Origin of the sequence: Staphylococcus sp. NWU MK-U1, assembly GCF_033283505.1 — a bacterium.
Classification (GTDB): Bacteria; Bacillota; Bacilli; order Staphylococcales; family Staphylococcaceae; genus Staphylococcus; species Staphylococcus haemolyticus.
Window position 1 is genome coordinate 230,685 of record NZ_JAVSMG010000002.1, and the last position, 57,671, is coordinate 288,355.

61 protein-coding genes and 3 pseudogenes (2 of these 64 cut by a window edge) are annotated in these 57,671 nt (G+C 30.9%); 62 read left to right on the forward strand and 2 right to left on the reverse strand.

Annotation, left to right across the window (positions count from 1 at the left end):
- The 23 genes and pseudogenes from SBL16_RS04170 to holA form a co-directional block, all read left to right on the forward strand.
- Nucleotides 1-691: the 3' portion of a U32 family peptidase gene (locus SBL16_RS04170; protein WP_317952863.1), read on the forward strand. Its footprint begins 578 nt before the window's first position; 691 of the gene's 1,269 nt are visible here — the last part of the coding sequence; the start codon falls outside the window, past its left edge; the stop codon is at nucleotides 689-691.
- Nucleotides 691-1,314 carry a uridine kinase gene (gene udk, locus SBL16_RS04175; protein WP_107613863.1) on the forward strand — a complete coding sequence of 208 codons (624 nt, stop codon included), beginning with the start codon at nucleotides 691-693 and terminating at the stop codon, nucleotides 1,312-1,314. Before SBL16_RS04170 ends, udk begins: the two co-directional genes overlap by 1 nt.
- A 75-nt stretch (nucleotides 1,315-1,389) precedes the next feature.
- Nucleotides 1,390-1,866, forward strand: coding sequence for a transcription elongation factor GreA (gene greA, locus SBL16_RS04180; protein ID WP_037536682.1), 477 nt, complete (start codon nucleotides 1,390-1,392; stop codon nucleotides 1,864-1,866).
- 532 nt (nucleotides 1,867-2,398) lie between these two features.
- Nucleotides 2,399-3,127: a 5-oxoprolinase subunit PxpB gene (gene pxpB / locus SBL16_RS04185; RefSeq protein WP_107612577.1), complete on the forward strand. Its 729-nt coding sequence runs from the start codon at nucleotides 2,399-2,401 to the stop codon at nucleotides 3,125-3,127.
- Nucleotides 3,117-4,121: a biotin-dependent carboxyltransferase family protein gene (locus SBL16_RS04190; RefSeq protein WP_037536677.1), complete on the forward strand. Its 1,005-nt coding sequence runs from the start codon at nucleotides 3,117-3,119 to the stop codon at nucleotides 4,119-4,121. The genes pxpB and SBL16_RS04190 overlap by 11 nt, the downstream gene beginning before the upstream one ends.
- 3 nt (nucleotides 4,122-4,124) lie before the next feature.
- Nucleotides 4,125-4,236: pseudogene (locus SBL16_RS12185) on the forward strand (acetyl-CoA carboxylase biotin carboxyl carrier protein subunit); the annotation flags it as partial.
- Nucleotides 4,237-4,343: 107 nt separating this feature from the next.
- Nucleotides 4,344-4,574: pseudogene (locus SBL16_RS12190) on the forward strand (acetyl-CoA carboxylase biotin carboxyl carrier protein); the annotation flags it as partial.
- A 13-nt stretch (nucleotides 4,575-4,587) separates the two neighbouring features.
- Complete coding sequence (locus SBL16_RS04200; protein WP_107612566.1) at nucleotides 4,588-5,949, forward strand: acetyl/propionyl/methylcrotonyl-CoA carboxylase subunit alpha; 1,362 nt, start codon at nucleotides 4,588-4,590, stop codon at nucleotides 5,947-5,949.
- Nucleotides 5,949-6,701 (forward strand): 5-oxoprolinase subunit PxpA, encoded by a 753-nt coding sequence (gene pxpA / locus SBL16_RS04205; protein ID WP_107612564.1) that lies wholly within the window; start codon nucleotides 5,949-5,951, stop codon nucleotides 6,699-6,701. Before SBL16_RS04200 ends, pxpA begins: the two co-directional genes overlap by 1 nt.
- A 12-nt stretch (nucleotides 6,702-6,713) precedes the next feature.
- Nucleotides 6,714-7,970, forward strand: coding sequence for an NRAMP family divalent metal transporter (locus SBL16_RS04210; RefSeq protein ID WP_037536669.1), 1,257 nt, complete (start codon nucleotides 6,714-6,716; stop codon nucleotides 7,968-7,970).
- Between the two features lie 246 nt (nucleotides 7,971-8,216).
- Complete coding sequence (locus SBL16_RS04215; protein ID WP_107612561.1) at nucleotides 8,217-8,903, forward strand: 5'-methylthioadenosine/adenosylhomocysteine nucleosidase; 687 nt, start codon at nucleotides 8,217-8,219, stop codon at nucleotides 8,901-8,903.
- A gap of 23 nt (nucleotides 8,904-8,926) precedes the next feature.
- Nucleotides 8,927-9,454, forward strand: a complete 528-nt coding sequence (locus SBL16_RS04220; RefSeq protein WP_107612559.1) for a YqeG family HAD IIIA-type phosphatase — start codon at nucleotides 8,927-8,929, stop codon at nucleotides 9,452-9,454.
- Nucleotides 9,455-10,555, forward strand: a complete 1,101-nt coding sequence (gene yqeH, locus SBL16_RS04225) for a ribosome biogenesis GTPase YqeH (protein ID WP_037536663.1) — start codon at nucleotides 9,455-9,457, stop codon at nucleotides 10,553-10,555.
- 12 nt (nucleotides 10,556-10,567) lie between these two features.
- Complete coding sequence (gene aroE / locus SBL16_RS04230) at nucleotides 10,568-11,374, forward strand: shikimate dehydrogenase (protein ID WP_107612557.1); 807 nt, start codon at nucleotides 10,568-10,570, stop codon at nucleotides 11,372-11,374.
- A gap of 1 nt (nucleotide 11,375) precedes the next feature.
- Nucleotides 11,376-11,666, forward strand: coding sequence for a ribosome assembly RNA-binding protein YhbY (gene yhbY / locus SBL16_RS04235; protein WP_037536659.1), 291 nt, complete (start codon nucleotides 11,376-11,378; stop codon nucleotides 11,664-11,666).
- Between the two features lie 3 nt (nucleotides 11,667-11,669).
- Nucleotides 11,670-12,245 carry a nicotinate (nicotinamide) nucleotide adenylyltransferase gene (gene nadD / locus SBL16_RS04240; RefSeq protein WP_317952877.1) on the forward strand — a complete coding sequence of 192 codons (576 nt, stop codon included), beginning with the start codon at nucleotides 11,670-11,672 and terminating at the stop codon, nucleotides 12,243-12,245.
- On the forward strand, nucleotides 12,235-12,819 hold the full coding sequence (yqeK, locus tag SBL16_RS04245) for a bis(5'-nucleosyl)-tetraphosphatase (symmetrical) YqeK (RefSeq protein WP_317952879.1): 585 nt from the start codon (nucleotides 12,235-12,237) through the stop codon (nucleotides 12,817-12,819). Before nadD ends, yqeK begins: the two co-directional genes overlap by 11 nt.
- Nucleotides 12,820-13,173, forward strand: coding sequence for a ribosome silencing factor (rsfS, locus tag SBL16_RS04250; RefSeq protein WP_317952881.1), 354 nt, complete (start codon nucleotides 12,820-12,822; stop codon nucleotides 13,171-13,173). It begins immediately after the preceding gene.
- Complete coding sequence (locus SBL16_RS04255; protein ID WP_107612553.1) at nucleotides 13,174-13,899, forward strand: class I SAM-dependent DNA methyltransferase; 726 nt, start codon at nucleotides 13,174-13,176, stop codon at nucleotides 13,897-13,899.
- A 43-nt stretch (nucleotides 13,900-13,942) separates the two neighbouring features.
- Entirely contained in the window at nucleotides 13,943-14,656 is a 714-nt protein-coding gene (locus tag SBL16_RS04260; protein WP_259342000.1) for a helix-hairpin-helix domain-containing protein, read from the forward strand.
- Between the two features lie 70 nt (nucleotides 14,657-14,726).
- On the forward strand, nucleotides 14,727-15,185 hold the full coding sequence (locus SBL16_RS04265) for a ComE operon protein 2 (protein ID WP_011275624.1): 459 nt from the start codon (nucleotides 14,727-14,729) through the stop codon (nucleotides 15,183-15,185).
- A gap of 136 nt (nucleotides 15,186-15,321) precedes the next feature.
- Complete coding sequence (locus SBL16_RS04270; RefSeq protein ID WP_317952885.1) at nucleotides 15,322-17,370, forward strand: DNA internalization-related competence protein ComEC/Rec2; 2,049 nt, start codon at nucleotides 15,322-15,324, stop codon at nucleotides 17,368-17,370.
- Between the two features lie 75 nt (nucleotides 17,371-17,445).
- A complete protein-coding gene (gene holA, locus SBL16_RS04275) occupies nucleotides 17,446-18,420 on the forward strand; it encodes a DNA polymerase III subunit delta (protein ID WP_317952886.1) in 975 nt (324 codons plus the stop codon).
- A gap of 118 nt (nucleotides 18,421-18,538) precedes the next feature.
- Here holA and rpsT read toward each other — a convergent pair whose 3' ends face one another.
- Complete coding sequence (rpsT, locus tag SBL16_RS04280) at nucleotides 18,539-18,790, reverse strand: 30S ribosomal protein S20 (protein ID WP_011275628.1); 252 nt, start codon at nucleotides 18,788-18,790, stop codon at nucleotides 18,539-18,541.
- A gap of 336 nt (nucleotides 18,791-19,126) precedes the next feature.
- On the opposite strand from rpsT, the gene lepA reads away from it, so the two are divergent.
- The 19 genes from lepA to recO all read left to right on the forward strand — a co-directional run bounded on the left by lepA (nucleotide 19,127) and on the right by recO (nucleotide 37,209).
- Nucleotides 19,127-20,950 (forward strand): translation elongation factor 4, encoded by a 1,824-nt coding sequence (lepA, locus tag SBL16_RS04285; protein ID WP_107612089.1) that lies wholly within the window; start codon nucleotides 19,127-19,129, stop codon nucleotides 20,948-20,950.
- Nucleotides 20,951-21,082: 132 nt separating this feature from the next.
- Nucleotides 21,083-22,204 carry a radical SAM family heme chaperone HemW gene (gene hemW / locus SBL16_RS04290; RefSeq protein WP_107612088.1) on the forward strand — a complete coding sequence of 374 codons (1,122 nt, stop codon included), beginning with the start codon at nucleotides 21,083-21,085 and terminating at the stop codon, nucleotides 22,202-22,204.
- Between the two features lie 100 nt (nucleotides 22,205-22,304).
- Nucleotides 22,305-23,282 carry a heat-inducible transcriptional repressor HrcA gene (hrcA, locus tag SBL16_RS04295; RefSeq protein WP_037536637.1) on the forward strand — a complete coding sequence of 326 codons (978 nt, stop codon included), beginning with the start codon at nucleotides 22,305-22,307 and terminating at the stop codon, nucleotides 23,280-23,282.
- 31 nt (nucleotides 23,283-23,313) lie between these two features.
- The gene (gene grpE, locus SBL16_RS04300; protein WP_107612087.1) at nucleotides 23,314-23,940 is read left to right on the forward strand and encodes a nucleotide exchange factor GrpE; all 627 of its coding nucleotides are present in this window, start codon (nucleotides 23,314-23,316) and stop codon (nucleotides 23,938-23,940) included.
- Nucleotides 23,941-23,990: 50 nt separating this feature from the next.
- Entirely contained in the window at nucleotides 23,991-25,826 is a 1,836-nt protein-coding gene (gene dnaK / locus SBL16_RS04305) for a molecular chaperone DnaK (protein ID WP_317952893.1), read from the forward strand.
- A 151-nt stretch (nucleotides 25,827-25,977) separates the two neighbouring features.
- Nucleotides 25,978-27,111 carry a molecular chaperone DnaJ gene (gene dnaJ, locus SBL16_RS04310; protein ID WP_317952895.1) on the forward strand — a complete coding sequence of 378 codons (1,134 nt, stop codon included), beginning with the start codon at nucleotides 25,978-25,980 and terminating at the stop codon, nucleotides 27,109-27,111.
- Between the two features lie 4 nt (nucleotides 27,112-27,115).
- Entirely contained in the window at nucleotides 27,116-28,054 is a 939-nt protein-coding gene (gene prmA, locus SBL16_RS04315) for a 50S ribosomal protein L11 methyltransferase (protein ID WP_317952897.1), read from the forward strand.
- A 1-nt stretch (nucleotide 28,055) separates the two neighbouring features.
- Nucleotides 28,056-28,808: a 16S rRNA (uracil(1498)-N(3))-methyltransferase gene (locus SBL16_RS04320; protein WP_182703539.1), complete on the forward strand. Its 753-nt coding sequence runs from the start codon at nucleotides 28,056-28,058 to the stop codon at nucleotides 28,806-28,808.
- A 5-nt stretch (nucleotides 28,809-28,813) separates the two neighbouring features.
- Nucleotides 28,814-30,160 carry a tRNA (N(6)-L-threonylcarbamoyladenosine(37)-C(2))-methylthiotransferase MtaB gene (gene mtaB / locus SBL16_RS04325; protein ID WP_053018255.1) on the forward strand — a complete coding sequence of 449 codons (1,347 nt, stop codon included), beginning with the start codon at nucleotides 28,814-28,816 and terminating at the stop codon, nucleotides 30,158-30,160.
- Nucleotides 30,161-30,289: 129 nt separating this feature from the next.
- A complete protein-coding gene (gene rpsU / locus SBL16_RS04330; RefSeq protein ID WP_000048060.1) occupies nucleotides 30,290-30,466 on the forward strand; it encodes a 30S ribosomal protein S21 in 177 nt (58 codons plus the stop codon).
- Nucleotides 30,467-30,662: 196 nt separating this feature from the next.
- Complete coding sequence (locus SBL16_RS04335) at nucleotides 30,663-31,334, forward strand: NfeD family protein (protein WP_390897037.1); 672 nt, start codon at nucleotides 30,663-30,665, stop codon at nucleotides 31,332-31,334.
- Nucleotides 31,335-31,346: 12 nt separating this feature from the next.
- Nucleotides 31,347-32,333, forward strand: coding sequence for a flotillin-like protein FloA (gene floA / locus SBL16_RS04340; protein WP_037550667.1), 987 nt, complete (start codon nucleotides 31,347-31,349; stop codon nucleotides 32,331-32,333).
- 18 nt (nucleotides 32,334-32,351) lie between these two features.
- On the forward strand, nucleotides 32,352-33,041 hold the full coding sequence (locus SBL16_RS04345) for a hypothetical protein (RefSeq protein WP_107612083.1): 690 nt from the start codon (nucleotides 32,352-32,354) through the stop codon (nucleotides 33,039-33,041).
- Between the two features lie 310 nt (nucleotides 33,042-33,351).
- Nucleotides 33,352-34,299, forward strand: a complete 948-nt coding sequence (locus tag SBL16_RS04350) for a PhoH family protein (RefSeq protein ID WP_037550663.1) — start codon at nucleotides 33,352-33,354, stop codon at nucleotides 34,297-34,299.
- Nucleotides 34,300-34,761 (forward strand): rRNA maturation RNase YbeY, encoded by a 462-nt coding sequence (ybeY, locus tag SBL16_RS04355; protein ID WP_107612082.1) that lies wholly within the window; start codon nucleotides 34,300-34,302, stop codon nucleotides 34,759-34,761. It begins immediately after the preceding gene.
- 4 nt (nucleotides 34,762-34,765) lie between these two features.
- On the forward strand, nucleotides 34,766-35,101 hold the full coding sequence (locus SBL16_RS04360) for a diacylglycerol kinase family protein (RefSeq protein WP_107612081.1): 336 nt from the start codon (nucleotides 34,766-34,768) through the stop codon (nucleotides 35,099-35,101).
- Nucleotides 35,102-35,120: 19 nt separating this feature from the next.
- Nucleotides 35,121-35,525: a cytidine deaminase gene (gene cdd / locus SBL16_RS04365; protein WP_011275644.1), complete on the forward strand. Its 405-nt coding sequence runs from the start codon at nucleotides 35,121-35,123 to the stop codon at nucleotides 35,523-35,525.
- A complete protein-coding gene (era, locus tag SBL16_RS04370; protein ID WP_037536609.1) occupies nucleotides 35,526-36,425 on the forward strand; it encodes a GTPase Era in 900 nt (299 codons plus the stop codon).
- A gap of 31 nt (nucleotides 36,426-36,456) precedes the next feature.
- Complete coding sequence (gene recO, locus SBL16_RS04375; RefSeq protein ID WP_317952905.1) at nucleotides 36,457-37,209, forward strand: DNA repair protein RecO; 753 nt, start codon at nucleotides 36,457-36,459, stop codon at nucleotides 37,207-37,209.
- A 77-nt stretch (nucleotides 37,210-37,286) separates the two neighbouring features.
- Here the strand turns inward: recO and SBL16_RS04380 are convergent, their stop codons facing one another.
- Entirely contained in the window at nucleotides 37,287-38,678 is a 1,392-nt protein-coding gene (locus tag SBL16_RS04380) for a glycine--tRNA ligase (RefSeq protein ID WP_037536605.1), read from the reverse strand.
- A gap of 338 nt (nucleotides 38,679-39,016) precedes the next feature.
- Here SBL16_RS04380 and SBL16_RS04385 point away from each other — a divergent pair, with 338 nt between their 5' ends.
- The 20 genes and pseudogenes from SBL16_RS04385 to SBL16_RS04480 all read left to right on the forward strand — a co-directional run.
- Nucleotides 39,017-39,640 (forward strand): helix-turn-helix transcriptional regulator, encoded by a 624-nt coding sequence (locus SBL16_RS04385; RefSeq protein WP_075140644.1) that lies wholly within the window; start codon nucleotides 39,017-39,019, stop codon nucleotides 39,638-39,640.
- An 11-nt stretch (nucleotides 39,641-39,651) separates the two neighbouring features.
- Entirely contained in the window at nucleotides 39,652-40,467 is an 816-nt protein-coding gene (locus SBL16_RS04390) for a pyruvate, water dikinase regulatory protein (protein ID WP_107613775.1), read from the forward strand.
- 59 nt (nucleotides 40,468-40,526) lie between these two features.
- Nucleotides 40,527-42,332 carry a DNA primase gene (gene dnaG / locus SBL16_RS04395; RefSeq protein WP_317952906.1) on the forward strand — a complete coding sequence of 602 codons (1,806 nt, stop codon included), beginning with the start codon at nucleotides 40,527-40,529 and terminating at the stop codon, nucleotides 42,330-42,332.
- 302 nt (nucleotides 42,333-42,634) lie between these two features.
- Nucleotides 42,635-43,741 (forward strand): RNA polymerase sigma factor RpoD, encoded by a 1,107-nt coding sequence (rpoD, locus tag SBL16_RS04400; protein ID WP_011275651.1) that lies wholly within the window; start codon nucleotides 42,635-42,637, stop codon nucleotides 43,739-43,741.
- A gap of 245 nt (nucleotides 43,742-43,986) precedes the next feature.
- Entirely contained in the window at nucleotides 43,987-44,676 is a 690-nt protein-coding gene (locus SBL16_RS04405) for a tRNA (adenine(22)-N(1))-methyltransferase (protein WP_107612078.1), read from the forward strand.
- On the forward strand, nucleotides 44,666-45,766 hold the full coding sequence (locus tag SBL16_RS04410; RefSeq protein ID WP_107612077.1) for a Nif3-like dinuclear metal center hexameric protein: 1,101 nt from the start codon (nucleotides 44,666-44,668) through the stop codon (nucleotides 45,764-45,766). Before SBL16_RS04405 ends, SBL16_RS04410 begins: the two co-directional genes overlap by 11 nt.
- A gap of 47 nt (nucleotides 45,767-45,813) precedes the next feature.
- Nucleotides 45,814-47,160: a DEAD/DEAH box helicase gene (locus tag SBL16_RS04415; protein WP_107612076.1), complete on the forward strand. Its 1,347-nt coding sequence runs from the start codon at nucleotides 45,814-45,816 to the stop codon at nucleotides 47,158-47,160.
- A gap of 9 nt (nucleotides 47,161-47,169) precedes the next feature.
- On the forward strand, nucleotides 47,170-48,060 hold the full coding sequence (locus tag SBL16_RS04420; protein ID WP_317952910.1) for a deoxyribonuclease IV: 891 nt from the start codon (nucleotides 47,170-47,172) through the stop codon (nucleotides 48,058-48,060).
- A gap of 247 nt (nucleotides 48,061-48,307) precedes the next feature.
- Entirely contained in the window at nucleotides 48,308-49,084 is a 777-nt protein-coding gene (locus SBL16_RS04425) for a metal ABC transporter ATP-binding protein (protein WP_037536591.1), read from the forward strand.
- Between the two features lie 62 nt (nucleotides 49,085-49,146).
- Nucleotides 49,147-50,009 (forward strand): annotated as a pseudogene (locus SBL16_RS04430) (metal ABC transporter permease).
- On the forward strand, nucleotides 49,996-50,418 hold the full coding sequence (locus SBL16_RS04435; protein WP_011275658.1) for a Fur family transcriptional regulator: 423 nt from the start codon (nucleotides 49,996-49,998) through the stop codon (nucleotides 50,416-50,418). The pseudogene SBL16_RS04430 and the gene SBL16_RS04435 overlap by 14 nt, the downstream one beginning before the upstream one ends.
- A gap of 453 nt (nucleotides 50,419-50,871) precedes the next feature.
- Nucleotides 50,872-51,471, forward strand: coding sequence for a superoxide dismutase (locus tag SBL16_RS04440; RefSeq protein WP_107612073.1), 600 nt, complete (start codon nucleotides 50,872-50,874; stop codon nucleotides 51,469-51,471).
- A gap of 127 nt (nucleotides 51,472-51,598) precedes the next feature.
- Nucleotides 51,599-53,644 (forward strand): peptidoglycan D,D-transpeptidase FtsI family protein, encoded by a 2,046-nt coding sequence (locus SBL16_RS04445; protein ID WP_107612072.1) that lies wholly within the window; start codon nucleotides 51,599-51,601, stop codon nucleotides 53,642-53,644.
- A gap of 117 nt (nucleotides 53,645-53,761) precedes the next feature.
- On the forward strand, nucleotides 53,762-53,911 hold the full coding sequence (gene rpmG / locus SBL16_RS04450) for a 50S ribosomal protein L33 (protein WP_011275661.1): 150 nt from the start codon (nucleotides 53,762-53,764) through the stop codon (nucleotides 53,909-53,911).
- Nucleotides 53,912-54,146: 235 nt separating this feature from the next.
- A complete protein-coding gene (locus SBL16_RS04455) occupies nucleotides 54,147-54,683 on the forward strand; it encodes a 5-formyltetrahydrofolate cyclo-ligase (protein ID WP_107612071.1) in 537 nt (178 codons plus the stop codon).
- 15 nt (nucleotides 54,684-54,698) lie between these two features.
- Nucleotides 54,699-56,156, forward strand: a complete 1,458-nt coding sequence (locus tag SBL16_RS04460) for a rhomboid family intramembrane serine protease (RefSeq protein ID WP_317952915.1) — start codon at nucleotides 54,699-54,701, stop codon at nucleotides 56,154-56,156.
- Complete coding sequence (locus SBL16_RS04465; protein ID WP_037536577.1) at nucleotides 56,140-56,343, forward strand: YqgQ family protein; 204 nt, start codon at nucleotides 56,140-56,142, stop codon at nucleotides 56,341-56,343. Before SBL16_RS04460 ends, SBL16_RS04465 begins: the two co-directional genes overlap by 17 nt.
- Nucleotides 56,340-57,326: an ROK family glucokinase gene (locus SBL16_RS04470; RefSeq protein WP_107612069.1), complete on the forward strand. Its 987-nt coding sequence runs from the start codon at nucleotides 56,340-56,342 to the stop codon at nucleotides 57,324-57,326. The genes SBL16_RS04465 and SBL16_RS04470 overlap by 4 nt, the downstream gene beginning before the upstream one ends.
- The gene (locus tag SBL16_RS04475; protein ID WP_011275666.1) at nucleotides 57,326-57,649 is read left to right on the forward strand and encodes an MTH1187 family thiamine-binding protein; all 324 of its coding nucleotides are present in this window, start codon (nucleotides 57,326-57,328) and stop codon (nucleotides 57,647-57,649) included. Before SBL16_RS04470 ends, SBL16_RS04475 begins: the two co-directional genes overlap by 1 nt.
- A 1-nt stretch (nucleotide 57,650) precedes the next feature.
- On the forward strand, nucleotides 57,651-57,671 hold the 5' end (the start) of the coding sequence (locus tag SBL16_RS04480) for an MBL fold metallo-hydrolase (RefSeq protein ID WP_107612068.1). 606 nt of this gene lie beyond the right edge of the window; the window shows 21 of its 627 coding nt (coding positions 1-21); it begins with the start codon at nucleotides 57,651-57,653; the stop codon falls past the right edge of the window.

Consider the following 57,671-nt stretch of genomic DNA (forward strand, 5'->3'; position numbering starts at 1 on the left):
TAATCATATGACAGCTAGAGATTCTAACAGAGGTGGTTGTTGTCAAAGTTGTCGTTGGGATTACGATTTATTAGAAGTAGATAATGATGGTGAACTTGATCTTTATTATCAAGATGGAGACGTCGTACCATTTGCTATGAGTCCTAAGGATTTAAAATTAATTGAATCAATACCTCAAATGATGGAAATCGGTATCGACTCTTTAAAAATAGAAGGGCGCATCAAATCTATTCATTATATTGCTACAGTTGTATCAGTTTATAGAAAAGTTATTGATGCTTATGCTGAAGATCCTGAGAATTTTAAAATTAATCCTGAATGGTTAATAGAATTAGATAAATGTGCTAATAGAGATACTGCACCAGCATTTTTTGAAGGTACACCAGGATATGAAGAGCAAATGTTTGGTGTTCAACAAAATAAAAAATCACCTTACGATTTTTGTGGATTAGTAATAGATTATGATGAAACTACTCAAATTGCTACAATACAACAAAGAAATCACTTTAAACCAGGTCAAGAAATTGAATTCTTTGGACCTGAAATACAAAGTTTTAGACAAGTTATTGATGCCATATATGATGAGGAGGGCAATAGTCTAGATGCTGCTCGTCACCCACTTCAAATTGTACAAATCAAAGTAGATCATCCAATTTATCCTAAGAACATGATGAGAAAGGAAATTAGATAATGGCAAACACAACAATTATTGGTATTGCCGGTGGTTCAGGATCTGGTAAAACAACAGTTACAAACGAAATCATGAAGAATTTAGAAGGCCATAGTGTCGCATTACTTGCTCAAGACTATTATTATAAAGATCAATCACATTTAACATTTGCAGAGCGATTAGAAACAAATTATGACCATCCCTTTGCATTTGACAATGATTTGCTAATAGAAAATTTAAAAGATTTACGAAATGGTCAAGCAGTCGAAGTTCCTACATATGATTATTCTAATCATACGCGTAGTGAAGAAACCATTGCATTTGAACCTAAAGATGTTATTATCGTAGAAGGTATATTTGCTTTAGAAAATAAAACACTACGTGATATGATGGATGTTAAAATATACGTTGATACTGATGCAGATTTAAGAATTCTTAGACGGCTAGTTCGTGATACTAAAGAACGTGGTCGATCAATGGAATCAGTAATTAACCAATATTTAAATGTTGTCAAACCAATGCATAATCAATTTATTGAGCCTACTAAGAAATATGCAGATATTATCATTCCAGAAGGTGGAAGTAACAAGGTTGCAATTGATATAATGACTACTAAAATTCAAACATTGGTTAGTAAACAATAAGTAAGTTACAATATGTATCAAAAAACTATATATTTAATAACTAAACCATATTAATTGAAAAAGGAAGATGACATAATGGAAAATCAAAAACAATATCCAATGACTCAAGAGGGTTATGAACAATTAGAAAAAGAATTAGAAGAATTAAAAACAGTTAAACGTCCAGAAGTTGTTGAAAAAATCAAAGTAGCACGTTCATTTGGTGACCTATCTGAGAACTCAGAATATGATGCTGCTAAAGATGAGCAAGGTTTTATCGAACAAGATATTCAACGTATTGAACATATGCTTAGATATGCTCTAATCATTGAGGATACTGGTGATAACAACGTTGTACAAATTGGTAAAACTGTTACTTTCATTGAGTTACCTGGAGATGAAGAAGAAAGCTATCAAATCGTGGGCTCTGCAGAGTCAGATGCATTCAACGGTAAAATTTCAAATGAATCACCAATGGCTAAAGCTTTAATCGGTAAAAGTTTAAAAGATGAAGTTCGTGTGCCTCTACCAAATGGTGGAGAAATTAATGTTAAAATTGTAAATATTAAATAGATAGATTTTTTCTGAATAAAGTTTTACAAACTCTTTAAATATCTTACTATTTACATTAATAAAATGCATATTTATATTGGCTATGAAGAAATCAAGTATCAACGATTTCTTCATAGCTTTTTTAATAACCCAATAATGTTATTGTATTAATTTTAATTAAGTGATATTAAAAAAGTTAACAGCTAGAATATGATAATTTTAAGATAAAATTATATTTTATGTTACAAAAATTCATATATATTTTATCAAATTAATTTGAAAATCTGAACTTTTTCATGACAAAATTAGTTTTATATGCTTAAATAACAATGTAAATACAATTGAATCATTTGCGAATTACACTATAAAGTAAGCGATTACATTTCGTCTCGCTTTTTTTATTATTCATAATTTGAAATACTTATTAAACAACTAAGATATTATAATGTTATAATTTTTTTATACATATCAGTAAAATATGATTATTTAAAATATTGAATCATTTTTTAAGGCGCAAATATACTATTAATAAAATTAAAGGGGAGGCAATGGATTGAAAGTTAAAGTTATAAATGAGCAATCGCTATTGCTTTATTTCAAAGAAGAAATAAGTGAAGTTAATTATCAAGAGGTTGATTTAACTACACAACATATTCTGTCCAAAAATATTCCAGATATTAAAGATGTTATCCCATCATATCGAGCTATTATGATTAATTTTAATAATAATTCAATCGATTACAAACAATTGATTGAAAAATTAGAATTAGATAAGCTCAAAGTTTCAAAAGAGAATACAAACTCTGAAAAGAATGTTATACATATTCCTGTACTATATAACTTAGAAATGGGACCTGATTTAGAAGAGGTAGCTAGTTATAACAACTTATCTATAGAAGAAGTTGTTCAAATCCATACAACTAATGAATACCTTGTATATATGCTAGGTTTTATGCCTGGTTTCCCATTCTTAGGTGGGTTAGATGAACGTATTCAAACACCTAGAAGATCTGAACCAAGAGTTAAAATTAATGCTGGTTCAGTTGGAATAGCTAACAATCAAACAGGTCTATATCCTTCTGATTCACCTGGAGGATGGCAAATTATTGGAAGAACACCTTTAAAAGTCTTTGATCAATATTCTGAACCAATGACATTGTATGAAGCTGGTGATTATATTAAATTCTACTCGATAGATGAGAATACGTATAATCAAATTGAAAGTGAAATCAATGACGGAAGTTTTAATAAAGAAAAGTGGGTGACACGTAGTGGGCATTAAAATTTTGAAACCAGGTCTTTTCACTACCGTTCAAGATAAAGGACGTTTTGGATATCAACATTTAGGTTTCTCCGGGTCTGGTGCAATGGATCAATTTAGTTATAACTTAGGACGTAAACTAATCGGAAATAGCGGTCCTAGCCTAGAATTTACTATCATTGGACCAACATTGACTTTTACTCAAGCTAACACCTTTGTAATAACAGGTGGTCAATTTAATGCTAAATTAAATAATATTAATATTTCCAATAATAATGTCTTATTAGCAAATAAAGGCGATGTACTTGAATTTGGTCCAGCAATAAAGGGTGCACGTGGTTATATTTTCTTTGGTCATCCCCTTGATATTGAGATGGTTGCTGGTAGTTACTCTACACATACAAGAAGTAAAATAGGTGGTTTTGACGGTAGAGCTTTGAAAAAAGACGATCATATTAAGGTTGTGCAAAATAGCAACTTTAAGGTTAATCTTGGAAAATCAAGCGACTATGATGCAATAGAACAAGACAATATTATTCATATTATAGAAGGTCCTCAAGTAAATGCTTTCTCACGTGAAAAAAGAAAGACCTTAGTTGAATCGGAATATAAAATATCTGACCAATCAGACCGAATGGGGTATAGACTTATCGGTGACAACATTCCACCAGATAATGGAGCTGATATCATATCAGAACCTGTAGGGTTGGGTAGTATCCAAGTTCCAAATGATGGCAATCCGATAATACTTTTGAATGATAAACAAACAGTTGGTGGTTATACAAAAATTGCTACAGTTAGTCAATTAGACCTTAAAAAACTAGCTCAATTTAAGCCAGGTGATGTGATACAGTTTAAATGGATATCTGTGGATGAAGCGAATGCTATGTTAAAAAACTTTAATCAACAATTTGAAGAGAAATTAGAATCAGTGACAAAGGCTCCAATATTTAATATGCATTCAATGCGAGCAACATCAAAAAAATTAGCAAAATTAATTGAAGAGGAGAAATAATAGATGAATATAAAAAAAATAGAAGAAGTTATTAACTTAGTTAAATCAAATGGTGTTAAACGCTTTAAATTTAAGGATAATAAAAGCGAATTAGAATTAGATTTCACTGAGGGTTATCAATCATCTAATGTGTCTTCAAACCAAAACTTAGTAAGTACAAACACTGTAAATGATGAAAATCCACAACAAGTTCAAACGAATACAAGTGAAGAAACTTCTAAAGAAATCTCTTCTCCAATGGTGGGTACTTTCTTCTTACAATATAGTAAAGAGTTAACTGATCCACAAATTAAAGTTGGAGATAAAATTAAAGTTGGTGACATTATTGGTTATGTAGAAGCGATGAAAGTTATGAATGAAATAACTAGCGATGTAGATGGAGAAGTTGTTGAAATAGTAGCAGATCATGGTACAAACGTTGAATATGATCAAGTACTAGTAAAAGTTAAATAAGGGGGACAGCTAAATGTATCGTTGTTTAGTAGCAAATAGAGGAGAAATTGCGGTCCGTATTATTAGAGCCTGCCGTGAAATGGGAATCGAGACCGTTGCGATATATGCTAAAGGAGATGAGCAAAGTTTACATGTTAGTTTAGCTGATCAATCAGTTTGTATTGGTGAAGCAAATCCTTTAGATAGTTATTTAAATATTGAGCGAATTATTGGAGCAGCAGAAATTACAGGTGCTAATGCAATCCATCCAGGATATGGTTTTTTATCTGAAAGTACAACCTTTGCTGAAAAAGTAGAAGAAAATAATATTCAATTCATTGGGCCAAGTAAGAATACAATGGAACTCATGGGTGATAAAATAACTGCTCGACAAACTGTAGATGATGCAGGTGTTCCTGTAATTCCAGGATCTAAAGGTGCAGTTAATTCAGTTGATGAAATAAAGGAACTAGCTGAAGAAATTGGCTATCCTGTTGTTTTAAAAGCAGCAAGTGGTGGTGGCGGAAAAGGCATCCGTATAGTAAAAGAGCCAGAACAACTTGAAAAATCCCTTAAAGAAGCGAAAAGCGAAGGACAAAAATACTTTAACGATGACAGAGTTTATGTTGAAGCATTTATACCTGTGGCGAAACACGTGGAAGTACAAATTATTGGTGATGGTAAAGGTAATTATGTACATTTAGGCGAAAGAGATTGTTCGGTTCAACGTAAAAACCAAAAATTAATAGAAGAATCTCCTTGTGCCGCTTTAACTGAAGAGAGACGCCAACAGATATGCGCAGATGCAGTTGCAGTCGCAAAAGCATCAAATTATCGAAGTGCAGGTACAATTGAATTTTTAGTAACTAAGGATGCTCACTACTTTATTGAAATGAACGCACGTATTCAAGTAGAACATACTGTTACAGAGATGCGCGCTGATAGAGATTTATTACAAGCCCAATTATACTTAATGCAACATGATAAATTACCATTTTCTCAAGATGATATTGTGTTTAATGGACATGTAATTGAAGCGCGTATCAATGCTGAAAATCCAGAAAAGAAATTTCAACCTACCCCTGGTAAAGTTAAAAAGTTACATTTACCTCAAGGTTTCAACATACGTGTCGATTCTCTGTTGTATCCTGGGTATCAAGTATCACCGTATTATGATTCGCTAGTTGCTAAAATTATAGTAAAAGATACTGATCGTAAAACAGCTATAAGCAAATTAAAAGTAGCACTTGATGAAATGGTTATAGAAGGATTTACAACAACTGCAGACTTTTTATATGCAGTTTTAAGTTACCCACTTTATGCAGATGATGACGCAAGTGAAGTAGATATTAAATTCCTTGAAAAACATCAAATAATCGAAGGAGTGGAGTTATAATGCGCATAGACTTAAATTGTGACTTAGGTGAAGCGTTTGGAAATTACTCATTCGGTGGAGATAATCAAATCATTCCATTAATTACATCAGCTAATATTGCTTGTGGCTTCCATGCTGGCGATGAAAATGTCATGTATGACACAATTAAACTTGCCAAAGATAATGGAGTAGGTATTGGAGCTCATCCTGGATTACCAGATTTAAAAGGATTTGGTCGTCGCAATATGGATATTACACCAAAAGAAATCTATAATTTAGTTGTTTATCAACTTGGTGCGTTAGATGGATTTTGTAAGGTACATCAAACACGAATTAATCATGTTAAACCTCACGGTGCACTTTACAATATGGGTGCTAAAGATAAAAACATTGCACATGCAATTGCTCAAGCTGTATATGATTTTGATTCTTCACTAATCTTAGTAGGGTTATCAAATACATTATTAATAACTGAAGCTGAATCATTAGGATTACGTACTGCATCTGAAGTGTTTGCTGACAGACGATATGAAGACAATGGTCAACTCGTTAGTCGTAAAGAGGCAGATGCTGTAATCACTAATACTCAAGAAGCCTTAGATCAAGTTTTAAAAATGGTAATTGAAAATAAAGTTGTTAGTAAAAACGGAAAAGAAATTGATTTAAAAGCTGATACGATTTGTGTGCATGGAGATGGGGCTCATGCACTAGAATTTGTATCACAAATTAGAGAAAAATTAACGAAAGAAGGCATTGATATTCAATCCTTATAAGGGGGAGCTATTATGGGAGAAAACTTAAACCAAAATCCAAATCAAGAAATTAATCCAAATGAAAAGGAATTTAAATTCACAAAAAATCACAGACGATTACTATACGGTTCTGTATTCTTAATGGCAACTTCAGCCATTGGACCAGCTTTTCTAACTCAAACCGCTGTATTCACTGCAGAATTTTACGCTAGTTTCGCATTCGCAATATTAATTTCCATTATAATTGATATTGGAGCACAAATTAATATTTGGCGTGTGCTTGTAGTAACTGGACTTCGTGGACAAGAAGTATCTAATAAAGTTATGCCAGGTCTTGGTACTTTAATTTCCATACTAATTGCATTTGGAGGACTGGCATTTAATATTGGTAATATTGCCGGTGCTGGCCTAGGGTTAAATGCTATGTTTGGATTAGATATTAAATGGGGTGCTGCAATTACAGCTATCTTCTCAATATTAATCTTTGTAAGTAAAAGTGGACAAAAAATCATGGATGTTGTATCGATGATTTTAGGTGTTGTTATGATACTAGTAGTTGCATATGTTATGGTTGTTTCAAATCCACCATATGGAGATGCTTTAGTTCACACATTTGCTCCTGAACATCCGGTTAAATTAATTTTACCAATTATTACACTAGTCGGAGGAACAGTGGGTGGATATATTACATTTGCTGGTGCACACAGACTTTTAGATTCTGGAATGAAAGGGAAAGAATTCTTACCATTTGTAAACCGTTCTGCTATTGCTGGTATATTAACAACTGGTATTATGAGAACGTTATTATTCCTTGCAGTATTAGGAGTTGTGGTTACTGGAGTAACATTAAGCGCTGATAACCCACCTGCATCTGTATTTGAACATGCAATAGGACCTATTGGTAAAAATATTTTCGGTGTAGTTATTTTTGCTGCTGCTATGTCATCTGTTATAGGATCAGCATATACAAGTGCTACATTCTTGAAAACATTACATAAATCATTATTGACTAAAAATAATCTTATTGTAATTATCTTTATTGTTGTTTCAACTTTAATTTTCTTATTTATTGGTAAACCTATTAGTTTACTTATTATTGCTGGTGCAATAAATGGTTGGATTTTACCTATTACACTTGGAGCTATTTTAATTGCAAGTCGTAAAAAATCTATAGTCGGAGATTACAAACACCCTACATGGATGCTTATTTTCGGTATAGTAGCAGTGATTGTAACAATTGTAACTGGTATTTTCTCACTACAAGATTTGGCTACGCTTTGGAAAGGCTAAAATTTCATTATTGAGACACACTCATAAAGCGCTTATATAATTCTTAAAGACCATTTCTATTAAAGTTTAATAGAAATGGTCTTTTTTTTACAAATTTATATTAATTTACTGCATTAATTTCACGACCTCAAAAGCTTTTATATTAGAAGAATTTATTTTTTTAATTAAAGAGTAAATAACATTGTCGTGATGAATAAAAATATATGATAAAATAGCAATTGCTAAGATAAAGACTGAGGTGTTAATATGATTGGAATTATAGGAGCTATGGAAGAAGAAGTAGCTATACTAAAAGACAAATTAACAGATATGAATGAAATTTCTGTTGCACATGTAAAGTTTTATAGAGGGAAATTAAATTCAAAAGAAGTAGTGTTAACTCAGAGTGGTATTGGCAAAGTAAATGCTGCTATTTCAACTACGTTATTAATTGAAAAATTTAATCCAAACCTAATCATCAACACTGGATCTGCTGGTGCATTAGATGAGAGTTTATCTGTTGGAGATATGTTAATTAGTAATGATGTTGTTTATCATGATGTTGATGCAACAGCATTTGGCTATAAACTGGGTCAAATACCTCAAATGCCATTAGAATTTAAGTCAGATCAAGAACTACTTAAATCGGTAGAAACAGTAATTAATAAAAAAAATTATAATGCTAAAATTGGCCAAATTGTTAGTGGTGATAGCTTTATTGGTAGTGTAGAGCAGCGATTAACAATTAAACGACAGTTTCCTGAGGCTATGGCTGTTGAAATGGAGGCAACTGCAATTGCACAAACTTGCTATCAATTTAATGTTCCTTTTATAGTTACACGTGCAGTCTCAGATTTAGCTAATGGTAAAGCAGACATATCTTTTGAAGAGTTTCTTGGCGAAGCCGCAAAATCTTCAAGTTCAATTGTTGAAGCATTAATCAAAGTTTTATAAATAATAATAAAGGTGATAAATAAATGGGACTAATAAAAAAATATTTTATGCCAAACGACTACGTTAAGTCTGTATTTCAAATCGACATTGAAAAGTTAGCTGAGGCTGGTTTTAAAGGTATTATCACAGATTTAGATAATACCTTAGTGGGTTGGGATGTTAAATCTCCAACTATAGAGATACAACAATGGTTTAAAAGAGCATATGAGTTAGGTATCACAATTACAATTGTATCTAACAACAATGAAGATAGAGTGTCTAGTTTTTCTAAAGATCTAGATGTGGATTTTATTTTCAAAGCAAGAAAACCTATGGGCAAAGCATTTAAAAAAGCTATTAAACATATGAATATTAAACCTGAAGAAACGATTGTCATTGGAGACCAAATGTTAACTGATGTATTTGGAGGCAATCGAAATGGTTTATATACAATTATGGTGGTTCCTGTTAAACGTACAGATGGTTTTATTACAAAGTTCAACCGTATTATTGAACGTCGCTTATTAAATTACTTTAAAAATAAAGGCTATATTACATGGGAGGAAAATTGATTGGATGACACATTAAAATGTATTGGTTGTGGTGCGCCACTTCAGTCCGAAGATAAAAGTGCACCTGGGTATGTCCCTGAACATAACCTTTTTAGAGAAGATGTTATTTGCCAACGTTGTTTTAGACTAAAAAATTACAATGAAATTCAAGATGTTGGAATGGATAGTGAAGATTTTTTAAATTTATTAAATGAACTGTCTGACCGAAATGGCATTATTGTTAATGTAGTTGACATATTTGACTTTGAAGGATCATTTATTAATGCTTTAAAACGAATAGTTGGGAACAAGAAGATTATTTTAGCAGCTAATAAACTAGATCTTCTACCAAAACAGATTAATAAACGACGAGTAAAAGAATGGCTTAAGAAAACTGCTAGAAAATATGGCTTAGATGCTGACGATGTTATACTAATATCTGCTCAAAAAGGTTGGGGAATCGATGATCTTCTAGCATCAATTGACCAAAATCGAAATAAACAAGATGTTTATATAGTCGGCACAACGAACGTAGGTAAATCTACACTTATAAATAAATTAATTGAACAGAGTGTAGGAGAGAAAGATGTAGTTACTACATCAAGATTTCCTGGTACTACATTAGACTTAATTGACATACCTTTAGATGAAAAAACGTTTATGTATGATACTCCTGGTATTATTCAATCTCATCAAATGACTCACTATGTTTCTGAAAAAGAGCTAAAAACAATCGTACCTAAAAATGAAATTAAGCAAAGAGTTTTCCAACTTAATGAAGGACAAACGTTATTCTTTGGTGGGTTATCTAGAATAGATTATGTCTCAGGTGGAAAAAGACCGCTAGTTTGTTATTTTTCAAATGATTTAAATATTCACCGTACCAAAACAGAAAAAGCTAATGATTTATGGCGAAATCAAATTGGAAATGTTTTAACACCACCAAATAATCCAGAACAATTTGATATGAGTGATACTAAAGCTGTTAGACTAGAGACTGGAAAAGAGAAGAAAGACATAATGATTTCCGGTCTAGGGTTTATAACAATTGAATCAGGTGCAAAAGTTATTGTACGTGTACCAAAAAATGTTGATGTAATCTTAAGAAATTCAATAATGTAAGGTGGATTATTTATGAATTATGCAGTGATAGGCGATCCAATTTCTCACTCTTTATCTCCAATAATGCATAATGCAAACTTTAAATCATTAGATATGCAAGATTCTTATGAAGCTTTGCATGTACGTAAAGAAGACTTCCATAATATACGTAATATTATAGAAGATAAGCATATTGTTGGATTTAATGTAACAATTCCTCATAAAGAGAGTATTATTCAGTATCTTGATGAAATTGATGATCAATCAAAAGCAGTAGGAGCTGTTAATACTGTAAAAATTGTTGATAATAAATGGATTGGTTATAACACAGATGGAATTGGCTATGTTTCAGGTCTCAAACAAATATATCCTGATTTAGCTAATGCTTATATTCTTATTCTAGGTGCTGGTGGCGCAAGTAAAGGAATTGCTAATGAACTTAATAAGATTGTTCAACCTAAATTAACAATCGCAAACAGAACGATGAGTAGATTTGAATCATGGGATATGAATATTAATGCTATTTCATTAGACCAAGCTGAAAAATATTTAGATGAATTTGATATTATCATCAACACAACATCAGCAGGACTAGATAATAACGACGACACTGTTATAAAATTAGACAATCTATCATCTAGCACACTAGTCAGTGATATTATTTATATTCCATATAATACTAAGTTATTAAAGGAAGCTGAACTTAAAGGTAACGTGATTCATAATGGTTTAGATATGTTTATAAATCAGGGCGCTGAAAGTTTTAAAATATGGACGGGAAAACAACCAAACTTAAAAGAAATGAAAAATACAGTATTAAGTAAATTACAAGGAGTTTAATATGTTAACAGGAAAACAAAAAAGATATTTAAGAAGTTTAGCTCACAATTTAGATCCTATTTTTCAAATTGGTAAATCAGGTATTAATGAAAATATGATTGCTCAAATCGATGATACACTTGAAAATAGAGAATTAATTAAAATACACGTGTTACAAAATAATTTTGATGATAAAAATGAATTAGCGGTAGCGTTAAGCAATGCAACTAAAAGTGAAATTGTACAGGTGATTGGATCTATGATCGTAATATATAGAGAATCAGTTGATAATAAAGAAATTACATTACCATAAGTTATGAATAAAAAAACAATAGTTCTCTATGGGGGTCAATTCAATCCAATACACACTGCACACATGTTAGTTGCTAATGAAATTTATCATCAACTTCAACCAGATAAATTTTATTTCCTACCAAGTTTTATGGCACCTTTAAAAACTCACGATGAATATTTAGATGCTAAATATCGTATCAAAATGATAAATTTAGCAATTAATGAATTAGGTTTTGGTGAAATTTGTGACATCGAACTTAACAGGAGAGGCCAAAGCTATACTTATGATACGATAAAAGATTTCGCAAAAAATGAAAAAAATGCTAAGATTTATTTCATTATCGGAACTGATCAGTATAAGCAACTAGATAAATGGTATGAAATTGATAAATTAAAAAAACTAATCACGTTTGTAGTTGTTAACAGAGATGTTAACTATCAAGAAATAGAAGATTCAATGATGGCAATTCAAATACCGAGAATGGATATTAGCTCTTCATTAATTCGAAATCGTATAAAAAATAAACAACCAATAAATATCTTGGTTCCTCCTAGTATTCACGACTATATAAGAGAGGAAGGATTTTATGAAAATTGATAAAGCTATTGAACTTATTAAAGATAAACTACCTGAAAAACGATTCAAACATTCGTTAAGAGTAGCTGAAACTGCTGTAAAATTAGCAGAAATTTATGATGGTGATAAAGATAAAGCTAACTTAGCTGGTGTATTACATGATTATTGCAAATACGATGATTTAAGTACTATGTATCAAATTGTTAGACAGCATGATTTAGATAGTGAATTATTAAGTTATGGTGGGGAAATCTTACACGGACCTGTCTGCGCCGCTATAATGCGCTCGGAATTTGGAGTCGAAGATGAAGAAGTCTTACTAGCAATTAAGAATCATACAACTGGACGTAAAGAAATGAATAAAACTGAAAAACTTGTATTCATTGCTGATTATATTGAGCCAGGGAGAAAAACCCCAGGAGTTGAAGAAATAAGAGATATGGCATACAATCAAGGTAGCTTAGATAAAACGATTTATGAAATTTCTAAGCGAACGGTACTTTTCTTAATCAGTAAGGATATTACAGTTTATGGCACAACGATTTCATGTTTAAACTATTATAATTATAGTGATCAAAGAATAAAGGATGATTAAATGAATTCAGAAGAATTATTAAATATTGCTGTCGATGCGACAGAAAACAAAAAAGCAGAAGATATTGTTTCTCTAAATATGAAAGGCATCAGTGATATGACCGATTATTTTGTGGTTTGTCACGGTAATAATGAACGTCAAGTTCAATCAATTGCTAGAGCAGTTAAAGAAGCTGCACATGAACAAGCTATTGATGTTAAACGTATGGAAGGGTATCAAAGTGCCAGATGGGTTTTAATTGATTTGGCAGATGTAGTTATTCATGTCTTCCATAAAGACGAACGCAATTATTATAATATTGAGAAGCTATATCAAGATGCACCAATAGAATCATATAGTCAGGTTGCTTATTAAATGTCCCAATATGTTGAAATGAGTCAAGTATATGATCAACTTACACAAGACCAACCTTATGATAAATGGTTTGAGATAGTACAACATTATTCTCAAAATTTCAATCATAAGCCTAATATTCTTGACCTTGGTTGTGGGACAGGCAGTTTAACTGCTCAACTTAGTACTATTGGTTCGGTTACAGGAATGGATTTAAGTACTGATATGCTAGCCATTGCTGCAAACAAATCTAATCAAGTATCATGGTTAGAGGGAGATATGACCGATTTTTCATTTAATAATGAATTTGATGTAATAACAATATTTTGTGATTCACTGAATTATTTACCTGATATAGAAGATGTAAATAAAACATTTATAAATGTTTTCAATCATTTATCAGAAAATGGCGTTTTTATATTTGATGTTCACACTATTTATAAGATGAGTACGTTGTTTCATAATCAATGTTATATTGATGAAAATGAGTCAACCTTTTTAGCATGGGAAGCCATTGAAGGTGATGAACCTTTTAGTGTTTATCACGAAATGAGTTTCTTTATAGAGGACAATAATGGTACTTATCAACGATTTAATGAATCTCACTATCAAAGAACCTTTGAAAAAGAAACTTATATAAACATGTTAAATCAAATAGGTTTTAAAAACATCGAAACATTTATTGACTTTAACCGAAATAATCACGATGATCATGGTGAGCGCCTGTTCTTCGTAGCTTCTAAATAAATAAAGTAAACTCATCTCCTTAAACGTTTATACATATAAGGAGATGAGTTTTTTGTTTAAAGATAAAAAAGAATTATTATATGTTATTAAGCAATGGAAATTTCAATTAAGTATCACTTTATTAGTGATTATATCTATAGCTTTATTTCTAATTTATTCGAAATCAGATGAAGACACAAATGATACTAAACCTATTGTTACATCTCATGTAAACTCTAATCAAAAAGGAAAAAATCATGATGTGTTGAAAAATGATGATAAAAATAATAAGAAGATAGAATCAAATACAATTCAAAATGGAGACGAAATAGTTTTTGTAGATATTAAAGGTGCAGTAGAACACCCAAATGTTTATAAAATGAAAAGTTCAGATCGAATAAAAGATGTGTTAGATAAAGCTAAATTACTTACTAATGCGGATTTAAGTCAGGTCAATTTATCTGAAAAGTTAACAGATCAAAAAATGATATATATTCCCTCTACTAATGAAAATAAAAATCGCATAACCCAAAATGACGATAATAATAAAAGTGGCCATAGTAAATCTTTAAATTCATCATCAACTAATAAGGTGAATATAAATACTGCAAGCGAAGCAGAATTATTAAAAATCCCGGGTGTTGGTCCTACTAAAGTAAGAGAAATTATTGATTACAGACAAAAAAATAATACGTTTAATTCAATAGAAGATTTGAAAAATATTAAAGGTATTGGTGATAAAACTTTTGAAAGAATTAAGGAATATATAACAACTTAATATTGATTATTGGCTTCTAATTAAGGATACTTTATAATATTTATAACAATTACGTATTGGAGTGAAGAAAATGGAAAGATTGAAATGGGATGAATACTTTATGGCACAAAGTCATCTATTAGCTTTGCGCTCAACTTGTCAAAGATTGTCAGTAGGGGCAACAATCGTCAAAGACAATAGAATTATTGCTGGAGGTTATAATGGGTCAGTAGCTGGAGAAGTTCATTGTATTGATGAAGGATGTTTAATTGAAGATGGCCACTGTATTAGAACCATTCACGCCGAAATGAATGCTTTATTACAATGTGCTAAACAAGGTGTATCGACTGATGGAGCTACTATATACGTTACTCATTTCCCATGCCTTAATTGCACAAAATCTATTATTCAGGCTGGTATTAAACAAATATACTATGCTGAAGACTATCACAATCATAAATACGCACTAGAACTTTTAGATCAAGCGGGTATTGATTATAAAAAAATACCATTTTCAGCACAAAATGTAGCTCGATATTTGACTAACTAAATATATGATATTTTATGCATTATCTTTTCTATCAGGTATTTTATGGATACATATAAAATGGGTTTCCTTTCTTATTAATCTATTGTTAATTATTATCTCGCTACAAAAGAGATTAAAGTTACTACATATTTTCATTTTGATTATTTGTTTATTTTCCGGCTTAACTTTAGAACACTTTCACAATGAATATAATTTAAATAAAGATGAATTTCTTAAGTCAAATTCTAATATATCTACCGAAGTTCAATTTGGTTCCAAGATAGAGAAACAAGATAGACAACTAAAAGGTATATTTGAACTTAGGCATCAACCTTTTGTGTATTACCTTTATTCTAATAATCTAAAAGAAAAGGATCTAGAAAATAAATCTTGTGTTATTAAAGGCAAGGTAATTAGTGTTTTAAATCATACTCCTTATGTCTCTATAAGTAATATAGACTTAAATTCATGTCATATTACTAAAAGTAAAAATATAATTGAAAAACAAAGAGACTTTATTATTAAAAAATTAAACAATTCAAGTTTATCTCATCCTGAATATGTTATCGCTTTAGTAACTGGAGATGTAAATGGAATCAATACTGATTTCATTGATAAAGTAAAAGATATCGGTATCTACCATTTATTAGCCGTTAGCGGATCACATATTGCAACAATTTCATTTCTCATTTATCAACCACTTGTAAGATTAAACATTCCTAAAGTAATTATTAACGGTTTAATCATCTTATTTTTATCAATATTTGCATATTATACTGGATTTGCACCAAGTGCACTAAGAGCAATTTTAGCAACAACTACTGTCATACTTATTTCAAATAAAACAAAAATAGCTTCTATTGATATACTAGGTCTCATATTTTTAGTTATGATTATTTTCAAGCCTGATTATCTATATGACATTGGTTTCCAATTTTCATTTATAATCTCATTTTTTATTATTATTTCATTTCCTCTTATTAAAAAATTAACTTTCTTTAAAAATATTTTCGTACTTACATTTATCGCACAACTCTCTTCAACTATAATTTCAATCTATCATTTTAACCAAATTCAATGGATAGGGTTACTATCCAATCTCATTTTTGATCCATTTTATAGTTTTATCATTTTTCCATTAGCCATATTTTTATTCTTTGCTTATCATTTTGTAAGTGATATGACATTGATAAATTTAGTTTTTGACAAAACATATATAGTTCATAACAAACTTTTGGATTTATTTTTAACTTTTAAATATTATCAAATTTTTATAGCACCTAAATCTACAGTAGAATTTTCTATTTTCGTATTATTGATAGTACTCATTTATATCTCTTTCTGTTATAAAAAATTGAAAATTCTGTTTTTATTAATTATCGTGTTTATAGTTTTATGTGTTTTTAACGTTCGACCAAATGTTAGCACGATAACCTTCTTTGATGTTGGTCAAGGGGATAGTCTTATCTTTCAAACAAGGAAACAAGAAACTATCATGGTTGATACCGGTGGTAAAGAGGTTAAAATAGGTAATATTGATAATCATAATATTGCTAAGTATCATATTATACCAACATTAAAGAAAAAAAGAATTACAAAAATTGATCATCTAATTATTACTCATCCGCATGCCGATCACATTGGTGAATTACCATATATCGCCCAACACATTAGAATCAAAAAGTTATATATTAACTTATATAGCTATTCTGAAATAGAATTAATAAAAATAAAACGTTTATGTAAGATTAATAATATTGAATTAGTAGATGCTACAACGATACAATTTATTCAACTAAATAATTCTAAAATTTCATTTTTACATGGAGATATTCCCAACAGTAATGATAAAAATGAACATAGCATCATTTTACTTATTCAATATCAAAGATACAAAATGCTTTTAATGGGAGATGCAACAAAAAATAATGAATCAAAATTAATGAAATTATATCAATTACCAAAAATTGATATACTGAAAGTTGGTCATCATGGAAGTAAGACTAGCAGTTCTGAATCATTTATTAACTTAACAAAGCCAACAATAAGTATCATTTCAAGTGGTAAAAACAATAAATATCACTTACCTAATCAAGAAACGTTACAAACGCTAAGATCTACAAATAGTTCAATCTTAAACACACAAGATGTTGGAGAAATAACGATAGACTTAGACCATGCTTTAGATATAAAATTTAAAAATTAGTTATTTAGCTAGAGCGGCTTTAAACAGACGTGGTATAATTAGAAATGTTTGATATTTGAAAGGGAGTTCACAATTATGGCAAATAACATTACGGCAATATATGGTGAAGTGCCTGAATTAGTTGAAAAGAAAAGTAATGAACTGACAAATTCATTTTTAAATGAAGATAAAGATGATTTTAACTATATTAAATATAATCTTTATGAAACTGATATGTCTACAGTTATTGAAGAAGCTTTAACTATGCCTTTTATATCTGAGAAGAAAGTCATAGTTGTTAAAAATGCATTCATGTTTACTGGTGAAAAAGTTAACAAAGATATTACACCAAATAATGAACAAGTTATTGAATTCTTAGAAAAGTACGATGGTGAAAACTTAGTCATTTTTGAAATATATAGCAATAAATTAGATGAGAGAAAGAAATTAACTAAAACATTAAAGAAAACTAGTAAACTTTCAAAAGTAGAACAAATGTCAGAACAAGAAATTAAATCATGCATACAAAATCAGTTACACGAGAATTACAAAGATATAAAACAAGATGCATTAAATCTGTTTATAGAATTAACTGGTGTTAACTTTAATATCGTTTCTCAAGAATTAGACAAAATTTCTTTATTCCTAGGTGATAGAACCACTATTACTAAAAATGATGTTAGTTTAATAATAAATAGAAGTTTAGAGCAAAATGTTTTTCTTTTAACAGAATTCATTCAAAAGAACCAGAAAGATAAGGCTATACAATTAGTAAAAGATTTAATAATTATGAAAGAAGAACCTATAAAATTACTGGCGCTTATTACAAGTAATTATAGATTATATTATCAATGTAAAATTCTTGCTCAAAAGGGCTATAGTATCCAGCAAATTGCTAAGACCATAAATGTTCACCCTTATAGAGTTAAACTAGCATTAAATCAAGTACGTCATTACGAGTTAGGTCAACTACTAAATATTATTAATAACTGTGCCGAAACAGATTATAAACTAAAATCTTCATATATGGACAAACATTTAATTCTTGAATTATTTATTTTATCACTTTAAATATTAATCAGATTCAAATATTTAAATTAAATCAGTGATAAACACATAATTAATATTATATGGGAATTTGTCTAACAATAAAAAAAGCACGGAACATTGTTCCGCGCTTTTTAACAAATTATTTACTTGAAGACATTAATTGTGATTTAATGCGATCAGCTTTATTTGAATGAATTAAGTTACTTTGTGAAGCTTTATCAACTGATTTGATAGCGAAGTTAACTAATTCAGCTTTGTTATCAGCATTATTGTTGATTGCTGTTTTAGCATTTTTCACAGCAGTACGCATAGCGTTTTTTTGTGAAATATTACGAGCTTCAGCGTTTTCAGTTGTTCTAACACGTTTAATAGCAGATTTAATATTTGGCATTACTGTCACCTCCTAAAAGTGATCTTAAGCATATCAAATTTTATTTTGATTACAACAAGAAATATTTTATCAAAACATACATATTTGTGCAATCATTAATTAAGTATAGTGTAATTAAAATCTGAATTAAATCATAATTACTGTTGGAATGCACTCTTTAACACTTTATAATTAGTATGTAATCCAAATGAAAATGTAATGTAAGTAATGCATTTTTAAGTTTATGCTTAAATTTTTAATAGCACAATTACGTTTGCAATTAAGCATTAAAAACGTTATTATATCAAAGATGTATACATATACGGGCTAATTTTATGAAAGCGAGAATGATAGGCTATGGATATGCAAGAACGCTATAACAGAAGAGAATATATACGAAATTTTTCTATTATTGCTCATATTGATCATGGTAAATCAACATTAGCAGATAGAATTTTAGAAAACACTAAATCTGTAGAAACAAGAGAAATGCAAGATCAATTATTAGATTCAATGGATCTTGAAAGAGAACGAGGCATCACAATTAAATTAAATGCTGTGCGATTAAAATATGAAGCAAATGATGGTCAAACTTATACATTTCATTTAATTGATACACCAGGGCATGTAGACTTTTCATACGAGGTTTCACGATCTTTAGCAGCATGTGAGGGTGCAATATTAGTAGTGGATGCAGCACAAGGTATTGAAGCACAAACATTAGCAAACGTATACTTAGCACTTGATAATGATCTAGAATTATTACCTGTGGTAAACAAAATTGATTTACCTGCAGCTGAACCTGAAAGAGTAAAACAAGAATTAGAAGATGTAATTGGTTTAGATCAAGACGATGTAGTACTGGCAAGTGCAAAGTCAAATATTGGTATTGAAGATATTTTAGAGAAAATTGTAGAAGTTGTGCCACCACCTGAAGGTGACCCTAGTGAACCATTGAAAGCATTAATTTTTGATTCAGAATACGACCCTTATAGAGGTGTTATTTCATCAATACGTGTGATGGAAGGTGTTGTTAAAGCTGGTGACAAAATTAAAATGATGGCTACTGGTAAAGAATTTGAAGTTAGTGAAGTAGGCATTAATACTCCTAAACAACTACCTATCGAAGAACTAACAGTAGGTGATGTAGGGTATATTATTGCAAGCATCAAAAATGTTGATGACTCACGTGTGGGTGATACTATTACTCATGATAATAGACCAGCTGAAGCACCATTAAAAGGTTATAAAAAAATGAACCCAATGGTATATTGTGGTTTGTTCCCAATTGAAAATAAAGACTATAATGATTTAAGAGAAGCGCTTGAAAAATTACAATTAAATGACGCTTCATTAGAATTTGAACCAGAATCTTCTCAGGCTCTTGGTTTTGGTTTTAGAACAGGTTTCTTAGGAATGCTTCACATGGAAATCATTCAAGAAAGAATCGAAAGAGAATTTGGTATTGAATTGATTGCTACCGCGCCATCAGTAATTTATCAATGTATTATGAAAGATGGATCAGAGGTCACAGTAGATAATCCGGCTCAAATGCCAGAAAGAGATAAGATTGACTCAATTTATGAACCATATGTGAAAGCTACAATGATGGTTCCAAATGATTACGTTGGAGCAGTTATGGAGTTATGCCAACGTAAACGTGGACAATTTATTAATATGGATTATTTAGATGATATTAGAGTTAATATCGTATACGAGATACCACTTTCTGAAGTTGTTTTTGATTTCTTTGATCAACTTAAATCCAACACTAAAGGTTACGCTTCATTTGATTATGAATTTATTGAAAATAAAGAAAGTAACTTAGTGAAAATGGACATCCTACTTAATGGAGATAAAGTTGATGCTTTAAGCTTTATTGTCCATAAAAACTTTGCATACGAACGTGGTAAAGCTTTAGTTGAAAAATTAAAAACGCTTATACCACGTCAACAATTTGAAGTACCTGTACAAGCAGCTATTGGTCAAAAAATTGTTGCAAGAACAAACATCAAATCAATGGGTAAAAATGTATTATCTAAATGTTATGGTGGGGATATTAGCCGTAAACGTAAGTTACTTGAAAAACAAAAAGCAGGTAAGGCTAAAATGAAAGCCGTTGGTAGTGTTGAAATTCCTCAAGACGCTTTCCTAGCTGTACTAAAAATGGATGATGAATAGAACATAAAAGAGGTCGAGACGAATATAAATTGGTAGAAATCATAGCAATAATGAATATTATTGATAAAAAAGCTACTAACTTATATTACAAAGTCTCAATCTCTTTTTTAAGTTATAAAAAGGGGTGTAACATTGGAAGTTAAAAGTGCGTACATACACATACCTTTTTGTGTGAGAATTTGTACTTATTGTGATTTCAATAAATATTATATTGATAAACAGCCAGTAGATGAATACATTGATGCCTTAATAAAAGAAATGTCATTTAGTAAAACAAAAAAACTAGAAACAATGTACGTTGGAGGAGGCACGCCAACTGCACTAAGTGAAAAGCAATTAGAACGTTTATTACAAGCGATAAATTCAAAATTCTCGATAAATAGCGAATTTAGTTTTGAAGCAAATCCAGATGAACTTACTTTGAATAAAGTTAAGTTACTTAAACAGTATGGTGTTAATCGAATTTCAATGGGTGTGCAAACGTTTAAACCTGAGTTGTTAGAAATATTAGGACGAACACATAATACTCAAGATATCTTTAATGCAGTAAATAATGCTAGGAAAGCTGGTATTAATTCAATAAGCCTTGATTTAATGTACCATTTACCTGAACAAACGATAGATGATTTTGCAGATAGTTTAAACCAAGCAATTAATATGGATATTGACCATATTTCAAGTTACGGTTTAATACTTGAACCAAAGACACAGTTTTACAATATGTATCGTAAAGGGAAATTGAAATTACCGAATGAAGACTTAGGCGCTGAAATGTATCAATATCTAATGAAAACATTAAATCAAACCGACTTTAAACAATATGAAATTTCCAACTTTGCTAAAACTAATCATGAATCAGATCATAACAAAGTGTATTGGTTTAACGAGGAATATTACGGATTTGGAGCAGGTGCAAGTGGATATGTTGAAGGTGAACGCTATACAAATTTAAATCCAGTTCGCCACTATATTGATGCTATTAATAATGGAAAACGACCTGTTTTAACCTCTAGTTATCCAACCTTGAAAGAAAAGATGGAAGAAGAAATGTTTTTAGGCTTGAGAATGAATCAAGGGGTCAATCGTGAACGTTTCGAGTTAAAATTTGGTCATTCATTAGATGACATATTTGGAGAAACAATATTTGATTTTAAATCAAAACAACTTTTGGTTGAAACGGACGGAAATATCTCACTTACTGAAAGAGGAAAGGTTATAGGTAACGAAGTATTTGAAGCTTTCTTATTAAATTAATAAAAATCCAAAAAGTAAGGCTTTAACGTTGACTTACTTTGACCAATTTGATAAATTATAATTAGCACTTAGGACAAAAGAGTGCTAATGAGGTGAAAACATGATTACACAAAGACAATTAAGCATTTTAAATGCAATTGTTGAAGATTATGTTGATTTAGGACAACCTATAGGTTCTAAAGCTTTGATTGATAGACATCATTTAGATGTCAGTCCTGCAACAATAAGGAATGAGATGAAGCAACTTGAAGATTTGAACTTTTTAGAGAAGACGCATTCTTCTTCAGGGCGTTCACCTTCCGAAGAAGGGTTTAGACTTTATGTCGATCAATTGTTAAAACAAACCTCTCGTCAAAATAAAAATAAAATACAACGTTTAAATCAACTATTGATTGAGAATCACTATGATATTTCTTCAGCATTAAGCTACTTTGCAAATGAGTTGTCAATGAAATCTCATTATGCAACATTAGTTGTACGTCCAAAGCATAGTGAAGAAATGATTAATAATGTTCATTTGATTAAAGCAAATGATTCAATCATGATTTTAGTAATTATTTATAATTCTGGTCATGTTGAGCATTTTCACTTGAATTCTTCACTTGAGTTATCATCCGATAGATTAATCGCTATTTCTAATTTTATTAGTAACAATAATTTAGAAATGAGCGCCAAACTATCAAATAAAATAAATTCTTTTGCTAGCTCGAATGAAGAGAAACAATTTATTAATGACATTGTTAAGATGATAAATTCTCATATTAGCAAACAAAGTAATAGCATTTTCTTAGGTGGAAAGGTTAAACTAATTGATGCGTTAAATGAATCAAATGTTTCATCAATTCAACCAATTTTACAATATCTAGAATCTGAGAGAATCACTGAATTGCTCCAGACAATTACAACAAATGATATTAACGTTAAGATAGGAAAAGAAATTGATGAAAGTCTTAGTGATATATCCATTGTAACGAGTCAATATCACTTCGACAATTCATTAAAAGGTCAAATTGCGGTTATTGGACCTACAGCGATGCGTTATCAGAATGTGATTCAATTACTTAACCAAATATGGTGATTTTAATTGTAATTATATTGGAGGGTAAAAAATGACAGAAAAAGATGAATCAGTAAAAAGTAATTCTGAATATACTGAAGAACAAGAAGTTAAGAATGAAGAACCTTCAACAGTTGATAGTGTTGAAGGTAGTACTTCTGATAGTGATAATTCATCTAACGACAGTTCGAATGAAGAAAGTTCTGAAGAAACTGCAGTTGATCCTAAAGATGAAGAAATTCAGCAATTACAATTAAAAGCTAATGAAAATGAAGAAAAATATTTAAGATTATACGCTGAATTCGAAAATTACAAAAGACGAATTCAGAAAGAAAATGAAACAAATAAAACTTATCAATCTCAGCGTGTTCTAACTGACATTTTACCTACGATTGATAATATTGAACGCGCACTTCAAATTGAAGGTGATGATGAATCGTTTAAATCACTTCAAAAAGGTGTTCAAATGGTACACGAAAGTTTACTTAGAGCATTAAAAGATAATGGTCTTGAAGAAATCGAATCTGAAGGTCAAGCTTTTGACCCTAACTTCCACCAAGCTGTTGTTCAAGATGATAATCCAGATTTCAAATCTGGTGATATTACTCAAGAACTACAAAAAGGTTATAAGTTAAAAGATAGAGTATTGAGACCATCTATGGTAAAAGTAAATCAATAAATTGACGAAAAATACCATATATTAAATTTTAAAATTGGAGGAATTTTATTATGAGTAAAGTAATCGGTATTGACTTAGGAACAACAAATTCATGTGTAGCTGTTTTAGAAGGCGATGAACCTAAAGTAATTCAAAACCCAGAAGGTGCTAGAACAACTCCATCAGTTGTGGCATTCAAAAATGGTGAAACACAAGTCGGTGAAGTAGCAAAACGACAAGCTATCACTAACCCAAACACTGTTCAATCAATTAAACGTCATATGGGTACTGACTATAAAGTAGATATTGAAGGTAAATCTTATACACCTCAAGAAATTTCAGCTATGGTATTACAAAACCTTAAAAACACTGCTGAAAGTTATTTAGGTGACAAAGTAGATAAAGCTGTTATCACAGTTCCTGCATATTTCAATGATGCTGAACGTCAAGCAACAAAAGATGCTGGTAAAATTGCAGGTTTAGAAGTTGAACGTATTATCAACGAACCTACTGCAGCTGCATTAGCATACGGTTTAGATAAAACTGATGAAGATCAAAAAGTATTAGTATTCGACTTAGGTGGCGGTACTTTTGACGTATCAATTCTTGAATTAGGTGACGGTGTATTCGAAGTACTATCAACTGCAGGTGACAACAAACTTGGTGGTGATGACTTTGACCAAGTAATTATTGACTACTTAGTGTCAGAATTCAAAAAAGAAAATGGCGTAGATTTATCTCAAGATAAAATGGCGTTACAACGTTTAAAAGACGCTGCAGAAAAAGCTAAAAAAGACTTATCTGGCGTTTCACAAACTCAAATTTCATTACCATTTATTTCAGCTGGTGAAAGTGGTCCATTACACTTAGAAATTAGCCTTACTCGTTCTAAATTTGAAGAATTAGCTGATTCATTAATTAGAAGAACTATGGAACCAACTCGTCAAGCATTAAAAGACGCTGGTTTATCAACTTCTGAAATTGATGAAGTTATTCTTGTTGGTGGTTCAACACGTATTCCAGCAGTTCAAGAAGCTGTTAAAAAAGAAATTGGTAAAGATCCTCATAAAGGTGTAAACCCAGACGAAGTTGTAGCAATGGGTGCTGCGATTCAAGGTGGCGTTATCACTGGTGATGTTAAAGATGTTGTATTATTAGACGTAACACCTTTATCATTAGGTATTGAAATTATGGGTGGACGTATGAATACGTTAATTGAACGTAATACTACAATCCCAACTTCAAAATCTCAAGTTTATTCAACTGCAGCTGATAACCAACCAGCAGTAGATATTCACGTATTACAAGGTGAACGTCCAATGGCAGCTGATAACAAAACATTAGGAAGATTCCAATTAACTGACATTCCACCTGCTCCACGTGGTGTACCACAAATCGAAGTAACATTTGATATTGATAAAAATGGTATCGTTAATGTAACTGCTAAAGACTTAGGTACTAATAAAGAACAAAATATTACTATTCAATCAAGCTCTGCTCTTTCTGATGAAGAAATCGATCGCATGGTTAAAGATGCTGAAGAAAACGCAGAAGCAGATAAAAAACGTCGTGAAGAAGTAGATTTAAGAAATGAAGCAGATAGCTTAGTATTCCAAGTAGAAAAAACAATTACTGACCTTGGCGACAATATAAGTGATGACGATAAATCTAATGCGGAAAGTAAAAAAGATGCTTTAAAATCTGCTCTTGAAGGGCAAGATATCGAAGATATTAAAGCTAAAAAAGAAGAACTTGAAAAAGTAATTCAAGATTTATCAGCAAAAGTATATCAACAAGCTCAACAAGCTCAGCAACAAGCCCAAGAAGGTACTCAACAAACTCAAAACGATAGCAATGTTGAAGATGCTGAATTTAAAGAAGTTAATGATGATGAAGATAAAAAATAATTGCTAACCGTTTGTAAAGTATGCTTTAATTAGCAAACTATTATGAATGTAAGCCAAAAAGTCAAAGTCAATTGAACATTGGCTTTGACTTTTTCTTTTATAACTTCGTTCTTTTAAACCTAGTAAATAATTAAGTTAAGGAGAGATGATTGTGGCTAAAAGAGACTATTATGACGTCCTAGGTGTAAGTAAAGATGCATCTAAAGATGAAATCAAAAAAGCATATCGTAAATTATCAAAAAAATATCACCCTGATATCAATAAAGAAGAGGGTGCAGATGAGAAATTTAAAGAGATTTCAGAAGCTTACGAAGTCCTAAGCGATGATAATAAAAGAGCAAATTATGACCAATTTGGTCACGATGGACCTCAAGGTGGTTTTGGTGGTCAAGGATTTAGTGGCCAAGACTTTAGTGGATTTGGCGGAGGTGGATTTGAAGACATCTTCAGTTCATTCTTTGGTGGCTCACGTCAAAGAGATCCTAATGCACCTAGAAAAGGTGATGATCTACAATATACAATGACACTAGAATTTGAAGAAGCTGTATTTGGAACTAAAAAAGAAATCTCAATTCGTAAAGATGTGACATGTCACACTTGTAATGGCGATGGTGCTAAACCAGGTACAAGTAAAAAAACATGTAGTTATTGTAATGGGGCAGGTCATGTGTCAGTTGAGCAAAATACAATTTTAGGTCGTGTAAGAACTCAACAAACATGTCCAAAATGTGATGGAACTGGTCAAGAATTTGAAGAACCATGCCCAATATGTCATGGTAAAGGTACAGAAAATAAAACAGTTAAATTAGAAGTAACTGTACCTGAAGGTGTAGATAATGACCAACAAATTAGACTTGCTGGCGAAGGAACACCAGGAGAAAATGGCGGACCACATGGCGACTTGTATGTCGTATTTAGAGTCAAACCATCTGATAAATTTGAACGTGACGGAGACGATCTTTATTACAATTTAGATGTTAGTTTCCCTCAGGCTTCTCTTGGGGATGAAATAAAAGTTCCAACACTGAATGGTAATGTTATGTTGACAATTCCTTCTGGTACTCAAACTGGTAAACAGTTCCGATTAAAAGATAAAGGTGTCAAAAATGTTCATGGATATGGTCATGGTGATTTATTTATTAATATTAAAGTAGTTACACCTACAAAACTAACAGATAGACAAAAAGAAATAATGAGAGAGTTTGCTGAATTAAATGGTGAATCGATTGAAGAACAACCATCTAATTTTAAAGATAGAGCACGCAAATTCTTTAAAGGAGAATAAGCGAATGAACTGGACAGAACTTTCGATTGTTGTAAACCATGAAGTTGAACCTTTAGTTACTGATATATTAGAAAATTATGGATCAAATGGTGTTGTAATTGAAGATTCTAATGATTTAATTAATCAACCTGCTGATAAATTCGGTGAAATTTATGAACTGAAACAAGAAGATTATCCTGAAAAAGGGGTCCGATTAAAAGCTTATTTCAACGAATTAAAGTTTGATGATTCTCTAAGAAGTAAAATTAAGACAACTATTACTAACCTTGAAAATATTGATTCAACTGTTTTAAATTTTTCTGAGCAAACTATAGCTGAAGTAGATTGGGAGAATGAGTGGAAAAATTATTTTCATCCCTTTAGAGCCTCAGAAAAATTCACAATTGTGCCAAGTTGGGAACAATACACTAAAGAAGATGATTCTGAAAAGTGTATTGAATTAGACCCAGGTATGGCATTTGGAACTGGAGATCATCCAACTACAAGCATGTGTCTAAAAGCAATTGAGACCTACGTTGATCCTGACAATTCCGTTATCGATGTTGGAACAGGTTCTGGTATATTAAGTATTGCCAGTCATTTACTTGGAGTTAAAAGAATTAAAGCTTTGGATATTGATGAATTGGCTGTTAACGTTGCTAAAGAAAATTTTGCTAAAAATCATTGTGAAGATGCAATTGAAGCTGTACTAGGAAACTTATTAAAGAATGAAACTGAAAAATTTGATATTGTTATTGCAAATATTTTAGCTCATATTATTGAAGATATGATTGAAGATGCTTATAATACTCTAAATAAAGATGGTTATTTTATAACATCAGGTATTATAGAGGAAAAACATAAACAAATATTAAATCAAATGGAAAATGTTGGATTTGATATTAAATCAGTAAATCATGACAATGGTTGGGTATGTATTGTAGGACAGAAAGTGAGTGAATAATTTGCAAAGATACTTTATCGATCAAAACGCTGATGAAAGTCAGCGTTTTTTTATAACAAATAAAGAAGATATACATCATATTACTAATGTGATGAGAAATACTATTGGTAATCAGATTATTATAACTTTTAAAGATAAAATAGTTTTTAAATCGGAAATTATTACTATTGAAAATGAGGCAATTGAAATTAAACTAATAGAGCAAATTGATATCAATTCAGAGTTACCAGTACAAGTTACTATATGTAGTGGATTAATTAAAGCCGATAAATATGAATGGCTAATTCAAAAAGCTACTGAATTAGGTGCTGATAGTTTTATAGCTGTAGAAATGGACAGATCTGTAGTAAAACTTACCCCAAATAAAGTTCAAAAAAAATTAGAACGCTGGCAAAAGATTATTAAAGAGGCTGCTGAACAAAGCTATCGCTTAATTATTCCTAATATAATTTTTAAGTCGAATTTAAATGAGATTTATGATACTATTAATCATTATGACTATATCTTGTTAGCATACGAAGATGAAGCAAAACATGGTGAAGTTAGTCTTTTTAAAGAAACCTTGAAAAAGTTTAAAACTAACGATCGTATTTTATTAATATTTGGTCCTGAAGGCGGCTTTTCAGAAAAAGAAATCACTTTATTAAATGAAACGAGTTTCAATGTTGGTTTAGGACCTCGAATTTTACGGGCAGAAACGGCGCCACTTTACGCTTTAAGTGCTATCAGTTATGAAAATGAATTAATGGGGTGAATATTATGTCAACAGTTGCGTTTCACACATTGGGTTGCAAAGTAAACCATTATGAAACTGAAGCAATTTGGCAATTATTTAAAGACGCTAATTATGACAGAGTTGATTTTGAAACTAATGCAGACGTCTTCGTAATCAACACTTGTACAGTAACAAATACTGGAGATAAAAAAAGTAGACAAATAATTAGAAGAGCAATTCGACAAAATCCAGACGCAGTGGTATGTGTGACAGGGTGTTATGCTCAGACATCTTCTGCAGAAATCATGGAAATTCCTGGCGTAGATGTAGTGGTGGGTACACAGGATAGACATAAACTATTAGACTATATCCAACAGTTCAGAGAAGAACGTCAACCAATCAATGGTGTTGGAAATATCATGAAAAATCGTACATATGAAGAATTAGATGTACCATATTTTACTGATAGAACAAGAGCTTCACTAAAGATCCAAGAAGGGTGTAATAATTTCTGTACATTTTGTATCATACCATGGGCGCGTGGACTAATGCGTTCACGTGATCCAGAAAAAGTGGTTGAACAAGCTACTCAATTAGTTAACGCTGGTTATAAAGAAATTGTTTTAACTGGTATTCATACCGGTGGCTATGGTCAAGATTTAAAAGATTATAATTTGGCACAGTTACTCCGTGATTTAGAAGAAATTGATGGACTTGAACGAATTAGAATTTCTTCTATTGAAGCCAGTCAATTAACTGATGAGGTCATTGATGTTCTAAAACGTTCAAATAAAGTTGTTAGACATTTACATGTTCCATTACAATCAGGTTCAGATACTGTTTTAAAACGAATGAGACGTAAATATACTATGGAACATTTTTCAGAAAGAATCACGAAATTACATGATGCGCTACCAGATTTAGCTGTTACAAGCGATGTTATAGTTGGATTTCCAGGTGAAACGGAAGAGGAATTTCAAGAAACTTATGATTTTATTGTTAAACACAAATTCTCTGAATTACATGTCTTCCCTTATTCAGCTAGAATTGGTACACCTGCTGCTCGTATGGATGATCAAATTGATGAAACTATCAAAAATGAACGTGTGCATAAATTAATCACATTAAGTGATCAATTAGCTAAAGAATATGCCTCTAAATTTGAAGATGAAGTTTTAGAAGTTATTCCTGAAGAAGCTGGTGAGATAGAAGGAACATTGGTGGGTTATGCTGACAACTATATGAAAGTACAATTTGAAGGCAATGACTCTTTAATCGGTCAAATTGTAAAAGTAAAAATCGCTAAAGCTGATTATCCTATTAATACAGGTAAAGTCGTGAGAATTGTAGAACACGCAACGAACAAATCTGAAGAAGGCGTATTATTATAATTTTTAAAATTTATAATAATTTGGAATTGACCATAATAAATTCATATATTATACTAAGTAAAGCATAGTTCTATCTTACTATGTAATGACTTTAAAGTTCCGTTGATATTTGGAGGGAGGGAAATACAGATGTCTAAAACAGTAGTACGTAAAAATGAATCACTTGAAGATGCATTACGTAGATTTAAACGTTCAGTATCTAAAAGTGGTACTATCCAAGAAGTACGTAAACGTGAATTTTACGAAAAACCAAGTGTTAAACGTAAAAAGAAATCAGAAGCTGCACGTAAACGTAAATTCAAATAATTAATAACTCTGTTGACTCCCTCAACAAGAATATTAATTATATATATGCTCTCGATTAGTTTAACTAGTCGAGAGCTTTTTTATGTTAAAGATTCTACTATCACTATTATAACTAAGTGTATTCATGTATAATCGGAATTGAGAGCGAGGTGAAATTGTGAACTATTTCAATGCAATACATACAATTATCAATTCCATTTTAACCACTAATAATTTATTTAATAATCTATCCCAGTTCGTAACGAGTCCATTAATATCACTTATATTAACATGTATCATTTTTTTAGGCTTTTTATATCAATTGTATTCGAAGCGTATTAATTTTGCAGGAATTATTGCAATGCTTGCACTTTTAATTCTCTTTCTCGGTTTTTTAATAAACGGTGATGTTAATCTGATTTCTTTATTGCTATTCTTCGTTGGAGCAATACTCGTTATTATTGAATTATTTGTCATTGGTGCGGTCATAGGCATTATTGGTATATCACTGATTATACTTAGCATAATAATGTTAGGAGATAACATTCTCTTGATGCTATTAAACGTTGTGATTGCGTCAATATTGGCAATTATTGAATGGGTGATATTAGTGAAATGGTTTAAAAGGAAAATTCCATTTTTAGATAAAGTTGTGTTAAAAGATTCTACTAATTCAGAAGCAGGATATAGATCTCACGATGATCGTTCTCATTTAGTTGGTCAAACAGCTCGTACTGTGACAGATTTAAGACCTGCAGGAATTATAACGCTTGATAATGAAAGAATAGATGCCGTATCAGATGGCGCTTTTATTCTAAGAAATAAAGAAGTTAAAATTCTTGAGGTAGAAGGATCTAGAGTTGTTGTTAGAGAAATTGAAAATACTTAGAGGAGTGGTTAAATGTTTGGATTAGGCATTATAGTTATAGCAGTTATCATTGTTATTGCTTTACTAGTGTTATTCTCATTTGTCCCAGTAGGACTTTGGATTTCAGCAATTGCTGCTGGAGTTAAAGTAGGTATCGGAACATTGGTAGGTATGAGATTACGTCGAGTATCTCCACGTAAGGTAATTGGTCCACTAATTAAAGCACATAAAGCAGGTTTGAACCTTACAACAAATCAATTAGAATCACATTATTTAGCGGGTGGTAATGTCGATAGAGTCGTCGATGCGAATATAGCTGCTCAACGTGCAGATATTAACTTACCATTCGAACGTGGTGCAGCTATTGACTTAGCTGGACGTGACGTTCTTGAAGCAGTTCAAATGTCTGTAAACCCTAAAGTAATTGAAACACCGTTTATTACTGGTGTTGCAATGAACGGTATAGAAGTAAAAGCGAAAGCTAGAATTACAGTACGCGCCAACATCTCTCGTTTAGTTGGTGGTGCAGGAGAAGAAACAATCATTGCTCGTGTAGGTGAAGGTATTGTTTCTACTATTGGTTCAAGTGAGCATCATACACAAGTACTTGAGAACCCTGATAATATTTCTAAGACTGTCTTAAGTAAAGGTCTTGATTCAGGTACAGCCTTCGAAATTTTATCTATTGATATCGCTGACGTAGATATTGGCAAAAATATCGGTGCTGACTTACAAACAGAACAAGCACTTGCAGATAAGAATATTGCACAAGCTAAAGCTGAAGAACGCCGTGCTATGGCCGTAGCTTCTGAACAAGAAATGAAAGCGCGTGTTCAAGAAATGCGTGCTAAAGTGGTTGAAGCAGAATCTGAAGTTCCACTTGCGATGGCAGAAGCATTACGTGAAGGTAATTTGGGTGTCAAAGATTACTACAATTTAAAAAACGTAGAGGCTGACACTGGCATGAGAAATGCGATAAACAAACGTACTGAACAAAATGAAGATGAATCACCAAAGTAAAATTTAAGGGGTGATTAGATGAATATTGGTATTATAATTTTTATAATATCCATAATTGTTACAGGTATTAGTGCGATGAGGGATAAAAGTCATGAACAAAGAAAAAATCAAAGACCCCCTCAGCCAAAAAAGTCAACTTCTGACAAAAAAGAAACGCATGAAAAAGGTTTTTTTGAGCAAATTGAAGAAGCATTTAGTGAGTTAGAAAAGGAATTTACAAACGAAGATAAACCATCTAACCAACAAAAGAAAAATAAACAAACTAACACAAAACGTGTTTATCAGGATCAAAAACTTGAAAAAGAAATCGAAAAAGAGAGCGTACCAGAGGAATTAGAGCGTTCTGCAAGACAACGTGGCAGAGTTGAAAGAGAAACACGTCAATCTGCTAATTCACGCGAAAGCAATAGAGACTCGAATAAACTTCAAAAAGAATTAGAAAAACAACTTGTAGACGATTTATATAACGTACGTACAGAAATCGATCGTGAAAAAGAAAAACAACTTTCTAGAATTGAAAATAAAGCAAGAGCTATTATCAATGATAAAAATCTATCTGAACGTACAAAACGCTATAGATTAAAACAATTGATAAATAGTAAAGCAATAGAACAAGATATGACACATCAAAGTTTTCAGTTTGATAATGATCCTGTTGTAAATGGTATTCTATGGCAAGAAATTCTCAATAAACCTAAACAATTATAATTTGAATAAATGTTATTATTTTATAATTTAAAATTATATGTAACCCGAATTTCATTATTAAATGATTTTCGGGTTGTTTTATTTAATTAAAAGAATGGCTCATATTACAATTTAATAAATCAGCACACAAAGCCAATTAAATTTGTATACTTTAACAGACTTTAGTAAAATTTAAATGAAAGTTAATTTACTAAACTCAATTTAGTTTTACTTTTTTGAAGATTAACAAATCATGTTTAATTTTTGAATCTTAAGTGAAACTGATATAATCAAAAGATTTTACATTGTTTAAGTGAAAAGGAGCGCTTGTATGCCAGGAATAATTCAAATAGACGATATTAACCATTCTCAAGCATTAATTGGTAATAATGATGAACATATTAATGCGATTGAGGAGGCATTTGATGTCGAAATACATGCTCGTGGCCAAGAAATAGCAGTCAAAGGCCAAAAAATAGAGCCTGTAGAAAAGTCAGAATTAGTTCTTAAAAATTTATTAAAAGTAATTGAAATGGGTAACACAATTACATTAAAAGATGTAGAAGCTGCAATAAAAATGGCTAAAAATGATACAATACATCACCTTATTGATTTATATGATGAAGAAATAACAAAAGATGCTTATGGAAAAACTATTAGAGCAAAAACTATGGGTCAAAGACTATATGTTAATGCAATGAAGAATAATGACTTAGTCTTTGGCATTGGGCCTGCAGGTACTGGTAAAACTTTTTTAGCAGTGGTATATGCAGCTAAACAACTAAGAAAGGGCTCAGTAAAACGGATTGTATTAACAAGACCAGCTGTTGAAGCAGGAGAGTCTCTAGGATTTTTACCCGGTGATTTAAAAGAAAAAGTAGACCCTTATTTAAGACCTCTTTATGACGGATTAAACACTGTATTAGGAAGAGAACAAACAGCCCGATTTATAGAGAGAGGTACTATTGAAATTGCGCCTTTAGCCTATATGCGTGGTCGTACTCTTGATGATGCGTTTGTGATTTTGGATGAAGCTCAAAATACAACGCATGCTCAAATGAAGATGTTCTTAACACGACTTGGGTTTGGTTCTAAAATGGTAGTAACAGGAGATCAAACTCAAATCGATTTACCAAAAGGTGTTAAAAGTGGACTTAAAGAAGCAGTCAAAAAATTACATGGTGTCAAAGGAATTAATATTATGCAATTAGATCAAAGTGATGTTGTAAGACACCCGTTAGTAAGTAAAATAATTGATCGCTATGAAGGAGACATTTAAATGTTTACAATTGATTTTAATGATCATACAGACCTGGTAAATGAATCTTGGTATCATCAGATTGAAGATTTACTAAATTTTGCTAAAGAGCAAGAGCAAATTAACGAGGATGCTGAACTTTCAATCACATTCGTAGATAAAAATGAAATTCAAGAAATAAATAAAACTTATCGCGATAAAGATAAAGTAACAGATGTTATTTCATTCGCTCTTGAAGAAGACGAACCAGAAATTGTTGGACTAGATATGCCTAGAGTTCTCGGTGATATTATTATCTGCACTAATGTAGCTGAAGAGCAAGCTGACTCCTATGGCCATTCATTTGAAAGAGAACTTGGATTTTTAGCGCTTCATGGATTTTTACACTTATTAGGTTATGATCATATGAATGAAGAAGATGAGAAAGTAATGTTTGGCCGTCAAGACACTATACTAAACGCGTATGGATTGACTAGAGATTAAACATATCAAACGATTCAAACATACGTATGATGGGTTAAAAACGCTTCTTCTAAAAGATCATAATTATTTACTTCATATCATTATTGCTTTTATAACAATTATTTTAGGTTATATTTATCAATTGAATGCTATAGAGTGGTTATTTATATTACTAGCCATCTTTTTAGTATTAACCTTAGAAGCAGTTAATACTGCAATTGAATGTGTAGTTGATTTGGTTACAATGGATTATCATGAACTTGCTAAACAGGCTAAAGATATTGCCGCATTTAGCGTTATGTTGGTATCAATATTCGCTTTAATAACTGGATTAATTATATTTTTACCTCATATTTTCTAACTATAGAGGGGATGTTTAAATGACTTATCAATCACATTATTTTCAAGAAGCTAGAGAGGCTCAAAGCCGTGCGTATGTACCATACAGCAACTTTAAAGTAGGTGCTTATTTAAAGACCAAAGACGGCCGTACGTTCTATGGTGCTAATGTTGAAAATGCAGCTTACCCTGCTACCATTTGTGCTGAACGTTCTAGTTTAGTGGCCGCAATTTCTGAAGGTTATCGACCTGGAGATTTTGAATCAATAACAGTAACTGTTGATTCTGAAAAACCGTCTTCTCCTTGCGGAACTTGTAGACAGGTACTTAAAGAATTATGCGATGATGATATGCCGGTATATATGACAAACCATAAAGGGGAATTACTTGAGTCAACTGTGGGAGATTTATTACCACATGGCTTTTCAGGAAAGGATTTAGAATAAATGACAGAACATAAGTCAGGATTTGTTTCAATAATAGGAAGACCGAATGTAGGAAAATCTACATTTATGAATAGAGTTATTGGCCATAAAATTGCAATTATGTCCGACAAGGCTCAAACAACTCGAAATAAAATTCAAGGTGTAATGACTAGAAATGATGCGCAAATCATATTTTTAGACACACCAGGTATTCATAAGCCTAAACACAAATTAGGTGATTATATGATGCGTGTTGCAAAAAATACTCTATCTGAAATTGATGCAATCATGTTCATGGTTAACGTTAATGAAGAAATTGGTCGTGGCGATGAATATATCATGGAAATGCTAAAAAATGTTAAGACGCCCGTTTTCTTAGTATTAAATAAAATCGATTTAGTTCATCCTGATGCTTTAATGCCAAGAATAGAACAATATCAAAAATACATGGATTTTACTGAAATCGTACCAATATCAGCTTTAGAAGGACTAAATGTTGACCATTTTATAGATGTGTTGAAAACATATTTACCTGAAGGTCCAAAATACTACCCAGATGATCAAATCTCAGATCACCCTGAACAGTTTGTTGTCAGTGAAATCATTCGTGAGAAAATTTTACATTTAACTAGTGAAGAAATTCCGCATGCAATAGGCGTAAATGTAGATAGAATGATTAAAGAAAATGACGAGCGTGTTAGAGTTGAAGCTACTATTTTTGTTGAGAGAGATTCACAAAAAGGTATTGTTATCGGTAAAGGTGGCAAAAAACTAAAAGAAGTCGGTAAAAGAGCAAGACATGATATTGAAATGTTACTAGGCTCAAAAGTTTATTTGGAACTTTGGGTAAAAGTTCAAAAAGATTGGCGAAATAAAGTTAATTTTATTCGTCAAATGGGATATATTGAAGATCAAGATTAAAAATATTTGATTTTAGGAAGGTCGTGAAACTATGCTCGAAAAACAAAAAGGTATCATCATAAAATCCGTAGATTATGGAGAATCTGATAAAATTATTACAATATTAAACGAGCATGGTGCAAAAATACCATTAATGGTTAGACGAGCTAAAAAATCAAAAACAGGTTTGCAAGCCCATACGCAACTATTTGTGTATGGCTTATTTATTTATAATAAATGGAAAGGTATGGGTACATTAAGTTCAGTTGATGTTATCAATCAATATTATGATTTACGTTTAGATATATATAATAGTAGTTATGCTACGTTATGTGCAGAGACAATTGAACGTTCTATGGATAATGATGACATTTCACCATTCCATTATAAACTTTTACACTTCGTACTCGAAAAGATCTCAAATGGTGATTCAGCTCAATTAATGTCAATTATAGTTCTTTTAAAATGTATGAATCGTTTTGGGTTTACAGCATTTTTTAATCACTCAGCTATTTCAAATAGCTTTGATCAATCAAAATTAGTTGCGTATAGTTTTGTATATGATGGAACTATTCTTGAATCAGAATTATATAAAGACCCACATGCCTTTCGAATATCTAACAAAACGTTATACTTATTAGATGTTTTACAAAAATTACCCATTGATAAAATGAATCAATTTAACATTAGTCAAGAAATATTAGATGAAATGTCTGAATTAATATTATTAATCTATAAAGAATATGCAGGCATATACTTCAAAGGTCAAAAGCTAATTAACCAACTTAAACGTATAGAATATTAATATACAACAATATTCACACTTAAAACCCCACCACAAAGAAATTTGAGGTGGGGTTAGTACTAATTATTCTTATTTTATTAGAATGCCACTTTTTCAGCTAAAAATGTTTCTAATTCTGAAATAGGCATACGCACTTGTTCCATTGAATCACGGTCACGTACTGTAACTTGATTATCTTCTAATGAGTCAAAATCAAATGTAATACAATAAGGTGTACCAATTTCATCTTGTCTACGGTAACGTTTACCAATTGATTGAGACTCGTCAAAATCAATTGCAAATTTAGAACTTAATTGTTCGAAAATCTTAATAGCTTCTTCAGATAATTTTTTACTTAATGGTAAAACAGCCGCTTTATAAGGTGCTAGAGCAGGGTGGAAATGCATCACTGTACGTGCATCTTTGCTTCCTTCAACACCTTCTTCTTCATATGCATCACATAAGAATGCTAATGTAACACGATCAGCACCAAGAGATGGTTCAATACAGTATGGAACATACTTTTCGTTTGTTTCAGGGTCGTGATATTTAAAGTCTTCACCTGAATGTTCACTATGTTTTTTCAAGTCAAAGTCAGTACGGCTTGCGATACCCCATAATTCACCCCAACCAAATGGGAAGCGATATTCGATATCTGTCGTAGCATTAGAGTAATGAGATAACTCTTCTTCGTCATGGTCACGCAATCTCATGTTTTCTTCATTGATATTTAAATCTTTTAACCATTGACTAGCAAATGTTTTCCAATAATTTTGCCATTCAATTTCTTCACCAGGTTTACAGAAGAATTCCAATTCCATTTGTTCGAATTCTCTAGTTCTGAAGATGAAGTTTCCTGGTGTAATTTCATTACGGAAAGACTTACCAATTTGACCAATACCAAATGGTAATTTTTTACGCATAGAACGTTGCACGTTTTTGTAATTCACAAAAATACCTTGTGCAGTTTCTGGTCTTAAGAAAATTTCATTTGTAGAATCTTCTGTAACACCTTGGAATGTTTTAAACATCAGATTAAATTGACGAATATCTGTCCAATTAGCAGTTCCACTTACCGGGCACACAATACCTTCATCATCAATAATACGTTTCATTTCTTCGAAACTCAAACCATCAGCGATAAAGTTTTCGTCGCCTTTTTCTTTTTGCATGTAATCTTCAATTAATTTATCTGCACGATAACGAATCTTACTATCTTTATTGTCAATCATAGGATCATTAAAGTTACCTAAGTGACCTGAAGCTTCCCAAGTTTTAGGATTCATTAAAATTGCAGCATCAATACCAACATTAAATGGTGATTGAGTTATGAACTTCTGCCACCATGCTTTTTTTACGTTATTTTTTAATTCAACACCTAATGGGCCATAATCCCATGTATTTGATAATCCACCATAAATATCACTACCAGGAAATACAAATCCTCTGTGTTTCGCTAATGATACAATTGTTTCCATATCTTTAACCATATAATCTCTCCTTATTTAATACATAAAAACGCCCCAAGACAATAAATAAATGTATTAATTACATTTATCATTATCTTGGGACGAGTTAATTTATTTTACTATATTGTTTTAATATAGTTGATACCTTAATAACCCGCGGTTCCACCCAAATTAGTGTAGCCACTCTCTTTTATAAAGTTTTAATATTAGCCAAATTAAAATTGTTAAGCTTACACCATCCTTAACTCGCTTACTATTAGTTTAATAGATTGATTATTTAATAGCAAGAAATTATATGTATTTGTAGCTACATAAATAAATAGGTATAATAGACGTGAATAAAAAAGGGGTGAAGACCTATAGAACTTAGTAAAAGACAAGAGCAAATCATTGAAATAGTCAAAAGCGGTGGACCCATCACTGGAGAACACATTGCCGAAAAATTAGATTTAACGCGTGCTACTCTAAGACCTGACCTAGCAATTTTAACTATGTCCGGTTTTTTAGAAGCTAGACCTCGAGTTGGTTATTATTATTCAGGAAAATCAAAAAACAAATTAATGACCGATAAATTACGCCAATATGTTGTTAAAGACTATATGTCTCCACCAGTCATTGTAAAAGAAGATATGACTGTTTATGATGCTATTTGTACCATCTTTTTAGAAGACGCAGGTACTTTATTCATTACAAATGAGCACAATGATTTTATAGGCGTTTGTTCAAGAAAGGATTTGTTACGAGCATCTATGATTGGTGAGGATATTCATACAATGCCTATCAGTGTAAACATGTCTAGAATGCCTAACTTAACTTATTTAGAAGAAGATGAACTTATTATATATGCTGCAGATCAAATGATAGAGAAAGAAATCGACTCAATACCCATTGTAAAAAATAAAGGTAATAATAAATATCAAGTCACTGGTAGAATTTCAAAAACAACAATTGCAAAATTATTTGTATCATTATTTAAAGAATAGGTGGTAGAACGATGGAAAATATAAAGATAATCATCGCTTCTGATTCAATTGGAGAAACTGCTGAATTAGTAACAAGAGCATGTATTTCTCAATTCAATCCAAAGGAATGTAAACATGAATTTTTAAGGTATCCTTATATAGAGACAAAAGAGGATATTGATGAAGTTATTCAAGTAGCAAATGACAGAAATGCAATTATAGTTTATACGTTAGTTAAACCAAAAATGAAAACTTATTTGGAAAGTAAGATAGGTACTAATAAGTTACGTTCTATTGATATTATGGGACCATTGATGGGCTATTTGAAAGATGCTTTTGATGAGAATCCATATAATCAACCTGGTAGAGTCCATCGTTTAGATGACGCTTATTTTAAGAAAATTGATGCGATTGAGTTTGCGGTAAAATATGATGATGGAAAAGACCCTAAAGGATTACCTAAAGCGGATATTGTATTAATTGGTGTTTCAAGAACATCTAAAACTCCTTTATCTCAATATTTAGCCCATAAAAGTTATAAAGTGATGAACGTTCCAATTGTACCTGAAGTAACCCCACCGGACATGTTATTTGACATTGACTCATCAAAATGCATCGCTTTAAGAATTAGTGAAGAAAAATTAAATCGTATTAGAAAACAACGTTTGAAACAGCTCGGATTAGGTGATTCAGCTAGATACGCTAATGAAATACGTATTAAAGAAGAGATTAAATATTTCGAAGATATCGTAGACAGAATTGGATGTGCAGTCATTGATGTATCTGATAAAGCAATTGAAGAAACAGCTAATGATGTAATTAACATAATCGAAAGCCAATCAAAATAGTTTTAATTTATCTTTAAACAAAGTATAATATTATGACTACAATTTATAGGTGATATATATTGCGTATTGAACAATCAGTAATTAATGAAATTAAAGATAAGACCGATATTTTGGATTTAGTAAGTGAATATGTAAAATTAGAAAAGAGAGGACGCAATTACATTGGTTTGTGTCCTTTTCATGATGAGAAGACGCCTTCGTTTACTGTATCTGAAGATAAACAGATTTGTCATTGCTTTGGTTGTAAAAAAGGTGGTAATGTCTTTCAATTTACTCAAGAGATAAAAGATTTATCATTTGTAGAGGCTGTAAAAGAGCTTGGAGAAAGAATTAACATTTCAGTTGATATTGGTAATAGTAGTGACTATACAAGTCAAATAGCATCGGATGATTTAACAATGATTGAGATGCATGAATTAATGAATGAATATTATCAATATGCTTTGCTTAAGACAGTAGAAGGTGAAGATGCATTAAATTATCTAACAAAACGTGGTTTTACTGAAGAGCTTATTAAATCACGTGGTATTGGTTATGCGCCTAATCATACTCACTTTTGTCATGACTTTTTACAACAAAAAGGGTATGATATAGAACTCGCGTACGAAGCTGGTCTTTTATCACGAAATGAAGAAAATTTCAGCTATTTTGATAGGTTTAGAGATCGCATTATGTTCCCTTTAAATAATGCTCAGGGTCGTATAGTAGGCTATTCAGGTAGAACATATAATAATCAAGAACCTAAATATTTAAACAGCCCGGAAACTCCCATATTTCAAAAGAGAAGATTATTATATAATCTTGATAATGCTAGAAAGGATATACGAAAAAATGATGAAGCCATATTATTAGAAGGATTTATGGATGTAATTAAATCCGATTCATCAGGTCTAAAACCGGTCATTGCAAGTATGGGAACAGCTATATCAGATGAACACATTAATGTTCTAAAAAAATTAACATCTCATATTACTCTAATGTTTGATGGTGATTTCGCTGGTCAAGAAGCAACAATTAAAACTGGGCAACACCTTTTACAACAAGGATTTAATGTTTTTGTTGTTCAATTACCTAAAGATATGGATCCAGATGAGTATATATCAAAATATGGTAATGAAAAATTTCTTGAATATGTAAATAATGAAAAGAAATCATTTATCATTTATAAAGTAAATAAACACAGAGATGAAATTGCTAATAATGACTTAGCTTATGAACGTTATCTTAAAGAAGTTACCCAAGATATTGCATTAATGAATTCTCAAATTTTGCAGAATAAGATAATCAAAGATGTAGCACATATATTTAATGTTGATTCTAATACTCTAAATAGCAATGTGTTGAATCAACAACAATATATTCCTAACGAACCTCATTTTAATGATTATCAATCATATGATAGTGAAATACAAAATAATACAAATAATTTATTTAGTCATTTATCAAAACATGAAAGCGCTGAAAGAGCCTTACTTAAACATTTTATGAATGATAAAGACTTATTCTTAAATTATCATAAGCAACTTGAAAGTGATGACTTTGATAATCAATTTTTCAAACGTATATATAGTGTTTTAGAAGATTTTTACGCTGAAAATGACAGTTATACAATTAGCGATATGATACTTTACACAGATAATGATAATTTGAGAGATGCAATTATCGCTTTGGATAATTATGATTTAAATCAAGAGCCTTATGATAGTGAAATAGAAGATTACATGAATGTCATCAATGAATCAAAGTATGGAGATACACTTGAAGAATTAAATCATAAATTACGTGAAGCGTCACGGATAGGCGACGTAGAATTGCAAAAATATTATTTGGAACAAATCGTTAATAAAAATAAAGCTCGTATGTAACTCATTATGATAAAAACTGCTATGAAATTGCATACTTTAATAAATCATATAAATAGTATTTCTATTTAATAACCATTATTGTATAATGGTTATTATGCGTTTTTAACGGGTAGATATGGAACATAAGTAATATTTAATAAATGTGATGTCGTTTAAATATAATTGTTATTAAACATTCAAATATTGAATATGAAATGTTACCATTATTATGAATTTTTATTAATACTTTTCTTATTATATTGAAATATTATATAATTAAATATCTTGTTTGAAAGCATATATTACTATTGGGAGGCCTTTTCATGTCTGATAACCAAGTTAAAATTAAAAAACAAACAATAGATCCGACATTAACATTAGAAGATGTTAAGAAACAATTAATCGATAAAGGTAAAAAGGAAGGTCACCTTAGTCATGAGGAAATAGCCGAAAAATTACAAAATTTCGATATGGATTCTGATCAAATGGATGATTTCTTTGACCAATTAAATGATAATGATATTAGTTTAGTAAATGAGAAAGATAGCTCAGATACTGATGAAAAATTAAACCCAAATGATTTAAGTGCCCCTCCAGGTGTTAAAATCAATGACCCTGTAAGAATGTACTTAAAAGAAATTGGTCGAGTTAATCTACTAAGTGCTCAAGAAGAAATTGAATTAGCTAAAAGAATTGAGCAAGGTGATGAGATTGCTAAGTCTAGATTAGCTGAAGCTAATTTACGACTAGTTGTAAGTATCGCAAAAAGATATGTTGGACGTGGCATGTTATTCCTTGATTTAATTCAAGAGGGCAACATGGGATTAATAAAAGCTGTTGAGAAATTTGATTTTAGTAAAGGATTCAAATTCTCCACTTATGCAACTTGGTGGATTCGACAAGCAATTACAAGAGCGATTGCCGACCAAGCACGTACAATTAGAATTCCAGTTCACATGGTTGAAACAATTAATAAGTTAATACGTGTTCAAAGACAATTATTACAGGATTTAGGTCGTGATCCTGCACCTGAAGAAATCGGGGAAGAGATGGATTTACCTCCAGAAAAAGTACGTGAAATTCTTAAAATTGCTCAAGAACCAGTATCATTAGAAACACCAATAGGTGAGGAAGATGATAGTCATTTAGGTGATTTCATTGAAGACCAAGAGGCTCAAAGTCCATCTGACCATGCAGCTTACGAACTTTTAAAAGAACAATTAGAAGATGTTTTAGATACACTTACTGACCGTGAAGAAAATGTTTTACGCTTAAGATTTGGTTTAGACGATGGTCGAACAAGAACACTTGAAGAAGTTGGTAAAGTCTTTGGTGTTACACGTGAAAGAATTCGTCAAATTGAAGCAAAAGCACTAAGAAAACTTAGACATCCAAGTCGAAGTAAGAGATTAAAAGACTTTATGGATTAATTTTAATAATTCGAGTTAAAACTTTATTTGTTTTCAATGCTCATAGAGTACTTATCGTTTAAAATTTTGAAATATTCATTTCAATTAATTTATTAGTTAGTTTGTAGCATTTACTAATTAATGATTCTATTATCTACCATGATAATTCAATTCCATTTTAAACGTTACTACATTGAGCTAAAGAGAATTTTAGGCTGAGACACTTAACTTTGTCCCAGTCTCTTTTTATAGTAAAGGAGATACCTATGATAACTTTAAATCAAAGATTAACTTCTGTTTGCAATTACCTTGTTCCTGGAAAATTGGCTGACATTGGTTCTGACCATGCATATCTTCCAATTTATGCGATTCAAAATAATTTAATCTCTAGTGCTATTGCTGGGGAAGTTATTAAAGGTCCATATGAAGCAGCAAGAAAAAATGTATTAGTAAATCAACTTAATGATGTAATTGATGTTCGATTAGGGGATGGATTGAGTGTTTTAAGCAAAAACGAATCAATACAGAATATAACTATTTGTGGTATGGGCGGTCCACTAATTGCTAAAATATTGAAAGAAGGAAAAGAGCATCTAGTTCAAGGTCCTAGACTAGTTCTGCAAAGTAACATTCAGACTGAAGCGTTAAGATATACTTTAATGTCTATCAACTATCACATTGTTGATGAGATTATTATGGAAGAAAAAGGACATATTTACGAAATAGTTGTAGCTGAATACAATACGACTAGTGATAATTTGAATAATAAAGAATTAAAATTTGGACCTAAGCTATTACAAAAGAAAAATGAAATTTTTTATAAGAAATGGAATCATGAATTAGAAGCACTTAAACATATTCGCAATCAATTGAATTCAGAATCACATCATGAGAGACTTAAAGAAATAGATAATGATATATCATTAATTACTGAGGTGTTAAATAATGAAGATTAAAGAGTTAATGTCTATTATTGATAATCACGTTCCTCTCAAAACAGCAGAAAGTTGGGACAACGTTGGATTACTTATAGGTAGTAATGAATCTGAAATCAATGGTATCTTAACTACACTGGATTGTACCGACGCAATTGTTAACCAAGCAATAGATAATGATTACAACACGATTATCGCTCATCATCCACTCATTTTTAAGGGTGTAAAATCAATTATTGATGATGGTTATGGGCAATTAATTCAAAAAATTATTCGTCATGATATTAACCTCATTGCTTTACACACGAACCTTGATAACCACGTTAATGGTGTAAACCAAATGCTAGCTAATAAATTAAAGTTGAACAATATACAATTTTTAACACAAGAAAATGAAACCTATTTTAAAGTTCAGACTTATATACCTAAGGAAGATATAGAAAACTTTAAAAATAGTCTTGATCTAGTAGGACTTGCAAAAGAAGGTAATTATGAATATTGTTTTTATGAATCTGAGGGCCGCGGTCAGTTCAAACCTGTAGGTGAAGCTAAACCATATTTAGGTCAAATAAACAATATTGAATACGTGAACGAAGTTAAAATTGAATTTATGATTAAAGATAGTCAATATGAATTAGCTGAAAAAGCAATAATTAGCAACCATCCTTATGAAACGCCAGTTTATGATTTTATTAAAATGACTAAAACTGCTAATTATGGACTTGGTAAAATCGGTAATATGGAAGAAGCAATGCCATTAGCTGAATTTGTGAAATTTGTGAAAAAGCAGCTTGATATACCTAGTGTTAGATATACTGGTGATTCTGATAAACTCATTCGAAATGTAGCAATCATTGGTGGCTCTGGAATTGGATTTGAATCGCTTGCATTCAATAAGGGTGCTGATATCTTTATAACAGGGGATGTTAAACACCATGATGCACTAGATGCACAGACTAACGGCATAACCATTTTAGATATTAATCATTATAGTGAATATGTAATGAAAGAGGGACTGAAAGATTTATTGAAGCATTGGTTAAATACTGAAAATGTAAACTTCCCAATTGAAGCTTCTAATATTAATACAGACCCATTCAATTATAGCTAAATAAAATTTAATCAACATCAATTGAATATTTTAAGGAGGCCTAATCGATGGCAACTCATCCATTTGAGTTATTTAATTTAGACTCAAAACTTATAGAAGCAATTAAAGATTTAAAATTTGAAAAACCAACTGAAATTCAGAATAGAATAATTCCTAGAATTAAAAAAGGAGTTAATTTAATAGGTCAATCTCAAACAGGTACAGGGAAATCTCATGCATTTTTATTACCGTTAATGGATAAAATAGACGTTGAAAACAAAGAACCTCAATCTATCGTGGTGGCTCCTACAAGAGAATTAGCACAACAGTTATATCAGGCAGCAAACCATCTAGCTACTTTTAAACAGGGCGTTAAAGTTAGTTTGTTTATTGGTGGTACAGATATAGAGAAAGATAGACAGCGTACAAGTAATCAACCGCAATTAGTAATAGGAACACCAACTAGAATTAATGATTTAGCTCAAAGTGGTCATTTACATGCGCACTTAGCATCTTATCTTATTGTGGATGAAGCTGATTTAATGATTGATTTAGGATTAATTGAAGATGTAGATTTAATTGCATCTCGCCTAGATGAAAATGCACATATAGCTGTCTTCAGTGCTACTATACCTAAATCCTTACAACCATTTTTAAATAAATATCTTAGTAATCCTGAGTATGTAGAAGTTGATTCTAAATCTCAAAATAAAAAAAATATCGAATTCTATCTAATTCCAACTAAAGGTACTGAAAAAGTAGATAAAACACTTCAATTAATTGATATTTTAAATCCGTACTTATGTATTGTATTTTGTAATAGTAGAGATAATGCGGATGAATTAGCTAATTCATTAAATGCAGCCGGTATTAAAGTTGGCATGATACACGGAGGTTTAACACCTAGAGAACGCAAGCAACAAATGAAACGTATACATAATTTAGAATTTCAATTTGTTATCGCAAGTGATTTAGCTTCTCGAGGTATAGACATTGAAGGCGTTAGTCATGTTATTAATTTTGACGTACCTAAAGATATTGACTTCTTCACACACCGTGTGGGTAGAACAGGTAGAGGTAATTATAAAGGTGTGGCAATAACTCTTTATAGTCCGGATGAAGAACATTTAATCACACTAATTGAGGATAAAGGCTACCATTTTGAAAATGTTGATGTGAAAAATAATGAATTAACACCAATTAAAGCACATAATACTCGACGTAAGCGTGTAAGAAAAGACGATCACTTAACGAACGAAGTGAAACATAAAGTGCGAAGTAAGACTAAAAATAAAGTCAAACCAGGTTATAAAAAGAAATTCAAACAAGAAGTCGAAAGAATGAAGAGACAAGAAAGAAAACAATTTAGTAAAAGACAAAATAGACAACAACGAAAAAATAATAAAAAGGGTTAGGTGAAAGCAATGTTACTTGGGTCACATGTTTCTATGAGTGGTAAAAAGATGTTAGAAGGTTCTGCAGAAGAAGCACACAAATTTGGTGAGTCTACATTTATGATTTATACTGGTGCACCTCAAAATACAAGAAGAAAGAGCATAGAGGATTTAAATATCGATAAAGGACATGAAGCCATGGATAAATATGGTTTATCTAATTTAGTCGTCCATGCTCCATATATTATAAACATCGCTAACACTACAAAACCGGAAGTCTTTCAATTAGGGGTAGATTTCCTTCAAAATGAAATTGAACGAACACAAGCTTTAGGTGCTAAAGATATTGTTCTACATCCTGGTTCACATGTTGGCGCTGGTGCTGATAAAGGTATTCAACAGATTATTAAAGGTTTGAATGAAGTTTTAACTCATGATAATGATGTGCGTATCGCTCTAGAAACTATGGCTGGAAAAGGATCTGAAGTTGGACGAAGTTTTGAGGAAATCGCACAAATTATTGACGGGGTTACTCATAATGATCGATTATCAATCTGTTTCGATACATGTCACACTCATGATGCTGGATATAATATTAAAGAGGATTTCGATGGTGTATTAAATGAATTTGATAAAATTATTGGCTTAGATCGAATAAAAGTGGTTCATGTTAATGATAGTAAAAATGAGCAAGGTGCTCATAAAGATAGACACGAAAATATTGGATTCGGTCACATTGGATTTGACGCATTAAATTATGTAGTACACCATGATGTTTTCAAAGATATTTCTAAAATTTTAGAAACACCTTATGTTGGTAAAGATAAAAAAAATAAGAAACCCCCTTATAAATTTGAAATAGAGATGTTAAAAGCACAACAATTTGATTCAGAATTAAAAGATAAAATTCTTCAACAATAATTACTATTAATTGGAAGCTGAATCAAATATTAATATTTAAGGCTATGATGTAATAAAACAATAGCTATATAACCTTAAAATCGTTAAACCTTAACTCTTCACAGACTTAATAATTTTCTCAGGAGTGATACAATGAATTTTACAATAATTCTGTATCGCTCCATTTTATTATCTATTAAATCAAGTCGTAAACATTACTATTTACAACTTCTAAACTTAATTGTATAGTATTAAACGAGGTGAAATAATGAATCAACCTGTTTTTGAATTAAAAAATATCGATTATCAATTTGATAATAAGCAAGTTTTAGAAAATATTAATATACACATAAATAAAGGAGAATTTTTAGCAATTGTAGGTCCCAATGGAGCAGGTAAGTCTACTTTACTAAAAATCATATTAGGGTTGCTTCCGTTGCAAAAGGGCGAAATATATATAGATGGAAAATCATATAAAAAGCAAAACCAATCTGCTTTAAAGATAAGTTACGTATCACAAAAAGCTACAGCTTTTAATGCTGGATTTCCAGCTAGTGTTAAAGAAGTGGTACTTAGTGGTCTTACTAAAACAAAGAAGTTATTTCAAAAGTTTAATAAAAAAGATGAAGCACTTGTCGATGACGTTTTAACTAGATTAAATATTAATCATCTTATCAACAAGAATATTGCAGAACTTTCCGGCGGACAACAACAGCGTGTACTAATTGCGAGAGCTTTAATCTCCAATCCTTCTGTCTTAGTTTTAGATGAACCTACAAATGGTATTGATGCAAAACATGTAAGCGAATTTTATGAAACGCTTGAAAGATTAAAAGATGAAGGTATAACGATTATATTAGTAACACATGACATTGGCGTTGTAGCTGATACAGCAACAAAAGTAGCATGCTTAAATAAACATTTACATTTCCATGGATCTACCGAGGACTTCAAAAAACTAGACGAAGTTGAAATTTCTAAAATTTATGGTCACCCCATTAAATTTGTAGATCATCAACATAATAGAGAATGTTGTGAAGTTTAAAATATAATATATTAGGAGTAACATAATGAATGTATTAATTAAACAAGTAAGTGGTGATATCCATGATTGAAGCGTTATTAAATTTCGACTTCATGAGATATTCATTACTTAGTGGTATTTTAATTGGATTTATTGCACCTTTAATTGGTGCTTTTATAGTTGTAAGAAGATTATCTTTGATTGCAGATGCGCTTAGCCATGTTACACTAGGCGGTATCTCATTTGGCATGTTTGTACTAACTTTGTCACCCGCACTAGCTATTATTAATCCGATGTGGTTTGGTATATTATTCGCTATTGTAGGTGCGCTTTTAATTGAAAAGTTAAGAACATCGTATTCTAACTATCAAGAGATTGCCATACCAATTATTATGAGCGCAGGGATTGCACTAAGTGCCATTTTTATTTCTCTTGCAGATGGATTTAACCAAGAAATAGTAGGTTTACTATTTGGTTCCATAAGTGCGGTCAGTCTTAGTGATTTATTAACGGTTGTAGTTATAGCAATTGTCGTTATTTTATTTATTACTTTATTTTATAAAGAATTATTTATACTTTCATTTGACGAAGAATATAGTAGAGTTATAAATATTCCTAAATGGATTCAATTTTTATTTATAGTTATCGTGGCTATGGTAATTTCTGCTTCAATGAGAGTGGTTGGCATACTTTTAGTCAGCGCATTAATAACATTACCCATTGCTATAGCAATGAGAATAACTAAAGGTTTCAAACAATTAATCATTTTAAGTGTCATAATTGGCGAATTTTCAGTTATAATGGGCCTTGTTTTAGCATTTTATATGAATATTTCACCAGGTGGTGTTATTGTAGTACTATTAGTTTTATTATTAGGACTTACAATGTTATTTCAAAAATCAATTGTAAGACTTAAAAAGGGGCAATAACTTATGAATACAAATGATGCAATTAAAATTTTAAAAGATAATGGTTTGAAATATACTAAGAAACGTGAAGATATGATTAATATTTTTGTTAAAGAAGATAAATACATTAATGCAAAACATATTCAACAACAATTAGACAAAGATTATCCAGGTATCTCTTTCGATACAATTTATCGTAATTTACATTTATTTAAAGACTTAAAAATTATTGAGAGTACTGAATTAGATGGTGAAATGAAATTTAGAATTGCTTGTATGAATCATCACCATCATCACTTTATTTGTGAAAATTGTGGTGATACTAAAGTCATTGATTTTTGCCCAATTGATCAAATAAAGGTGTATCTACCTAATGTAGATATTCACACCCATAAACTAGAAGTTTATGGCGTGTGTGAAGAATGTCAAAAACAAAACTCAAAATAAATTTTTTTAATTATAAATATCAATTGTTTTTGCTCATACACTTAAATAATTTAAAAATGAATTACTGTAAGACTAAAATGCAAATATATTAGCAATCTAAACTGAGAAAGTGTTAATTGTAGCTTTCTCAGTTTTTTTGAGTCAGTCGACTGAAAATCCCATTAAAGAATTAATAGATTTTCAGAATAGAAAATAAATCATATTTCAATTTAATTTAACAATCTTAAAATTAAATGTAATTAAAAAATTTTGATATACATAGGTCAAAAGTAGGAATTATTTAAAAATAACCAATTATAGTCTGTAATTATGTTTAAAAGTTATCATTTTGAGTTATATTATAAAAGTAAGTTGATAATAAGCGTATTAATATTAGTTGCAAGCAAATATTTTGTTGCTTAGTTAATAACTTGTTATTATAAATGTAACGAATTTTTAGGAGGATGATTAATTATGGCTTTTGAATTACCAAATTTACCATATGCAGCAGATGCATTAGAACCACACATTGACAAACAAACTATGGAAATCCATCATGACAAACATCACAACACTTATGTTACCAAATTAAATTCTGCAGTTGAGGGAACAGATCTTGAATCTAAATCAATTGAAGAAATTGTTGCTAACTTAGATAGTGTACCTGAAGATATTCAAACAGCTGTTCGTAATAATGGTGGCGGACACTTAAATCACTCATTATTCTGGGAATTATTAACTCCTAATTCTGTAGAAAAAGGTACTGTTGTTGATAAAATCAAAGAACAATGGGGCTCTTTAGATGAATTCAAAAAAGAATTCGCTGACAAAGCAGCAGCTCGTTTCGGTTCAGGTTGGGCATGGTTAGTTGTTAACAATGGTCAATTAGAAATTGTTACTACACCTAACCAAGATAACCCATTAACTGAAGGTAAAACACCTATCTTAGGTTTAGATGTTTGGGAACACGCTTATTACCTTAAATATCAAAACAAACGTCCAGATTATATTAGTGCTTTCTGGAATGTTGTTAACTGGGAAAAAGTTGACGAATTATACAATGCAACAAAATAATTCTATATTTCCTAATTAACATGTGGCCTCTATTAGAGGCCACTTTTTTTATTAAAATGATGGTAATATGTTTAATTTTCATATATCATTTATGAGTAAACATGTTTAATAATTGAGGTAGGTTATCTTGCTTAAAAGGTTAAAGGAAAAGTCTAATGATGAAAAAATAAAGCACACAATGAATAAACGAATAAGTTTTGTGTTTGGTGCTATTGTAGTTATATTTGGAATTATAGTTTTAAGGTTAGGATATTTACAAATTGCGCAAGGCTCCCATTATAGCCAACTAGTAAAAAACGATGAAAACATAACTGTAAATGAATCTGTTCCTAGGGGAAGAATTCTTGATAGGAATGGAAAAGTATTAGTAGATAATGCTTCTAAACTAACGATTACATACACAAGATCTAGGAAAACAAGTCAAAAAGATATGCTCGATACTGCAAAAAAATTGTCTTCTCTCATTACTGTGAAAACTGACAAAATTACTGAAAGAGATAAACAAGATTTTTGGATTCAGAAACATCAAGATGAAGTAGACAAATTAATGAAAAAAGAAACTTCAATGTTAAATGAAGGTAGTATTACCCAAGATCAATATGATAAACAATTATATAAAAAAGTTGGAGACAAACAAATTAATAGTTTATCAAAAAAAGACTTGCAAGTTTTAGCAATTTATCGTGAAATGTCTGCTGGTTCTACCATGAACCCGCAAACAATTAAGAATGAGGATGTAAGTGAAAAAGAATATGCTGCAGTGTCACAGCAACTTGATAGTCTTCCAGGTGTAAATACAACTATGGATTGGGACCGACGCTATCCTTATGGAGATACATTAAGAAGTATATTTGGTAGTGTATCTACATCAAGTGAAGGTATTCCTAAAGAATTGACCGAACAATATTTAGCTAAAGGTTATTCTCGAAATGATAGAGTTGGAAAATCTTATTTAGAATATCAATATGAAGATATTTTACGTGGTAAGAAAAAAGAAATGAAATATACTACTGATAAATCTGGAAAAGTCATAAACTCTGAAGTAATCAATCCTGGATCTAGAGGCGATGATTTACAGTTAACAATTGATATAGACTTACAGAAAAAAGTAGAATCTTTATTAGAAAATCAAATCAAGACGTTACGCAGTCAAGGTGCTAAAGATATGGATAACGCGCTTATTGTAGTGCAAAATCCTAAAAATGGCGATATTTTAGCTATGGCAGGAAAACAAATCGATAAAAATGGTAAGCTAACAGATTATGATTTAGGAAACTTTACTGGTCAATTTGCAGTTGGTTCTTCAGTAAAAGGTGGAACCCTATTAGCTGGATATCAAAATAATGCGATTAAAGTTGGCGAGGAAATGATAGATGAGCCACTTCATTTTAAAGGTGGATTAACAAAACGCTCATACTTTAATAAAAATGATAAAGTCAGAATTAATGATAAAGAAGCATTAATGCACTCTTCAAACGTATATATGTTTAAAACTGCTCTTAAATTAGCCGGAGATCCTTACTATAGTGGAATGGGCTTACCTACAGATATAAGTGAAGCTGGCCAGAAATTAAGAAAAGGGCTAAATCAAGTCGGATTGGGAGTTAAAACAGGTATTGACTTACCAAATGAAACAATAGGTCAAATTGAACCATTAACAAACAATTCAGGCAATTATCTTGATTTATCAATTGGTCAATATGACACATATAGTCCAATTCAATTGTCACAGTACGTTTCTACAATAGCTAATGATGGTTATAGAATCCAACCGCACATTGGATTAGCAATTCATGATGCTACAAATAGTGATGACATAGGACCTGTTAAACAAAAAATCAAAGGTAATGTATTAAACAAAGTAAACAATTCTGAAGATGAAATTAATGAAGTTCAAAAAGGGTTTGAGATGGCATTCAATAAGCAAGATGGAACAGGTTATTCAAGTTTCCACAAAACTAAAGTACCATCTGCAGGAAAAACAGGTACTGCTGAAGTATTCCAGGACGGTGAATCTAGAGTTAATTCAACATATATAGGTTATGCACCTATCAAAGATCCTAAATTATCATTCTCAATTGTATATACAAATCAACCTGTCCCACCACCATGGTTAAATGGCGGAGACCTAGGAAGAGATGTAATTAATTATTACTTTGACGATAAAAAATAACTATTTTATTTTTAATGAATTGAAATTTTTTAGAGCATCAAAAATAATACTTTTCAATTTTTAAACTAAGTGGTATGATTATAAAGTCGTATTTAGAAAAGGTAAGGAGGATTTAACATGCGCGTAAATGTAACATTAGCTTGTACAGAATGTGGAGATAGAAACTACATTTCTACTAAAAACAAAAGAACTAATCCTGAACGTGTTGAAATGAAAAAATATTGTTCACGTGATAATAAACACACTTTACACCGTGAAACTAAATAATAACTCATCTAAAGAGTTTGTTTCAAAAATAATATTATAAGACTACATTGCTAATTTGCAGTAGCCGACTTGATAGTTAAACGCTAAAGTTGCGTTTTTCGGCTCAAGTCATCCTTAAAGGGGCAAGACTATGAATCCATAATGGATTCTGTCTAGCTCCTTTTTTATTTCATCTAAATGACATCATCTTTTAATAACGTTATAATATATATAGTGTTTAGAGAGTGGGGATGTTATGACTAAAAAAGAGATTAGAAAAGAAATATTATCTCAAATGAAACAATTAGAAAAAGAACACAAACTTCGTGCAGACGCATGGTTGAAGAATCAATTAATCAATAATACTGAATATAAAAACGCGAAAAGAATAGGTATTGTTTTATCTATGCCTCATGAAGTAGATACTTATCCCATCATCGAAACGATGTTATCTGATGATAAGAAAGTCTTTGTTCCTAATACAAACTACAAATTAAAAGAAATGAATTTTAAACAGCTATTATCTTTAAACCGACTTGAAAAAGATGAAAAAGGCTTATTATATGTTAATGATGACACTGAAATTACTGATCAATTAGATTTAATTGTTGTTCCTGGAGTTGCTTTTAGAGATGATGGTTATCGAATAGGTTATGGTGGAGGATATTATGATCGCTTCTTAAGTGATTCAAATGCCAATACTATTAGTTTAATTTATGACCTACAATTAACACAGTTTGATATCGAATCCCATGATCAACCTGTTGAAAAATTAATAATTTTCAATACTTAAATTTTGGAGGAATTAATGGATACAGAAAAATACTTCTGGAAGTCTATCTATTATTTTATAAAATATTACAATTATCACATTGTAAATATTGATAAAAATGATAGTGAAATTTGGCTTATACATAAAAAGAAAAACAAGCTAGTGATATTTAGGAAAGATATCGCTTCTAACCAAGAAATTCAGTTTGATAAAGCTAAAATGTTGGATAATTATCAACAATATGAGGATGACCTCAATTTTAAATTAAAAAGCGTTAAATATTATTATTTCACAGATCAAATATTTGATAATATCAAATCCGCTGACTCTAGTCCCATTAAAATAGAAAGCATGAGTATTTCAAATAACAATGATTTAAATAAATTGATTCATAATAATATATTAACTAAATTAATGTTTAGACAAGATAACAAACTATCAAATTACTATAAGCGACGTGTATTGTCACAAAACCCAATTGATAAACATATGTTGCGTTTTACACCTATGACATATGGGTTAATCATAATCAACGTTTTGATATGGCTAATAATGATTCTTTATCTAAATCATTTTTCCGATGTTAAATTACTAGATTTAGGTGGATTAGTACACTTTAACGTCGTTCATGGCGAATGGTATCGACTTATAACATCCATGTTTCTACACTTTAATTTTGAGCACATTTTAATGAATATGCTGTCATTATTTATTTTCGGTAAGATAGTCGAATCTATAGTCGGCCCGTTAAGAATGTTAGGGATTTATGTAATTTCTGGTTTACTCGGAAATTTTATTTCACTATCATTTAATCTTCATACTGTATCTGTAGGTGCTAGCGGAGCTATTTTCGGGCTAATTGGCTCAATTTTTGCAATGACGTTTGTAAGTAAGACCTATACTAAAAAAACAATTGGTCAAATGTTAATCGCATTATTAGTGCTAATTGTTTTATCATTATTTATGTCTAATATTAATATTATGGCTCATCTAGGAGGATTTATTGGTGGTGTTTTAATCACTTTAATTGGTTATTATTTCACAAACAATCGTAATTTATTTTGGATTCTCTTAATTATATTGCTTGTTTTGTTTGTTGCATTACAGGTAAGAATTTTTACTATTAAAGAGGAAAATATTTATGATAAATTAATTGAGGATGCTATATTAGACTATAATTATAAAGAGGCAAGTTCAATTGTAAACCATACAATTGACAAAGGTTATGATGACGATCGAACGTATTATTTAAAGGGGCTTATAACAGCAGCTACAAGTTCTAGAGCAGAGGGCATGGCGGATTGGGAACGCGGTTTAAAAAACCATCCGAATTCTGGTCTTTTAAACTATGAACTTGCAATTGCCAATAGAGCACTTGATGATAATGAAAAAGCACTCAAATATGTAAAAAAAGCTTTAACTATTAATTCTGACGATAATGATTATAAAAATTTAAAAAAAGAGTTGGATCAATCAAATGAATCGAGAAATTAAAAATTTCTATGATGTATTACAGCTTTTAAAGCGTTATGGATTTATTATATATTTTAAAAATCCAAACGATATGTATGAAATGATGCTACAAGAAATAAAATCATTATATCATTACGAACTATTATCTAAAGATGAATACCTTAAATGTATTTTACTAATTAACCAAAGAAGGAATGAGCATAAATGAAAGATATTATTTTAGCAGCAGATATTGGTGGGACAACTTGTAAACTTGGAATATTCAATGGCGAACTCGAACAACTACACAAATGGTCTATAAAAACAGATACGTCTGACCACACGGGGAAAACATTATTAAAGAATATCTATCATTCATTTAACGAAACACTTTCAACTCACCAATTAGAAATTGATGATGTCATTGGTGTTGGAATTGGTGTACCAGGGCCTGTTGATTTTGAAACTGGCATTGTTAATGGGGCAGTTAATTTGCATTGGCCAGGTAGTGTAAATGTTCGACAAATATTTAGTGAATTTATTAACTGTCCTGTGTATGTTGATAATGATGCTAATGTAGCAGCATTAGGAGAAAAACATAAAGGTGCAGGTCAAGGTGCTGACGATGTAGTTGCTATAACATTAGGTACCGGTTTAGGTGGAGGTATTATCTCTAATGGTGAACTTGTCCATGGTCATAATGGATCAGGTGCAGAAATAGGTCACATCAGAACTGATTTTGATCAACGCTTTAATTGTAATTGTGGTAAATCAGGTTGTATAGAAACTGTTGCTTCTGCTACTGGTGTCGTTAATTTGGTTAATTTTTATTATCCAAAATTAACGTTCAAATCATCAATATTACCGTTAATAAAAGACAATAAAGTTACAGCTAAAGCCGTATTTGATGCCGCTAAAGCAGGTGATCAATTCTGTATCTTTATTACTGAAAAAGTGGCAAACCACATCGCTTATTTATGTAGTATTATTAGCGCAACAAGCAATCCCAAATACATCGTTTTAGGTGGAGGTATGTCAACAGCTGGTTTGATTTTAATCGAAAATATTAAAACTGAGTACCACAACTTAACATTCACTCCCGCTCAAAAAGATACTGAAATTGTTCAAGCTCAACTAGGTAATGATGCAGGAATAACTGGTGCAGCAGGGCTAATTAAAACATATATATTAGAAAAGGGTGGTGTTAAATAATGGCTATTGTTGATGTAGTTATTATTCCAGTTGGAACTGAAGGACCAAGTGTTAGTAAATATATTGCAGAGATACAAATGAAATTAGAAAGTTTTAAACAAGAAGGAAAAATTGATTATCAATTAACTCCAATGAATACTCTAATCGAAGGGGATTTAAAAGACTTATTTGAAGTAGTACAGGCAATCCATGAATTGCCGTTTAATAAAGGTATTGATAGAGTTTGCACAAACCTACGTATAGATGATAGACGCGATAAATCACGTAAAATGAACGATAAACTAAAATCAGTTCAAAAACATATCGATAATCAAGGAGAATAATATGAAAATCTCAAGCTTAACT

Excerpts from the sequence above, each read along its gene's own strand:
- udk (WP_107613863.1), top strand. The coding sequence starts at position 691 with ATGGCAAACACAACAATTATTGGTATTGCCGGTGGTTCAGGATCTGGT.
- greA (WP_037536682.1), top strand. The coding sequence starts at position 1,390 with ATGGAAAATCAAAAACAATATCCAATGACTCAAGAGGGTTATGAACAA.
- SBL16_RS04200 (WP_107612566.1), top strand. The coding sequence starts at position 4,588 with ATGTATCGTTGTTTAGTAGCAAATAGAGGAGAAATTGCGGTCCGTATT.
- pxpA (WP_107612564.1), top strand. The coding sequence starts at position 5,949 with ATGCGCATAGACTTAAATTGTGACTTAGGTGAAGCGTTTGGAAATTAC.
- SBL16_RS04210 (WP_037536669.1), top strand. The coding sequence starts at position 6,714 with ATGGGAGAAAACTTAAACCAAAATCCAAATCAAGAAATTAATCCAAAT.
- SBL16_RS04215 (WP_107612561.1), top strand. The coding sequence starts at position 8,217 with ATGATTGGAATTATAGGAGCTATGGAAGAAGAAGTAGCTATACTAAAA.
- SBL16_RS04220 (WP_107612559.1), top strand. The coding sequence starts at position 8,927 with ATGGGACTAATAAAAAAATATTTTATGCCAAACGACTACGTTAAGTCT.
- aroE (WP_107612557.1), top strand. The coding sequence starts at position 10,568 with ATGAATTATGCAGTGATAGGCGATCCAATTTCTCACTCTTTATCTCCA.
- yhbY (WP_037536659.1), top strand. The coding sequence starts at position 11,376 with ATGTTAACAGGAAAACAAAAAAGATATTTAAGAAGTTTAGCTCACAAT.
- nadD (WP_317952877.1), top strand. The coding sequence starts at position 11,670 with ATGAATAAAAAAACAATAGTTCTCTATGGGGGTCAATTCAATCCAATA.
- yqeK (WP_317952879.1), top strand. The coding sequence starts at position 12,235 with ATGAAAATTGATAAAGCTATTGAACTTATTAAAGATAAACTACCTGAA.
- rsfS (WP_317952881.1), top strand. The coding sequence starts at position 12,820 with ATGAATTCAGAAGAATTATTAAATATTGCTGTCGATGCGACAGAAAAC.
- SBL16_RS04255 (WP_107612553.1), top strand. The coding sequence starts at position 13,174 with ATGTCCCAATATGTTGAAATGAGTCAAGTATATGATCAACTTACACAA.
- SBL16_RS04260 (WP_259342000.1), top strand. The coding sequence starts at position 13,943 with ATGAGTTTTTTGTTTAAAGATAAAAAAGAATTATTATATGTTATTAAG.
- SBL16_RS04265 (WP_011275624.1), top strand. The coding sequence starts at position 14,727 with ATGGAAAGATTGAAATGGGATGAATACTTTATGGCACAAAGTCATCTA.
- holA (WP_317952886.1), top strand. The coding sequence starts at position 17,446 with ATGGCAAATAACATTACGGCAATATATGGTGAAGTGCCTGAATTAGTT.
- rpsT (WP_011275628.1), bottom strand. The coding sequence starts at position 18,790 with ATGCCAAATATTAAATCTGCTATTAAACGTGTTAGAACAACTGAAAAC.
- lepA (WP_107612089.1), top strand. The coding sequence starts at position 19,127 with ATGGATATGCAAGAACGCTATAACAGAAGAGAATATATACGAAATTTT.
- hrcA (WP_037536637.1), top strand. The coding sequence starts at position 22,305 with ATGATTACACAAAGACAATTAAGCATTTTAAATGCAATTGTTGAAGAT.
- grpE (WP_107612087.1), top strand. The coding sequence starts at position 23,314 with ATGACAGAAAAAGATGAATCAGTAAAAAGTAATTCTGAATATACTGAA.
- dnaK (WP_317952893.1), top strand. The coding sequence starts at position 23,991 with ATGAGTAAAGTAATCGGTATTGACTTAGGAACAACAAATTCATGTGTA.
- prmA (WP_317952897.1), top strand. The coding sequence starts at position 27,116 with ATGAACTGGACAGAACTTTCGATTGTTGTAAACCATGAAGTTGAACCT.
- mtaB (WP_053018255.1), top strand. The coding sequence starts at position 28,814 with ATGTCAACAGTTGCGTTTCACACATTGGGTTGCAAAGTAAACCATTAT.
- rpsU (WP_000048060.1), top strand. The coding sequence starts at position 30,290 with ATGTCTAAAACAGTAGTACGTAAAAATGAATCACTTGAAGATGCATTA.
- floA (WP_037550667.1), top strand. The coding sequence starts at position 31,347 with ATGTTTGGATTAGGCATTATAGTTATAGCAGTTATCATTGTTATTGCT.
- SBL16_RS04345 (WP_107612083.1), top strand. The coding sequence starts at position 32,352 with ATGAATATTGGTATTATAATTTTTATAATATCCATAATTGTTACAGGT.
- SBL16_RS04350 (WP_037550663.1), top strand. The coding sequence starts at position 33,352 with ATGCCAGGAATAATTCAAATAGACGATATTAACCATTCTCAAGCATTA.
- ybeY (WP_107612082.1), top strand. The coding sequence starts at position 34,300 with ATGTTTACAATTGATTTTAATGATCATACAGACCTGGTAAATGAATCT.
- cdd (WP_011275644.1), top strand. The coding sequence starts at position 35,121 with ATGACTTATCAATCACATTATTTTCAAGAAGCTAGAGAGGCTCAAAGC.
- era (WP_037536609.1), top strand. The coding sequence starts at position 35,526 with ATGACAGAACATAAGTCAGGATTTGTTTCAATAATAGGAAGACCGAAT.
- recO (WP_317952905.1), top strand. The coding sequence starts at position 36,457 with ATGCTCGAAAAACAAAAAGGTATCATCATAAAATCCGTAGATTATGGA.
- SBL16_RS04380 (WP_037536605.1), bottom strand. The coding sequence starts at position 38,678 with ATGGTTAAAGATATGGAAACAATTGTATCATTAGCGAAACACAGAGGA.
- SBL16_RS04390 (WP_107613775.1), top strand. The coding sequence starts at position 39,652 with ATGGAAAATATAAAGATAATCATCGCTTCTGATTCAATTGGAGAAACT.
- rpoD (WP_011275651.1), top strand. The coding sequence starts at position 42,635 with ATGTCTGATAACCAAGTTAAAATTAAAAAACAAACAATAGATCCGACA.
- SBL16_RS04405 (WP_107612078.1), top strand. The coding sequence starts at position 43,987 with ATGATAACTTTAAATCAAAGATTAACTTCTGTTTGCAATTACCTTGTT.
- SBL16_RS04410 (WP_107612077.1), top strand. The coding sequence starts at position 44,666 with ATGAAGATTAAAGAGTTAATGTCTATTATTGATAATCACGTTCCTCTC.
- SBL16_RS04415 (WP_107612076.1), top strand. The coding sequence starts at position 45,814 with ATGGCAACTCATCCATTTGAGTTATTTAATTTAGACTCAAAACTTATA.
- SBL16_RS04420 (WP_317952910.1), top strand. The coding sequence starts at position 47,170 with ATGTTACTTGGGTCACATGTTTCTATGAGTGGTAAAAAGATGTTAGAA.
- SBL16_RS04425 (WP_037536591.1), top strand. The coding sequence starts at position 48,308 with ATGAATCAACCTGTTTTTGAATTAAAAAATATCGATTATCAATTTGAT.
- SBL16_RS04435 (WP_011275658.1), top strand. The coding sequence starts at position 49,996 with ATGAATACAAATGATGCAATTAAAATTTTAAAAGATAATGGTTTGAAA.
- SBL16_RS04440 (WP_107612073.1), top strand. The coding sequence starts at position 50,872 with ATGGCTTTTGAATTACCAAATTTACCATATGCAGCAGATGCATTAGAA.
- rpmG (WP_011275661.1), top strand. The coding sequence starts at position 53,762 with ATGCGCGTAAATGTAACATTAGCTTGTACAGAATGTGGAGATAGAAAC.
- SBL16_RS04455 (WP_107612071.1), top strand. The coding sequence starts at position 54,147 with ATGACTAAAAAAGAGATTAGAAAAGAAATATTATCTCAAATGAAACAA.
- SBL16_RS04460 (WP_317952915.1), top strand. The coding sequence starts at position 54,699 with ATGGATACAGAAAAATACTTCTGGAAGTCTATCTATTATTTTATAAAA.
- SBL16_RS04465 (WP_037536577.1), top strand. The coding sequence starts at position 56,140 with ATGAATCGAGAAATTAAAAATTTCTATGATGTATTACAGCTTTTAAAG.
- SBL16_RS04470 (WP_107612069.1), top strand. The coding sequence starts at position 56,340 with ATGAAAGATATTATTTTAGCAGCAGATATTGGTGGGACAACTTGTAAA.
- SBL16_RS04475 (WP_011275666.1), top strand. The coding sequence starts at position 57,326 with ATGGCTATTGTTGATGTAGTTATTATTCCAGTTGGAACTGAAGGACCA.